General features: G+C 36.6%; 37 protein-coding genes and 1 pseudogene (1 of these 38 only partly in view). 19 read left to right on the top strand and 19 right to left on the bottom strand.

What is annotated here, in order from left to right; all coding sequences use genetic code 11:
* Nucleotides 1-298, bottom strand: a pseudogene (locus QZ657_RS09385) (ribonuclease BN); the annotation flags it as partial.
* A 225-nt stretch (nt 299-523) separates the two neighbouring features.
* Between QZ657_RS09385 and QZ657_RS09390 the strand changes: the two are divergent.
* Together QZ657_RS09390 and QZ657_RS09395 are read left to right on the top strand one after the other, a co-directional pair.
* Nucleotides 524-5944, top strand: coding sequence for a gliding motility-associated C-terminal domain-containing protein (locus QZ657_RS09390; RefSeq protein WP_291966480.1), 5421 nt, complete (start codon nt 524-526; stop codon nt 5942-5944).
* 4 nt (nt 5945-5948) lie between these two features.
* Nucleotides 5949-6875, top strand: coding sequence for a PorP/SprF family type IX secretion system membrane protein (locus QZ657_RS09395; RefSeq protein WP_291966481.1), 927 nt, complete (start codon nt 5949-5951; stop codon nt 6873-6875).
* Here the strand turns inward: QZ657_RS09395 and QZ657_RS09400 are convergent.
* From QZ657_RS09400 to QZ657_RS09420, 5 genes are all read right to left on the bottom strand, one after another.
* Nucleotides 6872-7933: a putative zinc-binding metallopeptidase gene (locus QZ657_RS09400; protein ID WP_291966483.1), complete on the bottom strand. Its 1062-nt coding sequence runs from the start codon at nt 7931-7933 to the stop codon at nt 6872-6874. The genes QZ657_RS09395 and QZ657_RS09400 overlap by 4 nt on opposite strands.
* A gap of 34 nt (nt 7934-7967) precedes the next feature.
* The gene (locus tag QZ657_RS09405) at nt 7968-8810 is read right to left on the bottom strand and encodes a pseudouridine synthase (RefSeq protein ID WP_291966485.1); all 843 of its coding nucleotides are present in this window, start codon (nt 8808-8810) and stop codon (nt 7968-7970) included.
* Nucleotides 8811-8885: 75 nt separating this feature from the next.
* Nucleotides 8886-9791, bottom strand: coding sequence for a geranylgeranylglycerol-phosphate geranylgeranyltransferase (locus QZ657_RS09410; RefSeq protein WP_291960315.1), 906 nt, complete (start codon nt 9789-9791; stop codon nt 8886-8888).
* Between the two features lie 13 nt (nt 9792-9804).
* Nucleotides 9805-10743, bottom strand: coding sequence for a mevalonate kinase (locus tag QZ657_RS09415; protein ID WP_291966487.1), 939 nt, complete (start codon nt 10741-10743; stop codon nt 9805-9807).
* Between the two features lie 147 nt (nt 10744-10890).
* Nucleotides 10891-11973 carry a diphosphomevalonate/mevalonate 3,5-bisphosphate decarboxylase family protein gene (locus QZ657_RS09420; protein ID WP_291966489.1) on the bottom strand — a complete coding sequence of 361 codons (1083 nt, stop codon included), beginning with the start codon at nt 11971-11973 and terminating at the stop codon, nt 10891-10893.
* Between the two features lie 81 nt (nt 11974-12054).
* Here QZ657_RS09420 and QZ657_RS09425 point away from each other — a divergent pair, with 81 nt between their 5' ends.
* On the top strand, nt 12055-12528 hold the full coding sequence (locus QZ657_RS09425; RefSeq protein ID WP_291966491.1) for a TspO/MBR family protein: 474 nt from the start codon (nt 12055-12057) through the stop codon (nt 12526-12528).
* Here QZ657_RS09425 and QZ657_RS09430 read toward each other — a convergent pair.
* Genes QZ657_RS09430 through QZ657_RS09460 form a run of 7 tightly spaced genes read right to left on the bottom strand, consistent with a single transcriptional unit; the run spans nt 12525 to nt 20969 of the window.
* Entirely contained in the window at nt 12525-13064 is a 540-nt protein-coding gene (locus QZ657_RS09430) for a DUF1697 domain-containing protein (protein ID WP_291966493.1), read from the bottom strand. The two genes, QZ657_RS09425 and QZ657_RS09430, sit on opposite strands and share 4 nt — an antisense overlap.
* Nucleotide 13065: 1 nt before the next feature.
* The gene (locus QZ657_RS09435; protein ID WP_291960324.1) at nt 13066-14343 is read right to left on the bottom strand and encodes an NAD(P)/FAD-dependent oxidoreductase; all 1278 of its coding nucleotides are present in this window, start codon (nt 14341-14343) and stop codon (nt 13066-13068) included.
* The gene (locus QZ657_RS09440) at nt 14343-15035 is read right to left on the bottom strand and encodes a glycerophosphodiester phosphodiesterase (RefSeq protein ID WP_291966495.1); all 693 of its coding nucleotides are present in this window, start codon (nt 15033-15035) and stop codon (nt 14343-14345) included. The genes QZ657_RS09435 and QZ657_RS09440 overlap by 1 nt, the downstream gene beginning before the upstream one ends.
* Nucleotides 15036-15093: 58 nt before the next feature.
* The gene (locus QZ657_RS09445) at nt 15094-16869 is read right to left on the bottom strand and encodes an alpha-amylase family protein (protein WP_291966498.1); all 1776 of its coding nucleotides are present in this window, start codon (nt 16867-16869) and stop codon (nt 15094-15096) included.
* 45 nt (nt 16870-16914) lie between these two features.
* A complete protein-coding gene (locus QZ657_RS09450; protein ID WP_291966499.1) occupies nt 16915-19218 on the bottom strand; it encodes a glycoside hydrolase family 65 protein in 2304 nt (767 codons plus the stop codon).
* A gap of 51 nt (nt 19219-19269) precedes the next feature.
* On the bottom strand, nt 19270-19935 hold the full coding sequence (pgmB, locus tag QZ657_RS09455) for a beta-phosphoglucomutase (protein WP_291960330.1): 666 nt from the start codon (nt 19933-19935) through the stop codon (nt 19270-19272).
* 8 nt (nt 19936-19943) lie between these two features.
* Nucleotides 19944-20969, bottom strand: a complete 1026-nt coding sequence (locus tag QZ657_RS09460; RefSeq protein ID WP_291960333.1) for a LacI family DNA-binding transcriptional regulator — start codon at nt 20967-20969, stop codon at nt 19944-19946.
* Nucleotides 20970-21293: 324 nt separating this feature from the next.
* On the opposite strand from QZ657_RS09460, the gene QZ657_RS09465 reads away from it, so the two are divergent.
* Nucleotides 21294-24416, top strand: a complete 3123-nt coding sequence (locus QZ657_RS09465; RefSeq protein ID WP_291966501.1) for a SusC/RagA family TonB-linked outer membrane protein — start codon at nt 21294-21296, stop codon at nt 24414-24416.
* 19 nt (nt 24417-24435) lie between these two features.
* Nucleotides 24436-26046: a RagB/SusD family nutrient uptake outer membrane protein gene (locus QZ657_RS09470; RefSeq protein WP_276470986.1), complete on the top strand. Its 1611-nt coding sequence runs from the start codon at nt 24436-24438 to the stop codon at nt 26044-26046.
* 540 nt (nt 26047-26586) lie between these two features.
* Here the strand turns inward: QZ657_RS09470 and QZ657_RS09475 are convergent.
* Nucleotides 26587-28173, bottom strand: coding sequence for a solute:sodium symporter family transporter (locus QZ657_RS09475; RefSeq protein WP_291966505.1), 1587 nt, complete (start codon nt 28171-28173; stop codon nt 26587-26589).
* Between the two features lie 276 nt (nt 28174-28449).
* On the opposite strand from QZ657_RS09475, the gene QZ657_RS09480 reads away from it, so the two are divergent.
* Genes QZ657_RS09480 through QZ657_RS09500 form a run of 5 tightly spaced genes read left to right on the top strand, consistent with a single transcriptional unit; the run spans nt 28450 to nt 38155 of the window.
* Nucleotides 28450-31806, top strand: coding sequence for a VCBS repeat-containing protein (locus tag QZ657_RS09480; protein WP_291966507.1), 3357 nt, complete (start codon nt 28450-28452; stop codon nt 31804-31806).
* Nucleotides 31796-35047, top strand: coding sequence for a VCBS repeat-containing protein (locus tag QZ657_RS09485; RefSeq protein WP_291966509.1), 3252 nt, complete (start codon nt 31796-31798; stop codon nt 35045-35047). The genes QZ657_RS09480 and QZ657_RS09485 overlap by 11 nt, the downstream gene beginning before the upstream one ends.
* A 4-nt stretch (nt 35048-35051) precedes the next feature.
* Nucleotides 35052-36383: a vanadium-dependent haloperoxidase gene (locus tag QZ657_RS09490; RefSeq protein ID WP_291966511.1), complete on the top strand. Its 1332-nt coding sequence runs from the start codon at nt 35052-35054 to the stop codon at nt 36381-36383.
* Nucleotides 36384-36405: 22 nt separating this feature from the next.
* Nucleotides 36406-37305: an AraC family transcriptional regulator gene (locus QZ657_RS09495; RefSeq protein ID WP_291960346.1), complete on the top strand. Its 900-nt coding sequence runs from the start codon at nt 36406-36408 to the stop codon at nt 37303-37305.
* Nucleotides 37298-38155 carry a hypothetical protein gene (locus tag QZ657_RS09500; RefSeq protein ID WP_291966513.1) on the top strand — a complete coding sequence of 286 codons (858 nt, stop codon included), beginning with the start codon at nt 37298-37300 and terminating at the stop codon, nt 38153-38155. Before QZ657_RS09495 ends, QZ657_RS09500 begins: the two co-directional genes overlap by 8 nt.
* A gap of 9 nt (nt 38156-38164) precedes the next feature.
* Here the strand turns inward: QZ657_RS09500 and QZ657_RS09505 are convergent, their stop codons facing one another.
* Nucleotides 38165-41887: a metallophosphoesterase gene (locus QZ657_RS09505; RefSeq protein ID WP_291966515.1), complete on the bottom strand. Its 3723-nt coding sequence runs from the start codon at nt 41885-41887 to the stop codon at nt 38165-38167.
* A 57-nt stretch (nt 41888-41944) separates the two neighbouring features.
* Between QZ657_RS09505 and QZ657_RS09510 the strand changes: the two genes are divergently transcribed.
* Nucleotides 41945-43162, top strand: a complete 1218-nt coding sequence (locus tag QZ657_RS09510; RefSeq protein ID WP_291966517.1) for a Pycsar system effector family protein — start codon at nt 41945-41947, stop codon at nt 43160-43162.
* On the opposite strand, the gene QZ657_RS09515 is transcribed toward QZ657_RS09510, so the two are convergent.
* On the bottom strand, nt 43151-45523 hold the full coding sequence (locus QZ657_RS09515) for a GAF domain-containing protein (RefSeq protein WP_276470977.1): 2373 nt from the start codon (nt 45521-45523) through the stop codon (nt 43151-43153). The genes QZ657_RS09510 and QZ657_RS09515 overlap by 12 nt on opposite strands.
* A gap of 110 nt (nt 45524-45633) precedes the next feature.
* Here QZ657_RS09515 and QZ657_RS09520 point away from each other — a divergent pair, with 110 nt between their 5' ends.
* The 7 genes from QZ657_RS09520 to QZ657_RS09550 all read left to right on the top strand — a co-directional run bounded on the left by QZ657_RS09520 (nt 45634) and on the right by QZ657_RS09550 (nt 52266).
* Nucleotides 45634-46533 carry a metallophosphoesterase gene (locus tag QZ657_RS09520; RefSeq protein WP_291966519.1) on the top strand — a complete coding sequence of 300 codons (900 nt, stop codon included), beginning with the start codon at nt 45634-45636 and terminating at the stop codon, nt 46531-46533.
* 199 nt (nt 46534-46732) lie between these two features.
* A complete protein-coding gene (gene aqpZ / locus QZ657_RS09525; protein ID WP_291966521.1) occupies nt 46733-47428 on the top strand; it encodes an aquaporin Z in 696 nt (231 codons plus the stop codon).
* 95 nt (nt 47429-47523) lie between these two features.
* The gene (locus QZ657_RS09530; RefSeq protein ID WP_291966523.1) at nt 47524-48840 is read left to right on the top strand and encodes a gluconate:H+ symporter; all 1317 of its coding nucleotides are present in this window, start codon (nt 47524-47526) and stop codon (nt 48838-48840) included.
* A gap of 12 nt (nt 48841-48852) precedes the next feature.
* Entirely contained in the window at nt 48853-49320 is a 468-nt protein-coding gene (locus QZ657_RS09535) for a RidA family protein (RefSeq protein ID WP_291966525.1), read from the top strand.
* Nucleotides 49321-49325: 5 nt separating this feature from the next.
* The gene (locus QZ657_RS09540; RefSeq protein WP_291966527.1) at nt 49326-50438 is read left to right on the top strand and encodes a D-TA family PLP-dependent enzyme; all 1113 of its coding nucleotides are present in this window, start codon (nt 49326-49328) and stop codon (nt 50436-50438) included.
* A 2-nt stretch (nt 50439-50440) separates the two neighbouring features.
* Nucleotides 50441-51505 carry a dipeptidase gene (locus QZ657_RS09545; protein ID WP_291966529.1) on the top strand — a complete coding sequence of 355 codons (1065 nt, stop codon included), beginning with the start codon at nt 50441-50443 and terminating at the stop codon, nt 51503-51505.
* A 107-nt stretch (nt 51506-51612) separates the two neighbouring features.
* Entirely contained in the window at nt 51613-52266 is a 654-nt protein-coding gene (locus QZ657_RS09550) for a hypothetical protein (protein ID WP_291966532.1), read from the top strand.
* Between the two features lie 4 nt (nt 52267-52270).
* Here the strand turns inward: QZ657_RS09550 and QZ657_RS09555 are convergent, their stop codons facing one another.
* From QZ657_RS09555 to QZ657_RS09565, 3 genes are read right to left on the bottom strand one after another with little or no spacing between them, the layout of a single operon-like run.
* Nucleotides 52271-52648, bottom strand: coding sequence for a PH domain-containing protein (locus QZ657_RS09555; protein ID WP_291966533.1), 378 nt, complete (start codon nt 52646-52648; stop codon nt 52271-52273).
* Between the two features lie 20 nt (nt 52649-52668).
* A complete protein-coding gene (locus QZ657_RS09560) occupies nt 52669-54846 on the bottom strand; it encodes an acylase (RefSeq protein ID WP_291966534.1) in 2178 nt (725 codons plus the stop codon).
* A gap of 48 nt (nt 54847-54894) precedes the next feature.
* Nucleotides 54895-55938, bottom strand: coding sequence for a TPM domain-containing protein (locus tag QZ657_RS09565; protein ID WP_291966536.1), 1044 nt, complete (start codon nt 55936-55938; stop codon nt 54895-54897).
* A gap of 185 nt (nt 55939-56123) precedes the next feature.
* On the opposite strand from QZ657_RS09565, the gene QZ657_RS09570 reads away from it, so the two are divergent.
* Nucleotides 56124-57671 carry the 5' portion of an ABC transporter ATP-binding protein gene (locus QZ657_RS09570; protein WP_291966538.1) on the top strand. 192 nt of this gene lie beyond the right edge of the window, so only the first 1548 of its 1740 coding nucleotides appear in the window; its start codon is at nt 56124-56126; the stop codon falls past the right edge of the window.

The raw sequence follows: 57671 nt of genomic DNA on the forward strand, positions 1-57671 counted from the left end.
TTTGCTGACTGCCTTGATTTTTAATGATATCTTGTATAGATTGTGCCGTATCAGGACCCATAGCAGAAGATATTTCGGCGAACAACTCACCCTGAACAATCTCCTTGCCCCAAATACCACCTACTATTTCCAATATTAAAATAAGCAATCCTGGTAAAGATAAAATTGCGTAATAAGCAATTACGGCACTAATTTGAAAGGGCTCTTTTTCCATCCATCCCTCATAAGTTTTTAGTAATAACTTAGGGAGATGAGTTAGTTTAAATTTGGTGATTGTTCCTTCAGTATTAATTGACATAGTTTATTGGATTCACACTCTTGTTAAAATTACTCTAGATAAAAAATTCTTTGTAGTCCAATCCAAGAAAATAGTGTCTCTTAAAGCCTAGAGATCCCCTTATAACTACAGTGGCAATCAAAGAATTCTCTTACACAACCGTTTATCGCCTTTTCACAACAATTAATTTTAACACTTGTCATTCATAGGCATATTTGATGAACACACTTGATCAAACCAACCAAAATGTCATTTTTTAAAAAGAGTATCACCCTTATTCTTCTATTTTTAAGTATAAATCTTTTTGCTCAGACCACCCCGATACCAGACGGAAATTTCGAGCAGTTTTTGGTAGATACGGGCATTGACACCAATGGTGTTAATGGAAATATTCTAGATGTAGATGCAGAAGGTGTTACCAACCTTAATATTTCAAGAAATGATATCACCGATTTTAGTGGTTTAGAGGCTTTTGTAAACCTGATATCTTTAAATGCAGGTTCAAATCAATTTTTAACGCTTCCGTTAAACACTTTGACCTTATTAGAAGAATTAACTTTTAGAAACAATCAACAACTCGCCAGTTTAAATCTATCCCAAAATACCGCACTAAAAGAATTTGAAATACGAGCAAGTTCCGCTGCACCTATACCAACAATACCAAGTTTAGATTTTTCTAACAACCTAGCCTTGGAAAAAATCAATGTATCAACTTTTGAAAGTATTACTTCCCTAACGTTGCCCACAACTCCAACTCTTGTAGATATTGACATCGCTCAATTAAGTGTTCCTGTTATAGACCTATCCTTACTTGAAGGTGATATTGACTTTAGAATTGTTGGAAGTAGAGTTGATGTCAACATTATTTATCCTAATCTAAGAACTGCTCTTAAAAAATTAGAATTAAACAGTATTGATTTTCAAACGGTAGATGTCTCGGAAATGATTGCTTTAGAGAGATTCGAATTATCATCAACTAGTACTGAAAGTTTTCAGTTACCAAATACGAACACACTGACTTCCATACGCATATGGGGTCATGAAATCAATGTTCCCGTAGATTTATCAATAGTTCCAGAACTAACGAATTTAGACATTAGAAATAATTACGGAAGCACACCCTTACAGATCGATGTAACTTCTAATCTTGAATTGACCAGCATTAGTCTACCCAACAATTTAATGAATACAGTAGACTTGACGCAGAACAGTAAACTAACACGGCTTGATGTTTCAAGAAATAACCTTACAACAATAGACGTAACCCAAAACACATTATTAAATACGTTTGATGCCAATAACAATCAACTAAGTACTATAGACTTATCCCAAAACTTGGATTTGGAATATTTACGCCTTCATTTCAATCAATTTCCTGATTTAGATGTTACAAACAACATAGAACTTAGGCAATTAAACATTGGAAATAACTTGTTCACTACAAATGGTCTTGACTTAACCCAGAATGCTGAATTAGATATTTTATATGCGAACAATAATCAAATAGAATCTCTGAATATTGACCTAAATCCTGGTTTACGATTTTTGGATATTTCATTCAACTTGTTTCCCGGTACAAAAATTATAAACGATTTTTATGATAAAATAGTTACCAAAGCCAATCTTAGTGATGTCTATTTCAAAGCCAATAACAATTTACTAACTGGAGCTATTCCAGATTTTTATGCTATTTATACGGATAACGACCCTAGTACTACACAGCATAGGCGGTGGTGGTTTAATATAGAAAACAACTATTTCCATTTTGGAGATTTTGAAAATCAACATTTAGACCTTGTTGGCCTATTAACTACACAATCTATTGGTCCGTCAGCAGATGTAGTAATGAGAGACTACACCTATGCTCCGCAAGCGAAGGTCAATGCAATAGAATCTTTAACCGGAAATGCCGGTGACAACCTCATTTTGACCACAACGGTACGTGGTTCTCAAAACCACTACAAATGGTTTAAGGATGGCGTTGAGATAACCGATGCCCCAGATGCACCGGAACTGATTTTGAACGATATAAATACTTGTGATGCCGGAGTTTATCATTCAGAAATTACCAGTGAGCTAGTTCCATTTGAAAATTTAGATGCACCCGGCACCAATGGCAAAAATCTTTTATTGATCCGCAACGACATAACTTTGACCGTTAATGCCACTAAAAATTGCGTAACACTTTTAAACCCTGCCAATAACGACATCAATGTACCTATAAATACAGGTATTGAATGGAACGACAACCCTGGGGCCTGCGGTTACAAAATTACTGTTATGAACGTTGATACGGGTACTCCTATTGAATATGAAGGTAGCTCTATTATAGATTTAGATGTTGGCGATGTTACCCTTTTCAATTTTGACGCCAACTTACCTAGTAATACGGAAATATCCGTTCAAATAACCCCATATTTTGACGATGGTGATTTTGGCGGATGTACTACAGAATCATTCAACACTAATTCCGATATTATAGCTACAGAATGTACCTCACTTGAATATCCTATAAATAATGACACCAATGTACCTAGTACTATAACCAATATTTCTTGGTATCCGGCAAATGCCGCTGATAGCTATAAATTATCGATAACCTCAACAAGTGGTACGAACAATCTGGCAGAAACCAATATTGGCAATACGCTTTCACATTCATTTGCACAAGAATTTCCTGAAGGTGATATTGTTACGGTATCCATAACACCAACAAACTCTTTAGGAGATGCAACATGTTCTTCTGAAAGCTTCACCATTAAAAGCTCCGGACCTCAACCTCCTTTGTGCACTTCATTGATAAGCCCGACCAACAATGCGACAAATATTGCACCCAACACTAACCTTGAATGGAATATTATCGCAGATGCGGACGGATATAAGCTAACTGTTACAGCGAGCAGCAGCACCAATAACAATGTGACCGATATAGACATTATATCAGATAACACCTATGACTTTGCTAACGATTTTGAACCAGGTGAAACCGTTACCGTAAATATTGTCCCTTATAACTCCACAGGCAGCCCTATGGGTTGTGTTTCTGAAAGTTTTACCATAAAATCAATACCAAATTGCACTAATTTAACAGCACCATTAAATGGCGCTAACAATGCAGCCGTAAATACAAATATTGAGTGGGCAGAAGTTACTGACGCCAATGGCTATATTATATCTATCAATGGTAGCATCAGTTCAGAAAACAATGTTAGTGAATTAGATATTACCTCAGGTAATAGCTATAATTTTACCAACGAATTTGTACAAGGAGAAACCGTTACCGTTACCATAATACCATACAATGAAATAGGTGAAGCTATTGGCTGTAGTTCTGAAAATTTTACAATTAAACCAATTCCTTCTTGTACCAACTTAATAGCACCTGCCAACAATGACACCAATATTGATGTTGACACTTCTATCGAGTGGAATGCAGTAACGAATGCAGATGGTTATAGGGTCACCGTAATTGCCAGTAATAGTACCGCAAACAATATGACCGATTTTGAAATAACAACAGGTACAACTTTTGATTTTTCCAATGATTTTATACAAGGCGAAACGGTTACTGTTACCATAAAACCCTACAACGATAGCGGAGAAGCCTCTGGGTGTACATCTGAATCGTTTACTATAGTACCGCCACCGGTACCTAACTGTACAACACTAATTACCCCTTTGAACAATACTTTAGATGCAGATATCGATACCGATATTAGTTGGAATGCCGTAACCGGAGCAACTGGCTACAAATTAACCGTCACCGCAAGTGAAAGCACTAACAACAACCTAACCGAGGTTGATGTTATCGCAACTTCTTATGATTTTACGGGTGATTTTATACAAGGTGAAACAATAACCGTAACCATAAAACCATACAATAATTCTGGTGAGGCAACCGGCTGTACTACAGAAACATTTACCATAAAACCAGTACCTACATGCACCAACTTAGCACAACCAATAAATGGTGATATGGCAGTTGTGACAAACACCTCAATCTCCTGGAATACAGTAACCGATGCTATTGGATACTTTGTAACCGTTTCAGGAAGCTCAAGTACAACTAATAATGTAACAGATTTTAAAACCACAAACACCTCTTTAAACTTCTCAGAAAATTTCACCCAGGGAGAAACGGTATCGGTAACCATAACTCCATATAACGAATCTGGTAATGCCATTGGTTGTAATACAGAAAGCTTCACCATAGAAGCCGTACCTGCTTGTGCTACCCTAGTTCTACCGGCAAATGGTGCTATAGATGTGCCAGTGAACACTGATTTAGAATGGACAGAAGTTGCCGAAGCCGATGGTTATCTGCTCACCGTAACCGGTAGTTCTAGTTCAGCAAATAACATCAACGAACTAGATATTACTACTGGTAACACTTATACCTTTGCTAGCGATTTTGAACAAGGTGAAACTATTGAGGTAATTATAACACCTTATAATAATGCTGGCGAAGCCCTTGGATGTTCCTCTGAAAGTTTTAATATAAAGGCCATACCAAATTGTACAAATTTAATAGCTCCAATAGACGGTGAAGAATTGACGGAAGTAAATGAAATCTCATGGAACACCATACCTAATGCCAATGGCTACAAACTGACTATAACCGCAAATAACAGTACAGAAAACAATGTAACCAATTTAGAAATTACAGATACTTTATATGTTTTTCCTAATGAATTTAACCAAGGAGAAACCGTTACAGTAACTATTGTTCCATTTAATGAAGTTGGTGATGCCATAGGTTGTACTGCAGAAAGCTTTACCATTAGACCATTACCGTCTTGTACCAATTTGATCAGTGCTTTACAAAATACAAATAACGTTGCTGTAACCGCTGACATTGAATGGAATGCCTCTAACGATGCAGATGGTTATAGAATTTCTATAGGTACAAGCGCTAACGGTAATGATATTGTAAATAATGAAGATGTTGCATCTTTAACCAGCTACATATTAAATGAAGACCTGCCTTCTGAAACCTTGATTTTTGTAAGTATTATTCCCTATAACACCTCTGGAGATGCCATTGGTTGCAACTATGATAGTTTCACCACAGAAATCATTGCCCCTAATTGCTCATCCTTAATGAGTCCGGCAAACGGCGAAACCAATGTTCCTCTAGAGAGTACAATTACTTGGGAAGATGTCGATAAAATAGATGGATACCGTATCTCTATTGGAACCTCTCCGGAAACAAATGATATTGTTGACAATTTAGATATGGGTATAGCTACGCAATACACCCATGGCGAAGAGTTCCCGTTCAATACTGAAATTTACGTCACCATAATTCCTTACAACAGTGTTGGCGAGGCTATGGCTTGTGACCAACAAAGTTTTACCACTTTACTACCTGAGGATGAAACCAAATATGGCTTTTCGCCCGATGGTGATGGAATAAACGAGTATTGGCATATAGAGCATATTGAGTATTATCCCGAAAATGTCGTCAGCATCTATAACCGATGGGGAGACATGGTGTTTCAGATTAAAAATTACGATAATGCCTCTAACGTATTTTCAGGTACCGCCAATATGAGCACTAAATTAGGTGCGGATCAGTTACCGTCAGGTACTTACTTTTTCAACATTGAAATTGATGGTGAAACTATTTTAAGAAAAACACAAGGCTTCCTTGTTTTAAAGCGATAAAAACATGCAAAATTTATATAAGAACATCGCTTTAATGGCGTTAGTAAGCTTTGCCTTGATCAACAACGGCACGGCACAACAAACCCCTACTTTTTCGGAATATAATTACAATCCGTACTTAATTAACTCGGCATTTGCCGGGTTGGCTCCAAGCGCAGAAATAGGCATTAGCAACACGGGCACCTTTAACCAAATTGAGGGAAGTCCCAAAAGCTTTGCATTAAGTTTTCACACGCCTTTAAATAGAGGTAAAATAGGTTTAGGAGCAGGATTAATAAGAGATGAAATTGGTGTAACCACCTCAACTAGTGCTTTTGCCACATACTCCTATAAAATTTTCTTTGATACAAAAAAGAATAGGCCCTACTGGCAAATCTATACTCCTAATTCATTATCATTTTCCATTTCACCTGGAGTACAACAATATCAAGATAACTTATTGGAATTAGGAATAATGGATGATCCTAATTTTGCAATGAACATTAATGCTACAGTACCAACAATAGGCTTGGGATTTTTATTGAACCTGGCAGACGTTTATGTAGGGTTTTCAACACCTAACGTAATTGGGGACATGCTCGTTTCAGATGATAATGTAGAAATAAATGTTCCCTATTACGGATATTTTGGCTATCGTTTTTTCTCCAATAAATTTGAAGAACTAATGATAAAGCCCAACTTATTGCTGAAATATGAAAATGGCGCGCCCTTTCAAATAGATATGAATATAGCCGTAAGCTTTAAAAATCGTTTTGAATTAGGTACAGGCTATAGGTCTAACTCATCAATAAATTTATTGGCCGGTGTATACTTGTTTAAAAATATAAGGGCAATTTACAGTTACAATGTAGCCACTAACAATTCTACATTAGGAAACACCCATGGTATTATTGCTACCTATCGTTTTGGGCAAGGGTTTAGTAGAGATTAAATACCTTTCAACAATTTATGAATGAACTCTAATTTTTTCTCTACAGGTTTTGAGATTATAAACGGATAGGGATCGTCTTCTCCCAAAGAACGGTTCATACTATTAAGTGTAAATAAAAGGGGTATACCTGTTTCCATTATTCTACTAAAATCAGTAACGGTATATGGATCAAAAGCAGCATTCATTTTCAGGCTTTTCTTAGCGGTAATTTTGGGATCTGATTTTAGACCGAAATTATAGGCGGTTTCCAATACATCAGTTAAGTGCAAGTAATGAGACCATGTTTCTGCCCAGTCTTCCCAAGGGTGGGACGATGCATATTTACTTATAAAACTTTGTTGCCAATTTGCCTTTGGACCATTATTGTAATGGGTGGTCAACGCATCTGCATACGATTGAGATTCATCACCAAAAATGTCTCTAAATTCCGCTAATACTTCCGGATTATCACGAATTAGCAAATCCCAATAATAATGCCCCACTTCATGTCTAAAATGACCAAGTAAAGTTCTATACCGTTCTGCCATTTGCTGTTTTACCTGCTCGCGAACAACAGGGTCCGCTTCCGCTATCATAAGGGTAATTACACCATTTGCATGACCCGTTTTTAATCCTTTTGATTCTTCTGGAAGCTCATCTTTCTCTAAAAAATCAAAGCAAAAACCTTTCTCATCATCTACTGTTTTACTAACTACCGGCAGTCTAAAACGTAATAATTGATATACCAATCTATGCTTGGCAACCTCAATATGTTTCCATTTTTCTAGATTATCATCATCTAAAAGATGCGGAATTGTTCTGTTTAGGGTACAGGCAAGGCAGAATTTGCGACCTCTAGAAACGTCTACCAACCAGTTACAGACCGTGTGCTTATAGTTCTCACAATACTCATAGGTCTTCCCGTCCAGTTCCTTAACCTGCCATGTAGTGGCGCTTGGATCTAATGAAACAATTTTATTATAATATGAAGAATAGCCAAGTTTAAAACCGCAGTTTAAACAAATTTTGTTCTCAAAAACAACCCTATTCTTACAATTGGTACACTGAAATAATTTCATATGCTATAGCCTTTATTAAGACAAGGAGCATGTACTATTTGATTATTTTGAAATTAATGATTTCTTGTTCTGTCAAATATCTCCAATGCCCTCTTGGTAAATCTTTTTTGGTAAGACCACCATAAACTACCCTATCCAATTTTTGGATCCTATATCCTAAGGTTTCAAACAAACGCTCTACAATTTTATTTCTAGAACTATAAATTTCAATACCAACTTCCCTTTTGGGAGCATCCGCTATGAAACTAATATCCTGTACACGAACTACTTTTTCATCTACAACGACCCCTTCTTGAATTTTCTTTAAATCGGCACTTCGTAATTCTTGCTCAAGTACTAAATGATATATTTTGCGTAGACCGTTGATAGGGCTTTTTAACGTCTTGGTCATATTACCATCATTGGTAAACAAAAGTAAACCTGTATGTTCTTTTTCCAATTTATCAACGGGTAGTAATTTTGACTTAGAAGCACTTGATATTAACCCGGAAACATGTCTCTTGCCACGCTCATCCCTTATCGTAGTAACGAAATCCTTGGGTTTGTTCAAAAGCACATACTCTCTCTTAACGGGATTCAATAACTGACCATCAAATTTTACCTCATCGCTCAATTTAACCTTATAACCCATTTCAGTTATAGGCTTACCATTTACAGTTACATTACCGGCAGCAATATAAATATCCGCATCTCTTCTTGAACATACTCCAGAGTTGGCCACATACTTATTTAATCTTATTGAATTTGGATCTTGGGGCTTCGCAGGCGTTACGTTTTTCTTTATGGGCGCATTTCCACGAGCATAGCTCTTCTTTTTGAAATTACCCCCTTGCCTTCCCGAAGCATTTTTTCCCCTACTAGAATCATCCCTACTCATAACTGTACTAATTTTGTACAAAGGTAGGAAATTGCGTTGCGGTTCAAATAGTTATATGTAACATATTACGAACAACTATACTATTCTATTTAAAACAAGGTGCACATCTATTAAAAGAATACCAAAAACTCCCATAACTATGATGAGTTTTAATATGTTGTGCAGCCAAACATAGTCTTTCCGCGCGTTTGCCTTAAATAAAAGAACTATAAACAATACCAGTAATATGACACACAACATAAAATAATAGTTCATATAACCCACGTCAAACTTAAAAATCAACAAAAGGGACGGTACCAAGGTCAAAAATATTAATGTACAAATGAAAAATTTAGAAGTTCGGGCACCATAAATTATTGGTATAGTTCTATAATTCTGAGCTAAATCTCCTGATATATTTTCCAAATCTTTCACCATTTCACGTGCGAGAATCAACAAAAAGAGAAACACCGCATGTACAAAAATTACCGGTTGAATATTCTTATAATAAACAAATACTACAAAAAAGGGCGTAATGGCCAGTGTAGCCGATATAAAGTTTCCCAAAAATGGAATTCGTTTTAACTTATGTGAATAGATCCATATCCCAAAAATGTAAGATGAGAAAAAGAATACCGCTTTAAATGAAACATAGCTGGCGACCACCACTGCCAAAAAATTTAGCACAAAATAAGTTGTTAATTTAAACCGCTGACTTACCAAACGGTCCAACATACTTTTTCGTGGTTTATTGATAAGGTCTTTCTCTGCGTCGTAAAAATTATTTATAATATAACCACCTGCAATGACCAAGGCAGATGCCAATACAATAACAAAAAGGTTAATATCAAAAACAACTTTACGGACCGGAAGCTCCGGGGCAAGTATATAAATAGACGCCAAATATTGAGCTAGCGCTATAACTAGAATATTATAACCTCTAACCACTGAAAAAAGACTCAGTACTTTTAAAAGTAAGAGTTTATTTCTTCTATTAAGCATTTATGAAAATTACCTAAAAATTATAGACTACTTCTAATTTATAGTCTTTTAACGCAGTTTTAGCTTTTTCAAAATCTTCTGTAAAACCTAATATGTAACCACCACCACCTGAGCCACAAAGCTTTAAGTAATAGTCATTGGTATCTATTCCATTTTTCCATAAAGCATGAAACTTAGCAGGAATCATAGGTTTAAAATTATCAAAAACAACATGTGAAAGTTGTTTTAAATTACCGAATAAGGATTGAATATTGCCATTCACAAAATCTTCTACACAAGCATCTGTATGTTTAATGAACTGGTTTTTCAACATACTCCTAAAACCATCATTTTTCATTTGTTCCATGAAAATCTGAACCATTGGCGCGGTTTCACCAATAATGCCACTATCTAACAGAAACACTGCACCTTTACCTTCTGCATTTTGAGAAGGAATACTAGTAGATTCAATATTATCTTTAGAATTTATAAGTATTGGCAGGCTTAAATAACTGTTCAATGGATCTAGACCAGATGATTTTCCGTGAAAAAATGATTCCATTTTACCAAATATCGTTTTTAGCTTCAACAGTTTTTCCCTAGTTAAATTCTCTAATACCGTTATTTTATCTTGCGCATATTTATCATAAATAGCCGCTACCAAGGCACCACTACTACCTACACCATACCCTTGGGGTATAGAACTATCAAAATACATACCTGCTGCAACATCTGTTTTTAGAAGGTCTAGATCAAAAGAAACCAAACTTGGCTCTTTTGTTGTAAGCTCCTCCAAATACAAAGCAAAAGACTCTAAACTTTTATTAGATTTTGTTGCCTCTTTTGACACGCTGGCATCGGATTTCAAAGCACCCTTATAAAAGTTGTAGGGAATAGATAATCCTTTGGAATCTTTGATGATACCATACTCTCCAAAGAGTAGAATTTTTGAATAAAAAAGGGGTCCTTTCATTTTTTAAATACTAAGCAAACATTCAAACTTATATAAATATAGTCAAAGATCCACATAAAGTTGAACGTTTTACCTTAAAAGGTTAAACAAATTGTGCAGACCGTTTCCTTACAAACGTTTTTTGTAAAGAAATAGTACTTAAATTAACTACAACTTCTTAGCACCCAGACCAATTCGATCGCAAATATACTGTCCATTTTGACAATAAGAAACTAACTTATCTTTTATAAACGGAAAAACGATATCTTTTTCATTTTCAGGATATAACACATGCACATTTGCTCCTGCATCTAAAGTAAAGCAAACATGGGTTTTAGATGCCTCTCTAAATTTCCAAATCTCATTGATTATAGAAAGTGTATTTGGTTTCATCAATATAAAATACGGATTGCTCGTCATCATCATGGCGTGCAATGTAAGTGCTTCACTTTCCACAATATTTATGAAGGAATCTAGGTCTCCTTCAGATAAGATGGACTTTAACTTCTCTAAATTACTATGTGCTTGGTCAAACCGCTGCGTAGCGAACGGGTGCCCGTGCATTAACTCATGACCCACCGTACTACTTACCTGCTTCTCACCTTTATCTACCAATAAAATGGTGTCGTGAAAATTACTAAACACCTCATGTACATTATAAGGATACTTTATTCCAAATAAGTTTGAGCTTCCTTCCATTGAGGATGTTTCTCCCCATTCTACCAAAGGTCCTTCAATACTGCGACATGCACTACCAGAGCCTAATCTTGCCAAAAATGAAACCTTTCGGTTAAAATGCTCTTCTGAAAGAGTCTTTAGAAACGTTCTTTCCATCTCCATAAAACATAAAGCCAAAGCAGACATACCACTAGCCGATGATGCAATACCACTGCTATGCGGAAAAGAATTTGATGTTTTGATTACGAAGTGATACTCTTTTAAAAATGGTAGATAGATCTCTATTCTCTTTAAAAATGTATTGATTTTTGGCTTAAACTCTTCTTTTACCTCTCCCTCAAAAAAAAGATCGAAAGAAAACGCATCAGCTTTATTATTCTTTTTTTTATAGTGTACACTGGTTTTAGTAACACAGGCAGCCAAAGTAAAACTGATAGAAGGGTTTGCCGGTATCTGATTTTCTTTCTTTCCCCAATATTTTACCAAAGCAATATTACTAGGAGAAGAATATGACACTTCACCTTCTTCTTTCAATAATATATATGGGGCTGGAATAAAATCTTTTTCTGACATTGAATTTTCAATTTGTGCAAATATAGTTTTTAGGCTTATCAATTAAAATAAATCCTTATTTTAGAGCTAAACGCCAACCAATTGAAAAGAAAACTTACATATGTAATTATTGGAATTCTCATATGCTCAACTATTGGGTTTCTAAGTAGTGTGGTTACACAAAGCTCTGTAAATACTTGGTACATGACATTGAACAAGCCAAGTTTTAATCCTCCAAACTGGGTTTTTGCCCCTGTTTGGAGCGTACTTTACATTATGATGGGTATTTCTGCCGGTTGGGTATGGGCCAAAGGCTTTCACCATAAGTGGGTCAAGACCGGCCTTTATCATTTTGGCTTTCAATTACTTTTAAACGGTTTGTGGAGCATTGTTTTTTTTGGACTTAAACAGCCCCTATTGGCCCTATTCATCATTATAGCGCTATTAATTGTTCTGGCACTTACCATAAAATGGTTTAAGGTTGTCAGTAAATTTGCGGCGTATCTATTGACCCCATATTTTCTGTGGTTATGCTTTGCTACGGCACTAAATTTTAAAATATGGGAATTGAACTAAACGGACAGTTCTAACATCTTACTCATTGTTCTATAATTTCTTGTAGTTGCCTCAACCTTTAACTTACGCTCAATAAGATTATTATTCAATTTCGCCTTACCATAACCTGCTGTACATTTTAAAAAAATACAGTCATTGGCGACTAAAAAGTCTTCAGTTTTAAAAGTCTCTTTGCTTAATTTTTCTACATCTTCTGCGCTTGGCACCTCTTTTAACAAAACAAAGTAATTTTGCTTTTGCAAATGCTCATCATCTGTTTTAAACGGATTACGATCTAATAGTTCTTTTAATTTAGAAATTGTCATCACTATGACCGGAACGTCAAAATTAAAATGGTTCAAAATCGCTTTAGCTATCAGATTTTCCAATTCTTTGGAATTTTCCAATTCACTTCTAAATACCACATTACCACTTTGTATGTACGTTTTAACGTCTTCCAATTTTTGCTTGGAGAGCAATTCTTTTAACCCGGCCATTTGAACCTTATGCCTACCGCTTACATTGATACCTCTTAGAAATGCTACATAGGTTATCATATTATTGGGAATTTGAATTTAAATCCTCAACCACGGCTTGGGCTGCAATATAACCACCTGTCCATGCATTTTGAAAATTGAATCCGCCGGTAATGGCATCTACATTTATAACTTCACCTGCAAAATATAGACCTGCCAGCTTTTTACTTTCGTATGTCTTAAAGTTGATTTCCTTTAAATCTACACCTCCGGCCGTGACAAACTCTTCTTTAAAAGTACTTTTACCATTTACTTGAAAAATGCCCGCAGTCAGTTGTTCTGCTAATGAAGTTAATTGTTGCTTTGAAACTTCTGGCCAAGTCATATCATCAATACCAGCTGCCTGTACCAAATTTGCCCATAGGCGTTTGGGAATGTCAAGAACTTTAGTTCTTAAAACAGTCTTCTTTTCTACCTGCTTTACCTTTAAAAACAACTCTAACAATCCGTTTTGGTGATATTCCGGAACCCAATTCACCTGAATTTTAAATTGGTAATTGTATTGCTCCAATATTCTTGCGCCCCATGCAGATAACTTTAAAATAGCTGGTCCGCTCATACCCCAATGAGTTATCAATAATGGTCCGTCCGAGAATAGGACCGACGCATCAAATTTTGATTTCAAAGAATTTTTACCAAAATTCTTTTTCGGTAGCACCCTTACCTCGGCATGTGTGGCTACGCCAGGAATATCCCCAATACGCCTATCTTTTATATTGAACGTAAACAATGAGGGAACGGGCGGAACAACAGTATGCCCCAATCCTTCAACATACTTCCAGATTTTTGGATTACTCCCAGATGCCAACATAAGTTTTTTACAGTACATGTGACCATCACCAATGGCAACCTTCCATATCACCTCTTTCTCCTCTTTAATTTGCTCTATTCCGGTTACAGAACAAAGTGTTTTCACCTGTATACCTAATCTATCTGCCTCTGAAAGAAAACAATCAATAATAGTTTGTGAAGTATTGGTTACCGGGAACATTCTACCATCTTCCTCAATTTTCAAGGCAACTCCCCTTTCTTCAAAAAAGCCCACGGTATCACCACTTGCGTAAGTATGAAATGGTCCTAAAAGTTCTTTCTCACCTCTTGGATAGTTCTTGCTTAAATCTGCGGGATTAAATTCTGCATGTGTAACATTACAGCGGCCACCACCAGAAATTTTCACTTTAGTGAGAACATCTTTGCCACGTTCCAAAATTGCAATTTTTGTATTCGGCCTTTTTTCGGCAATGTGTATTGAAGTATAAAAACCTGCTGCCCCACCACCAACTACTAAAACGTCGTACATTATTTAACCCGTTCAGGAAAGTTGGTGATTATTCCATCTACACCTACATTTTTCATAGCATCAATATCTGCAGGTTCATTAACTGTCCAAGTATAAATTTTAAGTCCGGCATTTCTAATTTCATTAGCTTTTTCTATGTCTAGATTCTTGAAATAAGGATTAATAGCTACCGCATTCAGCTCTTTGGCCACAGGTATGGCATCAACCGGGTCTTCTTCTGTCAATACCGCAATTGCAACATTAGGGTTATACTTACGCATTTCACGTAGTTCATTCCAATTAAAGCTAGAGATAATAAAATTATCTGCGCTCCAATTTCTTTTTTCTATATAGGCATTCATTATATGGTTTACCCTATCTGCAGTACCGGCGCCTTTTAACTCTATATTTAAAGTTACTTTATTGTCGATCAACTTTAAAACATCTTGAAGCAAAGGAATTTTATGCCCCCCGTCAACGATCACTTTCTTTAAATCAAAAATATAGTATTCTTCAATATTGCCAGGGGCATTGGTCAATCTATCAAGCTTATCATCATGAAAAACCACGATCTCGCCACTTTTAATTTTAAAAACATCGATCTCGATCATATCTACACCCAGATCCATTGCTTTTTGAATTGACGGCAAAGTGTTTTCAGTTTCGTGGCCCATAGCTCCTCTATGACCAATAACTAAAGGTTCTTTTTTCATATGACAAGATGCTATGCTGAAACAAATGATAAATAAAGCTAATCTTTTAAGCATTGGTTTATGATTTTATTTCAAAAATAAAGGATTCTAAAGGATTTAAGTCAATAGAAATATGACCTTCGCCATTTTCTACACGTAAAGAATTTACATGGCCATAGAGAGCATCGTGCAATGGATAAATTCCTTCTTTTAATTTCCACAGATTCACCAAATCTACAGGTATTTTCAAATCGAACGAAAAATGATCGTTTACATCAAAGTTTGAAACTATTATTAATTTTTGATTCTCAGACCAACGGACATATGACAATACACGGTGGTTATAGTTTTCGGTAATTTCTTTGTTATAAAAATGAATCTCCCTATATGCGCCCATTAAGGCCTCACTTGTAATGGTGAAGTTTAACAATCGCTTATAAAAATCTCGCAAAGCCTTTTCTTCGGGGGTAGATTGGCCGCCATCAAACTTTTTATTATTGACCCATCTTTGGTGATGCGGCACACCTATATAGTCAAATATGGAAGTTCTTGACGGACTACCGAAACCTGCATGTTCCGCCGCCGGCTCTCCTACCTCTTGACCAAAATATATCATTGTAGGAGATGTACTTATTGTAGCGGAGACAACCATTGCCGGTCTACCAATTTCGGCATCACCAACAAACTCAGGACTAGCAATACGTTGCTCATCATGGTTTTCCAAAAAGTGTAGCATATGATGCTCAATGTCCTGCAAACCATTTTGTACAACCGGTAAATGATCAGACCAACCATAACCTTTCATGATATGTTTAAGTCCATCATAAAAGTCTACCTTATCATATAAATAGTCCATTTTACCCTTATGGATGTAGGTTCTATATAAATCTGGATTATAAACTTCTGCCATTAAAAAAGCATCAGGGTTTTCCTTTTTGATAGATGAGTTCATAAAACTCCAAAATTCAACCGGTACCATTTCCGCCATATCATACCTAAAACCATCAACGCCCATTGCCAGCCAATATAATGCAATATCCCTAAATTTTCTCCAAGAGCTTGGCACTACTCTTTTCTTCCAAAACTCAAAATGCTCATTGCAATCCTTTTCTCCATAATCATTGGGCAACATATCAAAATCCAATCTACCGTCTGGTCTTACCCCGTAATTTACTCTTACGGTTTCATACCAATCGTTCATATCCGGTTGGGGACTGCGAGAACCGTTACCTGTCCACTTTGCAGGTATCTCTTCTAATTTTGAATACGAAAAAGTTGGCAAATTACCACCCAACGGTACATAACCCTCTCGCCAATGTGGAGTTTTAAAATCCGTTCCCGGAATGTAATAAAAGTTGTTATCTTTTTGATATTCTACCGATGTATCATCTCCATACCCAAAATCAGAAACACCTTTAGGATTTGTTTTACCCTCATACTTTCTGGCTACGTGATTAGGTACAATATCTATGATTACTTTCATACCCGCTTTATGGGTTCTATCTACCAAAGACTTGAACTCTTTTAACCTTTTTGAAGGGTCTTTCGCCAGGTCTGGGTTAACATTGTAATAATCTTTAACTGCGTAAGGTGATCCTGCCCTACCCTTGACCACGTCTGGATCGTCGTTAGAAATACCAATTTCAGTATAGTCATTGATAACCGCATGATGGGGAATACCGGTAAACCAAATATGCGTAACACCTAATCCTTTGATTTCTGTGAGTGCCTTTTTATTAAAATCGGCAAATTTACCAACCCCATTCTCCTCAATAGTGCCCCAAGGCTTGTTGTTTGTATTTGTATTACCAAAGAGTCTGGTAAATACATGATAAATTACAATCTTACTATTCATGAGGCAGTTCAATTTTTAATTTTATACTATTAAAACTAAGGTTATTTATACTGTAATCAATTTATTGGGCGATAAGGCTACTTTCTGTCCGTTTACACGAATGGTCACCTCTTCAGTACCCGTTAATTCAAATGTTGTTTCCTTTGCGGTTACATTTACCTTAATTATTCTATTTCTAAAATTAACTTTAAATGAATATCCTTGCCACTGAGCAGGTATTTGAGGTTTGAACGATAATTTATCATTAATAACCCGCATACCACCAAAGCCTTCAACAATACTCATCCATGTGCCGGCCATAGACGTAATATGTAAACCTTCTTCTACCTCCTTATTATAATCATCCAAATCTAACCTAGAGGTTCTTAGATAAAAATTATAAGCCTGCTCCATTCTACCCAATTTAGCCGCTTGAATACTATGCACACATGGTGACAACGATGATTCATGAACGGTAAAAGGTTCATAGAAATCAAAATGCCTCTCAAGGTCTTCCGTAGAGAAATCTTCTTCAAAAAAATAAAAACCTTGCAATACGTCTGCTTGCTTAATATAAGGAGACCTTAATATTCTATCCCAACTCCATTTTTGATTAATTGGTCTTTCTGACTTTGGCAATTCATCTACCTTTACCAAGTCCTTATCAAGAAAACCGTCTTGTTGCAAAAATACACCGTGTTCTTTTGAATACGGAAAATACATTTTAGTCGCTACCTTCTTCCATTTTTCACACTCCCTATCCGTAAGCTGAGTTTTACCTATTATTCTATGATAATCATCTGGATAGCCACTTTTTACCTTATCTAATTGTGTTAACGTATAATTAATACACCATTTAGCCAAATAGTTGGTATACCAGTTATTATTGACATTGTTCTCATATTCATTAGGTCCTGTAACGCCAAGCATAACATATTTGTTCTTATCCTTTGACAAGTTTACGCGTTGGTGCCAAAATCTAGAAATACCAATGAGCACTTCTAGACCCATCTCCGGTATGTAACTATAATCACCTGTATATCTATAGTAATTATGTATCGCGAAAGCTATAGCCCCATTTCTATGAATTTCTTCAAAAGTAATTTCCCACTCGTTATGACATTCCTCACCGTTCATGGTAACCATTGGATATAATGCCGCTCCATTTGAAAAACCTAGCTTTTTAGCGTTTTCAATAGCCTTTTCTAAATGATTGTACCTATACTTTAAAAGTTTTCTGGCCACCTTATCATCTTTTGTAGCCATGTAGAAAGGAATACAGTATGCTTCTGTATCCCAATAGGTACTACCACCATATTTTTCACCTGTAAACCCTTTAGGACCTATATTTAACCTTGAATCTGTACCAAGGTATGTTTGATTCAATTGAAAAATATTAAAACGAATACCTTGCTGAGCCTTAACATCTCCATCAATTACAATGTCGCTCATTTCCCAAATAGCTGACCAAGCGGCTATTTGTTTTTTTATCAACCCATCAAAACCAAGAGAATTTACTTCATTTAAACAATGATCGGCAACCTGTACCAACTCTTCGTTTGGATGATTTCTTGAAACTACATAACCACCGAATTTTGTTAAGGTAACGGCCGTATCGGCTTTTACGTTCTGCTCATATTTTACAGATACGAAGTTATCTGTCTTTACAGACGGCATAGCCGAAACCTGATTTCCATCATACTCCAAAGAAGCCTGCATAAACGTACAGGTCTTAAATTCTGTTTTCATGGTATGTGCCTCTATAAAAGCACGGTTATCTAAACTGGTTACATTTGTAGTGTTCCAGAATTTATCGTCCCAGTTACTATCTTCGTTGGTAATACCACTATCTAGGTATGGCTCAAATACAACTTTGGCATCGGCATTCAAAATTTTAACTGTGTACGAAATAGCACCAACTTCATCAACATCTAAACTTAAAAATCGTTTTACAAAAACATCTACCTCAACATTGTTAGAGGATACCGCTTGAAAACTACGGGTATACACCCCCTCTTGCATATTTAACTCCCTTCTAAAATTTGAAACCTTTTTACAGGTAGCCAAATCAAATTCTTGATCGTTCAAATAAATTTTAATTCCTATCCAATTAGGAGCGTTCAATACTTTTGCAAAATATTCCGGATAACCGTTTTTCCACCACCCTACACGCGTTTTATCCGGATAATAAACACCCGCAATATAGCTTCCCTGAAAAGTCTCGCCCGTATAGGTTTCCTCGAAATTTGCACGTTGCCCCATTGCCCCGTTACCGATACTAAATATACTTTCAGAAGATTTCACATTTTCCTTGTCAAATCCTTCTTCGATAATGCTCCAATTATCCGGTTTTATATAATCTTGATTCATTAATTTACTATTGAGTTGAAATTATAATAGAGTTAAGAATATTTTCTATTATTATTTATGATTTTTATTAAGTAACAATTCTAAAAAACTATCGTCTATTTCCGTAAAATCCTTGAAATTATAATCGGCTTCATGTAGTATGTCAACATCTCCTATGCCTATACTTATCATACCCGCCGCATTGGCAGCTTGAATACCTGCAACAGCATCTTCAAAAACAACACATGATTCTGCTTTAACATTTAAATTATTTGCCGCTATCAAAAACACTTCTGGATCTGGTTTGGCCTTTGTAACGCTATTACCGTCAACAATGCTATCAAAATAGGGCAATAGATCCACTTTTTCTAAAATAGGCTTTGCATTTTTGCTTGCCGAACCTAACGCGATAGGAACATTTTTATTCTTTAAATATTGCAATACCCTAGGCACATCTGGCAGAATCTCGCTAGCATCCATCTTTTGGATATATGCCAGATAATCTTCATTTTTTTCGATCATCCAAGTATCGAACTGTTCTTGGGTCGCTTTTACACTTCCAATATCCAAAAGAATTTCCAAACACCTTTTTCTACTTACGCCCTTAAAAAGTTCATTTTGTTCTTTGGTAAATTCAAAACCCAATTCGTTTGCCAGCTTACGCCATGCCAAATAATGATATTTAGCAGTATCCACAATAACACCGTCCAAATCAAATATAAAACCTACTTCTTTCATTTTCTTATCTATTTATTGATAGTTGAATCACGCTTAATTAAAGTTGCATTGATAATTTCAGTTTTAAAGGGTGCTTCCTCCATCTCCAAAGACTCCATCCTATCTATTAAAAATTTTGCGGCCTTTTCTCCCATTCTTTCACCATGTTGCGCTACTGTAGTTAGTTTTGGAGAAGCGTATTTAGATAAAATCCCATCGGTAAAGCCTATGATAGAAATGTCATTTGGAACGTTATACCCTAACTGTTGAATAATGCTTAAACATTGAACAGCAAAAATCTCGTTTACACACAATACCGCATCAATCTCATTATTTTTAAAAAATTCCATAATCAACTTACTATTGTCCAGATCATGGGGCAATGTCAAAATTAAATCTTCATTTATAGAAATATGATTATCCTCTAAAGCCTTCAAGTAACCCTCTTTTCTACTTTCGCTTACATTAAAAAAGTTTTCTGTTGTCACCAAAGCTATTTTTTTGGCACCGGTAGAAATAAAATGTTCGACCGCTTCTATAGATATCCCCTTATCGTTCAATATTACCTTATCACAGGCAATCTCTTCCGTAACACGATCAAATAATACAATAGGTATCCCTTGATCCAATAATTCCTTTAAATGAGTAAAGTCGTTCTTTCTCTGCGTTTCTGCACTTAATGACAGTATAAATCCGTCTATACTACCATTGGCCAGCATTTCCATATTTATAACCTCTTTATCAAATGATTCATCAGATATACAAATAATTACATTGTAGCCCATACTGTTGGCATACTTTTCTATACCTCTGAATACGGTAGTAAAAAAATGATGCACAATATCAGGTATCACTACACCAATGTTTTTGGTTCTTCTATTTTTAAGACTAAGAGCTATATTATTAGGACGATAGTTATAGAATTTGGCAAATGCCTTAATTCTATCTTTAGTATCCTTACTAATTTCCTTACTATTCTTTAAAGCTTTAGATACCGTAGAAATAGATACGTCTAGTTCTCTAGCAATGTCTTTCAGAGTTATTTTAGGTTTCAATAAAAATGTGATTTAAAATTTTAAGATAAGAACTTAATTTCTTCTAAAAAGTTAAGTTCTACAAAGACCGATAAATGGTAAATATATAGAAAAAAGTATTTTTTATATATTTGCATTATTATCACATATTCATATTTAACCCTATGTTTAATTAAGAATTTGATAAAAACACCCTATAACATTCATTATACCCGCAAAAATGAAAAGTTATTAACACGAAACCGTTTTCGTAATTATTTAACGTTACGTAAACTATTGACCATACACCTTTTTACATATTTTTAACAATTGAAATTAAATTAACTCAACTTAAATTAACAATTTATGAAGATTACATTCCTAAAAAGTCTGTTTATCCTAGGTGCATTTTTGTGCTTTGGATCTATACAGGCACAAGAAGTATCTGGAACGGTTTCAGATGCAAGTGGACCTTTACCAGGAGCTAGTGTTCTTGTAAAAGGAACAACGAATGGTACGCAAACTGATTTTGACGGTAATTACACATTGACCGCAGGAGAAAACGCAGTACTTATTGTTAGTTATATCGGTTACAAGACTCAAGAAGTAGCAGTAAACGGTAGAACTTCAATTAACTTCACATTACAAGAAGATGCTGAAGCATTGGAAGAAGTTGTAATTATCGGCTACGGTACTACAACGGTTAAAGATGCTACCGGCTCTGTAACCGCAGTAACAGCTGAAGACTTTAACGGAGGTAACATTGCCTCTCCAGAACAGTTGATACAAGGTAAAACTGCCGGTGTTAATATCCAGGAAACCAGTGGTGAGCCTGGTGCAGGAATCCAAATTAATATTAGAGGTTCTAACTCTGTACGTGCTAACAACAATCCGCTTTTCGTAGTTGATGGTGTTCCATTAGGAGGTGGCGATACTTCTCCACAAGGTGAAACTGGTTTTGGACAAAGTGCGGTTAAAAACCCTTTAAACTTTATCAACCCTAATGATATTGAAAGTATCAGTATATTAAAAGATGCATCCGCAACGGCTATTTATGGTTCTCGTGGTGCAAACGGTGTTGTTATCATTACCACAAAAAGCGGTAAAGGAAGTAGCCAGGGTGTGTGGGATTTTTCTAGTTCTTTAAGTATCGCTACAGCTGCAAACACTTTTGACCTTTTAAAGCCATCTGAATTTTTATCTGGTGTTACTGCTGTTGGTGGTAACGCAAATGCGGTAAATTTTGGAGCTAACACAGATTGGCAACAAGTAGTTTTAAGATCTACCGCTTCTCAAAACCAAAACCTTTCTTATTCTAAGAACTATGGTAGTGGTAACGTAAGAGCAACGTTCGGATACGGAAAACAATTTGGTATTGTTGAAAATTCTGATTTAGAAAGAATTACAGGTAGAGTTAATCTTAACCAACGTTTCTTAGATGACAAATTAGTTCTTGGCCTTCAAATGTCGATTGCCAGAATCAATGATTCTCAAGCACCAATTAGTGCGCAGGCAGGTGCAGCAGGTGATGTTTTAGGTGGTGCATATGCTGCAAACCCGACATGGCCTTCAAATTCTGATTTTAATGCTGGTGGATTGAACGTTAACCCTCAAAATGCATTAGACAATACACAGAATATAACTAATACCGATAGATATTTATTAAACGGTTCTATTCAGTATAACTTTACGCCAGAGCTATCTGCAAAATTAAATGCAGGTTTGGATATCGCCGAAGCGACCAATACTTCTGTGATTTCGAGAGACATCAACAATATTAACGGTGTTACCGATATAGGTCGCGGAAACTATGGAGTCTTAAAAAGAGACAACAAAACCTTTGAGGCAACGGTAAACTACAATAAAGAGTTTGAAAACTCTAACTTAGAGGCCTTAGTAGGTTTTGGTTACCAAGATTTCCAGACTTTTGGGTTTAATGCTGGTGGTAGAGGTTACTCATCCAGTGATTTAAATGCAATGGGCAGAGACCTTAGAAGTGCTGTAAGCGACTTACAGAATGCTGTTTCCGGTTCTTACCAACAAGCTTATTATGCCCCTAATACAAATGGCGTATTAGTCAATAGATTATTACCAACCGTTGTTGCTCAAGAAGAATTAGGAAGAACTCTTGACAGCCCGGTTACTTCTGTATTCACCAATTCATTTGACAATACAGATGAGTTGCAGTCTTTCTTTGCTAGATTAAACTACACCTTAAATAACAAGTACTTGTTTACAGCAACAATGAGAGCTGATGGTTCTTCAAGATTTGGTCCAGAAAACCAATATGGATACTTCCCTTCTGGTGCTTTTGCATGGAAAATGAACGAAGAAGATTTTGTCGGCGAAAATGTATCTACTCTTAAGTTACGTTTAAGTGCAGGTATTACTGGTAATCAAGATGGTTTAGGTTATGGTAACTTCGTAGCAAGGCAACGATTTTCAGATTTAACTGTTCAGCAAAACCTTGATATCAACGCAAATGGTACTGCAATCGTAGCAACTGATAGACCTGATTTGAAATGGGAGTCTTCATTCAACTTAAACGCAGGTTTTGATTTCGGTTTCAACAATGATCGTTTAACCGGTAGTTTAGATGTTTATAGAACTGAAACAACTGACGTTCTTTTACAAACTCCACCAGCAGCACCTGCGGTTGACCCATTCCAATTCCAGAATGTTGATGCTAGTATCATCAACCAAGGGGTTGAATTTGCTTTGGCTTATGATTTCGTAAGAACGGACGATGCAACGTTCTCTGCAGATTTTAATATCGCTTACAACAACAATGAAGTTCAGAATTTTGACGGTTTAATTGATACTGGTGCTGTTAATGGACCTGGTTTAACTGGTGCATTTGCACAACGTTTTGCTTCTGGACAATCATTATATTCTTACTACTTGCCAATTTTTACTGGTTTTGATAGTGCTGGTTCGCCAACATATCAAGATGTTGACGGAAACGGTGTTGGTGATCCTTTTGCTGACAAAACGTTTGTTGGAGAAGATGCTTTACCGGATATTACAACTGGTCTAAGCTTAAACTTAAAAGTAAAAGATTTTGATGCATCTGTATTCTTTCAAGGTCAATTTGGTTTCTCAGTATACAACAATACTGAAAATGCATATTTCACTGCAGGAGCACTTTCTAACTCTAGAAACGTAACTCAGAATGTATTGACCAGCGGAGAAGACCCAGGAGCTTCTGCGGATGCTTCTACGCGTTTCTTAGAAAAAGGAGATTTCGTTCGTTTTCAAAATGCCAGTATTGGCTACAACGTACCATTATCAGGTGAAGGAGCATTGAATTCTTTGCGTTTCTCTCTAACAGGTCAAAACCTTTTCCTAATTACCGATTACAGTGGTTTAGACCCAGAGGTTACTGCCAATACCGGTGATTTAGGTTCAGGTGTACCATCTAGAGGTATTGACTATGGCTCTTACCCAAGACCAAGAACTTTTACTTTTGGTATAAATGCATCATTTTAATTAAAAAAAATTGTATATCATGAAAAATAATTTTAAAATCTTAACGCTTTCTATTCTATCGTTGGTAGGGATTTCCTCCTGTACCGACCTAGAAATAGAAGAAACAGATTCGATCATTTCCGAAGGATTTCAAGGCTTAGCCGATCCATCTTCTACGGTTACGAATCTATATGGATCACTCGCCGGACAGTATGCTGGTCAAGATAACTATTTTGCACTTCAAGAAGTTACTTCGGACGAACACCTAATACCGACACGTGGTGGTGACTGGGGTGATAACGGACTATGGAGAGTACTACACACTCATGATTGGAACGGTCAACATTCTTTTATAGTTAATGTATTTCAGTTATGGAACAGTAACCAATTACAAGCTTCTCAAGTTTTAGACTCAAGAAGTAACCCTTCTACAGAGAATATAGGTGATGCAAGCTTTATCAGAGCTTACAGTATGTGGGTAATATTGGATAACTTTGGTCAAGTTCCTTATAGAGATACCCAATTACCATCTTCTTCTGTACCTGAAGTACTTACTGGTCAAGCAGCCTTAGATTTTATTCTTGCGGATATAGAAACAGCAATTTCAAACACCCCTGCTACACCGGCAGGTAGTGGCGAAGCTAACTTAAGAGCAAGTAAGGCCGCTGCAAGATATTTAAAGGCAAAAGTTCTTTTGAACAAGCATATTTACCTTGGTGGTTCTCCTGATTCCGCAGATATGGCCGAAGTAATTTCTTTGGTGGATGCTATTACTGCTGATGGTTATGCATTACAAGAAGGTTATTTTGATCTTTTCTTGCCAGATGCCGATACCGAGACTATTTGGTCTCTAGAAGCTAATACTATTAATAAAGTAGTAATGGGACTTCACTATAACAGCACAAGTATTCAAGGTGGTGGATGGAACGGATTCAGTACCCTTGCCGAATTTTATGATTTATTTGAAGGAGATTCTGAATCTAATGAATTAGATGCGGACCAAAACCCTGTGGACGGACAAGAAGAACGTAGAGGTGGAGTACCAACTATTGGTGTAGCTTTTGCAGACCAACCTTACGCTTCTGAAAAAGATGGTTATGTTGACGGTTCAAATGTCGGTTATGGTTTCTTAATCAATCAACAGTATGACCTTGATGGTACTCCACTAGAAGACAGACAAGGGGCTCCTCTTACATTTAAAAGAGATTTTAAAGACGGTTCCGGTGCCGTTAACTTTATCAACAATGATGAAACTACCGGTATCCGTATTCAGAAATATGCAGCCAGAAATGGTGAAGCTTCTATTAGTCATCAAATTGTATTTAGATATGCAGATGCTCATCTTATGAAGGCTGAGGCTATGTTTAGAAGCGGTGGCGACCCAACTGCCATGATCAATGACCTAAGAACTATACGTAACACTCAAGAGTTACTAGGAACAGTTTCTGAGCAGGATATCTTAGATGAAAGAGGTAGAGAATTATACCAAGAAGCATGGAGACGTAACGATTTAATTCGTTTCGGTCAATTTGGTAGAGATTGGTTATTTAAAGCTGAAGGAACTATCAACAACGACGATTACAACGTGTTCCCTATTCCACCAGCACAATTACTTGCAAATCCTAACTTGGTTCAAAACCCAGGTTACTAAGGATATATAATTTTAAGTTTAAGTTGAAAAGGCCTCCAATTAATTGGAGGCTTTTTTACATTTAAATCCTTGCGTAAATACAAAGAATTTTAAAAAGTGTAATTAGCCACCAGCATTAAAATAAATTATCTTATCACCATTTCTAAAGACTAGAAATAACCGGAATAAAATATATAGATATTTTATGGACTATAGTTTAAATCATTAAACTGCTTCTTTAATTGCCTAGAAAGCATAAAACTAAGTTACTCCTGGGCAGTATTATTACAAATACGAAGCTTTACCCAAAGATAGATAACCATATTAGGACCTTTTAAATAATACAGACCAATCAATTGTAAATGGCCAATTAAATTTTTAATACTTCAATGCGGTATGCAGCCATTTAATTAAAATAAATATCCATTATGTTAACACAAATAACGCAACATTTCTTCACACGAAAGTGAACTATTGTTGCGCTATTTGTATTTTTTTTAGCTATAAAACAAGACTCACAAAGTCATGAAACATTGCTTCTATAATCTTCAAAAGAATAAATTATCTAAATATAATATAGGTACTGACAACAACTAATGTAATTATCAAGCCAACAGGTTTTACATACTTCCAACTGGTAATATCGACCTCATTAGTATATTCTTGCACATAATCCGTTTCTCTTGGTTTTAATGTACCGATCAACAACATTAAGCCTATAGTCAAAACGAACGTTATTGCTTGTACATGTAACATATGTGGCAACCATTCTATACCTAGCCCCCTTTGCATAATAATGTAGATTACATAAACAACTACGGCAAATATTATTCCTGCTTTGGCAGCAATAGCCGGTACTCTTTTAGTTAAAAAACCAATAACGATTGCAGATAAAATAGGAATACTATATGCACCATTAACTTGTTGCAAGTAACCAAAAAGACCATCTGACGCATAATATAAAAAAGGTGCCAATATCATTGAAAACAATGCCAACATTACCCCAAAACGTTTACCTACGGCTACAACTTTAGTTTCTGAAGCTTCTTTGTCTATATACTCTTTATAAATATCCAGACCAAACAATGTAACACAACTGTTTAAGGCACTATTAAATGAACTTAAAATAGCTCCAAAAAGTACGGCAGCAAAAAAACCTACCAAAGTAACCGGAAGCACCGCAGCTACTAATTTAGGATAAGCTTGATCCGCCCTGTCCAATTGACCATCGAACATGTGAAATGCAATAATACCTGGCAAAACAACTATTAAAGGACCCAATATTTTAAAAAATGCAGCAAGCATTACTCCTTTCTGACCTTCTTTAAGATTTTTGGCTCCTAAAGCCCTCTGAATAATTTGTTGATTGGTTCCCCAATAAAACAATTGCACCAAAACCATACCTGTAAATATGGTTGCAAATGGTATACTTGACGATTCCGACCCTATAGCATTAAACTTTTCTGGATGCTCCGTAGTAAGTTTGGACAAACCTCCTAATATACTACTATCATCACTAATTGCATATAGTCCAAATATCGGTATCAACAATCCACCTATCAACAATCCAATTGCATTTATCGTATCTGAAACTGCAACAGCTTTTAAGCCCCCGAAAATGGCATAAATACTACCAATTATTCCAATACTCCAAACACAGACCCATATAGACCCCCATTCAGAAATACCCAGTTTTTCGGGCAAATCAAACATTCCGCTAATTGCTAAAGACCCAGAATATAAAACTATCGGTAAAAGAACAATTGCATAACCGCTTAAAAACAAACCAGATGTCATTGCCTTGGTAGTGGTATCAAATCTTCTCTCCAAATACGTTGGTATAGTGCTAATACCACCTTTCAAATATCTAGGTAACAAGTATATAGCACATATGACCATAGCAATAGCCGCCAAGGTTTCCCATGCCATTACCAAAATTCCATCACTGTAGGCGTTACCGTTTAGACCAACAATTTGTTCCGTAGATAGATTGGTCAACAGTAAAGACCCGGCAATTACTCCTGCCGTTAGACTACGCCCCCCTAAAAAATATCCATCAGAGGTTTGCTCATTAGTTGATCTTGTTGCCAAATATGCAATTACGGCTACTAAAATGGTAAAGCCTAAAAAAGATAAAATTCCTATCATGGGTCAAGTTGTTTGTTATTTAGTCAAGGTTAAATATATTGGATTATTTCCATTACTTCTAAAAAGTAGCCACTAAATCTCATTATTCATATTATTACGCTGTCCCTATAACGATTTCTTTAAATTTTAACGTTGACTTTTACTAAATAAGCCTAATAAATAGTAGGTATTTGGCTATATTGCAAATTATTTTTGAACGACCTATTTTACAGGTCTGCAACTCAACTTTAACAGTTCACAAAACAACTCGAAGTGCTCTCTCAAACAAACGCAACAATGAACTTTAATTTGCTTAAGATCAGCTGCCTTGGCTTATTTTTATTTCTTTTAATTTCTTGCGGATCTAATGAAAATTCAAATACATTGGAACAGCAACAGGAACCTACGCTATTCACCTTACTAGAACCTGAAGAAACTGGTATCTCTTTCGTAAACAAGGTTGCCAATTCTAAGGAATTCAACATTTTTAAATATCGTAATTTCTATAACGGTGGCGGTGTTGCCATTGGCGATATCAACAATGATGGATTAGCAGATATTTTCTTAACGGGCAATATGGAAGCCAACAAGTTATTTCTTAACAAAGGCGAAATGAAATTTGAAGATATTTCAGAATCTGCCGGAATAATGGGAAACAAGCCATGGTCTACCGGTGTAGTTATGGCAGATATTAATAATGACGGATTTCTTGATATCTATGTGAGCAATGCCGGTAACATGGAAGGCAACAACCATGACAATGACCTTTACATTAATAACGGTGATGGTACTTTTACCGAAAAAGCCCATGAATACAATCTAGCAGAAACAGGTTTTTCAACACACGCCTCTTTCTTCGATTATGATAAAGACGGAGATTTGGATGCTTACATTCTAAATAATAGCAACATACCTGTTAGCAGCCTTGGCTACGCAGAACAGCGAGAGGTTAGAGCTCAAGATTGGGAAGGCGTACCTAAGATTTTTAGAGGTGTTGGTGATATGCTGTTAAGAAACGATAATGGCAAATTTGTTGATGTTAGTGAAGATGCCGGTATTTACGGTAGCCTTATTGGCTTTGGCCTAGGTGTCATGGTGGTTGACATCAACAATGACCTGTACCCTGACATTTACGTTTCCAACGATTTTTATGAAAGAGATTATTTATACATCAACAACCAAGACGGCACTTTTAGAGAAGAGGTTCAAAAATGGACAAATCACTTAAGTTTATCCGCTATGGGGGTTGATATGGCAGATATTAATAATGACGGACTTACAGATATTTTCATAACAGATATGCTACCTGAACCGGATCAGCGTGTAAAATCTGTTATGGAATTTGAAGGTTATAACATATTTAAACTTAAACAGAGTAAAGATTTTCATCAACAATATATTCAGAATACATTACAGCTTAACAACGGCAATGGTTCTTTTTCTGAAATTGCCTATTACAGTGGGGTCGAGGCTACCGACTGGAGTTGGTCAGGACTTTTATTCGATATGGACAATGACGGACTGAAGGATATTTATATAACAAACGGGATTAACCATGACCTTACGGATTTAGACTTTGTTGATTTTTTTGCCAACGAAATTATTCAAAAAATGGCATTGACGGGCAGGAAAGAGTCTATTGATTCTATTATCAACAAAATGCCAGTTACACCTCTTCCTAACTACGCATATAGAAATAACGGAGATATCACATTCAGCAATTACAATAAACAGTGGGGTTTTGAAATACCTAGCCGTTCAAACGGTTCTGCTTACGGTGACTTAGATAATGATGGCGACTTAGATTTAGTGGTCAACAACGTAAACATGGAGACGTTTGTATATCGCAACAACTCCGAATCTCAATCACAGAACAATTATATTAAGCTTAAATTCAAAGGCAGTGACGGTAATAGGTTCGGCATTGGTACGGTTGCCCGCCTATATTACCCAAATAATATTATTGATCAAACGGTAATGCCGTCCAGAGGTTTTCAGTCTTCAGTAGAATACCCTATGACCATAGGTCTTGGAGACACCAAAACTTTAGACTCAATTCGTATTATTTGGCCTAATGATGCCACTACTAAATTAATCAATGTAAAAGCCAATCAGACCATTACATTTAAACAAGAAGATGCTACAGCGATTTTTAAAATAAACAAAACAGAAGCCCCTACCCTTTTAAAATCAATAGACAATAACACTTTCTTGGCACATAAAGAAAATAACTATATGGATTTTGACAATGAAGGTCTAATTTCAAAATCGTTGGCAGAAGAAGGTCCCGGCCTAGCGGTGGGTGATGTAAATGGAGACGGTAATGAAGATATTTATATTGGTGGTGCCAAAAATCAAGCAGGTGCACTATATCTTCATAACGGCAATGGATCACTTTCCAAACCTATTATAAAATATTTTGAAACCGAAGCACCATTGGAGGATACCACTGCTTCCTTTTTTGATTCGGATAATGATGGCGATGTAGACCTTATGGTAGGTACCGGTGGCAACGAACTGGGCATGCAAGGATCTTACGGGATTCGTTTATACATAAATGATGGCAAAGGCAATTTCTCGCTAAACACAAAAAAATTACCGAGCATCAATAAAAATGTTGCCGTTATTGCTCCTTCAGATTTTGATGCCGATGGTGATATCGATGTTTTTATAGGATCAAGAAGTGTTGTGGGCACGTATGGAGTAAACCCTGACCACTTATTTCTTTTAAACAATGGTGATGGCACCTTCACGGATATTACCGAACGTTCTGCATATGACCTTAAGGATGCAGGAATGATTACCGATGCCAAATGGCTAGATATGGATGGTGACGGTAAAGATGACCTAGTAACCGTTTCTGATTGGGGAAGTCCAAAAATCTATAAAAATTCCGGTAGAAGACTGAGCGATTCTAAAAGTTCCCTAGATAGCCTAAGTGGTTGGTGGGGCGCAGTGGAAGGATATGACCTTGATAACGATGGTGATAAAGATTTAATTTTAGGTAACACCGGTAGCAATATTCATTACAAACCCGAACCCGAGCAACCCATGAAAATGTGGGTGAACGATTTTGACAATGACGGAACCATTGAACAGATTACCACGCAAAATTATGATGGCGGCGATTATCCTCTTCATCAAAAAAAGGAATTAACTACTCAAATATTAGCGCTTAAGAAAAAGAACATTAAAGCTTCTGAATATGCTACAAAAACCATTCAAGAGCTATTCCCTAAAAATATTATTGACAATACCATCTTAAAAGAAGCAAGTATTGCCGAAACCGTAATTGCGATCAACGACGGCAATGGTAATTTCACCATTAAAATTTTGCCTCCGCAAGTTCAATTTTCCTGCATCTGTGGCATTCAATGTTTAGACATCAATAAAGACGGAAACCTTGATCTTATAATGGCGGGCAATAATTTTGAGTTCAAACCTCAATATTCCAGACTAGATGCCAACTACGGCAACGTTCTTTTGGGTGATGGAAAACTTAATTTTGAATGGCAAAACTATACTGATAGCGGTTTCTTTATAAGAAATGAAGTAAAACAACTACAGACAGTTAAAGACAAAAAAGGAAGTGAGTTTATTATCGCCGCTATCAACAATGACACTCCAAAACTGTATCTATTAAATGAAGAATAATTTACTGTACATATGTGTATTGGTTTTTGCCATTGGTTGTAAACAAAATTCAGGAAAACTATTTGTAAAGCACGCTGCCGAAGATACGGGTATCGCCTTTGAAAATACCCTTACCGAAACAAAAGACCTAAGTATTTTAGACTACCTGTATTTTTACAATGGTGGCGGTGTTGCCATTGGCGACATAAACAATGATAGTTTACCGGACATCTACTTTTCCGGAAATCAGGTAAAGAATAAATTATATCTGAACAAAGGCAATTTACAATTTGAAGATATTACGGAAACAGCAGGTGTCGCTGGTGGTAGCTCTTGGAATACGGGTACTATAATGGGCGATGTAAATGGTGACGGACTTCTGGATATTTACGTGTGTGCCGTTGTAGGGCTAAACGGTTTTAATGGACACAATGAGCTTTTTATAAACCAAGGCGATGCAACTTTTAAAGAGAGTGCCTCAGATTATGGTTTAGATTTTGAATCTTACAGCTCGTCAGCCGCATTTTTAGACTATGATTTGGATGGAGATTTAGATATGTACCTTCTTAATCATGCCATTCACACCCAAGATTCTTATGGCAACGCTCAAATTAGACATAACCGTGTTTATGAAACTGGCGACAAAATGCTACGTAATGACAATGGTAAATTTGTAGATGTAAGCGAAGAAGCCGGTATTTATGGTGGAGTAAACGGATACGGATTAGGAATAGCCGTTTCCGATTTTAATCAGGATGGCTACCCGGACATTTATATTGGCAATGATTTTCATGAAGATGATTATTATTACTTAAATAATGGAGACGGTACTTTTAAAGAGAGTCTAAAAGATGCTTTTGGACACACTAGCCGTTTTTCTATGGGTAGCGATGTTGCGGACATAAACCATGATGGCCTGCCCGATCTAATTTCTTTGGATATGTTGAGCAGAGATGAAATTGTCTTAAAATCATCTGAAGGTGATGATGACATACAAATTCAAAAAATGAAGACCGAGACGTTCGGCTACCACAATCAGTACACTAGAAATATGCTATTTGTGAACCAACCAAACGGTAAGTTCATAGAAACTGCCCTACAAAGCGGTGTAGCGGCTACAGATTGGAGTTGGAGCGCCCTTTTTAGTGACTTTGATCAAGATGGAGAGCAAGACCTATACATTAGCAACGGTATACCTAAGCGTCCTAATGATCTTGATTACATCAATTATATATCCAACGAAATTATTCGGTCAAAAATCAACAATACAAACTTAGTAGATCAAAAAGCACTAAAAATGATGCCATCGGGTTTTATTGGCAATATGATTTTTAAAGGGGCTAAAGACCTTCAGTTTATTGATGAATCTAAATCATGGATTGCACAAGACACCATTATTTCCGGGGCAACAGCTTATAGCGATTTGGATAATGATGGTGATTTGGATTTAGTGACCAACAATCTTTATAGCCCTGCAGATATACAGGAAAATACCACGAACAATAAAGCCAATTGGCTTAAAATTAAATTGGATTATCATAGCAAAAACAAATTTGGTATTGGTACTAAAGTTTTCTCATACGCCAACGGAATTCAACAGTTTAAAGAAATGTATACCGTTCGCGGATTTCAGGCATCTTCTGAACCCGTAATACACTTTGGTTATGATGGACTTAAAAATATTGATTCCCTTAAAATAATATGGCCAGATAAAAGCATACAGGTAATCAAAAATATTGCGACAAACCAAACGCTTTATTTAAGTCCTGAAAACACAGATACTTTTAATTATAGTTCGCTCAAAAAGAACGGAAATATTCTGTTCAAAAAAACAATGAACAATCTAGGCGTTAATTATGTTCACAAAGAAGATGCCTACAGCGATTATTTACGTCAAAAACTGATACCCTACCAAATGTCCGATAGAGGTCCTGCAGTAAGTATTGGAGATTTAAACGGTGATGGAAAAGACGACATATTCTTTGGTGGAGCTAAATACATTCCGTCACAAATCTACGTTCAAGGCGATTCTACATTTTACTCGAAAAATTATCAAGAAATCAAAAAAGATAGTATCAAGGAAGACATTGCCTCTATTATTGGTGACTTTAATTTAGACGGTAAAAATGATCTTATAGTAGGTACTGGTGGCGCAGATTTTTTCAATGAAATGAAACCGCTAACTAATTCTTACTACGTTTCAAATGATTCTGTTTTAACCAAAAAAGAATTTCCAGAGTTATTCGAGAATGCATCGGTTATTTTAAAACTGGATTACGACCATGATGATGATTTGGATATTATAATTTGCAACCAGTCCATTAGTGCAGATTACGGTAACAAACCCAACACCTATCTTTTGAACAATGAAAAAGGTAATTTTAAAGTAGCATCAAACACCTTTAAAAACTTAGGAATGGTTACCGACGCCATCGTTACCGATTTTAATAATGACGGATGGGAAGATGTATTATTCGTAGGCGAATGGATGTCACCAAAATTCTTTCAAAATAATGAAGGAAAATTTACAGAAATACTTCCTTTAGAAAACAAGAAAACAAACGGTTTATGGCAAGCGGTCACTAGTTTTGACATAGATGGTGATGGTGACCAAGACTATCTGTTGGGCAATTGGGGGCTTAACACTAAACTTAAGGCAACACAAGACCACCCCATGAAAATGTTTTATGGCGACCTTGACAAGAACGGAGCTACAGAAACTATTGTCAGCACTTACAAGGACGGCAACGATTATCCCATAGATGGGCTAAAGGAACTATCTAGCCAATTGGTATCGCTTCGCAAAAAATTCAACACCTATAAATCTTTTGCAGGTAAACCAATAAAAGCTATTTTAGGCGAAAACATGCTACCAAATGCGGAAGTTCTTGAAGTTCACACCTTAAATTCCGGCTATTTACAAAACAACGATGGCAAGTTTACTTTTGTACCATTTAGCTATGAATTACAGTTAGCGCCTATTATGGCCTTCTTGGAATTTGACTTTAACGGAGATCATAGGACTGAAGTTTTAGCTGCAGGAAATTACTTTGGCGTAAAGCCATATCACGGTCGTTTTGATTCATTCCCTGGGGCATTGATTAGTACCGGCAACAATATTACCTTAGCGAACAAAATAGGACTAGACTTAACAGGCAAATCGATCCGTAGCATGAATATCTTAAACGTGCGCAAAAACAAATACATCTTGCTCACTTTCAATAATGAAGCTGCAGAAATCTATAGCATCCTCAAACCATAGTATAATGAAGAAGTTTTTATTAATCATAATTGCAGGTGTTTTACTTGCAAATTGTACGGAAAAGAAAAAAGAACCTATAGTAGTAACTCCCGATCAGTTACATAATTCTATAGACCATGTCATAGATATCATGATCCATGATATTTTCTCACCGCCCGTAGCCAGTAGAATTTTCGCTTATCCTAATATTGCGGCTTATGAAATTGTAGCTCAGGTAAATCCTAAATACACCAGTCTGTCAGGTCAATTAAAAGGTCTTACGCCAATACCGACCATAGATACGGTTTCTAATATCAACCCACAATTATCTGCATTGATAGCACACATGAACATTAGCAGACAGCTAATTTTCTCCGAAGATAAATTCGATGTTCTACAGGATAGTTTATTCACCCAATGGAAAACTATAAACGAACCTGAGTTTGAAGCTTCAAAAAACTATGGCATAAAAGTGGCGGAACACATTAAGGATTGGATGAACAAGGACAATTACAGCCAAACCAGAACCATGCCCAAGTTTACGGTCAATACAGATGACCCCGCAAGATGGCAACCTACACCACCTGCATATATGGACGGTATAGAACCCCATTGGAGTAAAATTAGACCATTTGTTATAGACTCGGCATCACAATTTAAACCAATTCCACCACCACCATTTTCCTTAGAAAAAGATTCTGATTTCTACAAAGAACTCATAGAAGTATACAATATAAGTAACGACATTACTAAAAGCGGTGATGAATCAGATGAAGTAGCCATTGCTAAATTTTGGGACTGTAACCCTTATGTCTCCGTAACCAGAGGACACTTAATGTTCGCTACCAAAAAAATTACTCCTGGTGCGCATTGGATCGGAATAACAAAAATTGCAAGCAAAAAAGTGAATAATGATTTCGACGATACAGTATTCGCCTATACAAAAACTTCAATGGCAATTGCCGACGGATTCATTAGCTGCTGGGACGAAAAATATCGCAGTAACTTAATTAGGCCAGAAACATTGATCAATCAACATATTGACGAGAACTGGAAACCTATTTTACAGACTCCTCCTTTCCCTGAATATACCAGCGGACATAGTGTAGTTTCAGGTGCTGCCGCTACTGCCCTTACCAATATTTTTGGGGAAAATTTCAGTTTTGAAGACGATACTGAAACACCATATGGTCTACCTATTAGAAAATTCAATTCATTTAACGAAGCTGCGGATGAAGCTGCAATTAGCAGAATGTACGGAGGTATTCATTACCGCGCCGCCGTTGAAGTAGGTGTTGGCCAAGGTAGAAAAATTGGTGCGCTATTGAATTCTAAAATTAAGATGAAGAACAATTAAATTTTACACATAATAAACAATAATGAAAAAAGGCATTACCATTATAATAGCGGTCATATTTATTGCATTACTCTGGTATTTTTTCATAAAACCACAGGATTACCAAATAAGAGTTATAGCCAAGTCTAACACAGGAACAGTTAATCAAGCATTGAAATCATGGAGTAAAACGCTTCAAGAAGCCTCTATACGTCAAAAAGATGATTTAGCGCATCTAGAACAAATGATTGTTACCGGTGATTCTACACATATCTATAATTGGAATATTACCCCGATCAATGATTCAACCTCTCAATTAATTATCAATGTTAAGGACAAGGACCACAGCTTAACGAACAAGCTTTTTATTCCATTTACCGATACCAATTTTGAAAAGGAAGCTCGAAAAACGGTCACGGATTTTATAGAGAATTTAAATGCCCACAGAAAAGAATTTAAAGTTACTTTCCTAGGTGAGGACCATTTACCCTCTACGTATTGCGCCTGTGTTGAGCATAAAACTACGCAAAGCAATAAAGCTTTTGGAATGATGGAGAGCTATCCATATATTAATTCTGTTATCGCCAGTAACGGAATTCAGGTAAATGGCGTACCTTTTATAGAGACTACGGATTGGAATATGCAAAATGATAGCATTAGTTTTAACTTCTGCTATCCAATCATTAAAACAGATTCGTTACCATTTATCAAAGACCTTGTTTACAAAGAATTCATAGGTATGAAATCATTAAAGGCAATTTACAATGGTAATTATATGACTTCTGACAGGGCTTGGTATACATTAGTAGATTATGCGGAAGAAAAGAATATTGCTATAGAGAAAAAACCGATTGAATTCTTTTTTAACAACCCTAATATGGGCGGAGATGCCTTACGTTGGAAAGCCGAAATATTTATGCCATTAACAGATCAAGATGAGTAAAATAATATATTTATCCCTATTAATACTAGCAACACTTACTTCTTGTTCCAATTATGGACAACTAAACGTAATTGCCGATTTACCAGGTAGTCTATCAGAAAATTCAGGTTTGGCTACTTATAAAGATTCCACCATATGGGTAATAGAAGATGGCGGTAACAAAGATGATATCTATCAAATTAATTTTAAAGGAGAAATTCTTAAAAGTTTAGAGGTTAAAAATGGGAAAAACCATGACTGGGAAGACCTTACAAAAGATGCAGCTGGAAATCTTTACATTGCAGATATAGGCAATAATGCCAATGACCGCAAAAATTTAACTATTCTAAAGTTACCCAACCCAACCATTGAACCTGGAGACAAAATAGAGGCAGAAAAAATTGAGCTACGTTACCCTGATCAAAAGGAATTTCCACCAAAGAAAGATGCTTTTTTTTATGATTCCGAAGCAATATTCCATCATGGGAATAAAATCTACATTGTAACCAAGAACAGGTCAAAATCATTTACTGGAGAAGCACGCATTTACTCCGTTCCAGATACCAAAGGAAACTACGAAGCTTCTTTTATTGGTTCATTTACTCCATGCACAGACTGGAAAATTTGTCAAATAACTTCAATTGACATCTCCCCAAAAGGAGATAAGATCATTGCGCTCAGTTATGGAAAGTTATTCATATTTACAGATTTCACTTGGGATGATTTCACAAAAGGAAATATGCAAGAAATTGACCTTGGCGCCCGCTCCCAATTAGAATCAGTTTGTTTTCTTAATGATGACACCTTACTTATTTCTGATGAAAAAGCACATGGCGAAGGTGGAAATCTATATACCTATTCTTTAAAATAAACGATTATTCTAAAAGCCAAAACCTAGTCCGAAAGTAAATCTTGGTCCGTCTTCACTAACAAAGATGGCAGTATTTACTGAAATAATATCAGAAGCATTTAAAAAGAAACCGCCACCGTAAGAAGTATGCCAGCGACCAGAACTCATTTCTGGCATCCATACCCTACCATAATCAAACCCACCAAAAAGACCCATTGCCGTTGGTAATAGTCTAGTGCGTTTCTTTTTTAGGCTAAACCTTATATCCGTATTTTGGTAGTATGATGTTTTACCCGTAAAACGTTGATTTCTAAATCCGCGTAGACCATCTAAGCCACCAATGCTTGCGGCTTGGTAAAATTCATATTCGTTACCTATATTAAAATGCGCCTTCCATTTGGTCGCCAATACCAATCTACCACTGGGTATCAACTTATAATCAAAACTTAAGCTTGGTACAATGTACCCAAAGCTTCCGCCCTCTTTAGAAAGATTTTCTTTAAACCCAGCCTCTAGAGAGGTTTCCATACCCAATGTAGGAAATGCTTCATTGTCCCTATTTTCATAAGTATAAGCTGCATGAGCCCCAACAAAATCACTATTGGTCTCTTCTCCGTTCTGTTGATAAAATGTATTAATGAATCTATCGTCAGTTTCTTCAACACTAATATTTTCGTAGGACAATCCTAATTTGACCTTGGCACCTAATTGCCCCCTCCATACCAATGATGGTGAAAAATCAATCTGTCTTAGCTTCACCCTATTGAAATCCAAACCTAGGTCATCATCAAAATTTTCAGTATTGTTACCAAACCCGAAGAAATTAATTGCAAAATTAGGGCTTGTAAACCTTGCTTTTAATTCTGCATTCCAATTTTCAAACACATGTGCAAATTCTCCTTGATACTTAAAATCAAATCCGCTTGTGGCAAAATAATATGACGCTCCAAAGGTGTGCTGTTGCGTAAAAGGATTTTGCCTAAAACCATTATAAGTATAGGTATTTACAAAACCTATTCGCAGACCATCATCTGGATTAAAGCCTATGGTAGGGATAATTTGGTTAAAGCTACTTCTTAATTTTAATGGCTGATAGGTGTTTAACTCGTAATCATCTGACAATTTTACTTTTGCACCACCTGTTTCCTCAAAAGTGTTCTTTTTGCTCTTAAAATCATACAAAGCCACATTTTTACCATCTTCTACCCTGTAAATGTCATTATTGTGACCACCGATAATACGAACCTTTACACCAGAATAATTATCTGAATTTTTAACTTCAAAGATATCATCATCATCCAATCCAAAAACCCATAGCTCTTTTGTATCTTCTTTTGTAAAAACCTTATCATAAAAAAGTCGTTTTTTCTTATCACCAATATTTCTAAAAACCTTTACCTCGGTCTCTTCATCGCTCAGCCTATTAATCTCGAACCAATCATCTTTATCTGTCCCTGCTACTACAGCATATTTATTCAATATCCGATAATATTCGTTTGCAGTTTCTTGAATATGTCCTAATCTAGCCAATAGAATCCTTTTAATCTCATCTACCGTTTCATCACGTACTTCTTCAGGAAAAGACAAAAATGCTTCATCTATGTCACTTGGCTTTAGATGTTCCTGTAAGTACTTTGCCTGCTCTAACCATTGGCTTTTTTCCGTTTCGCCCAATAATGTCAAATCTAAAACATAGGTCATTGGCGATGAATTAAAACCTTTTACACTTCTAATATCTTCATTAAAACCCTCCATTAACCGTAACCCAGGTATTATACGCGTAGCAATTTTCATTAAAGCACCATCACCCATTTTTGAGAATACCTGATCACGATCTCTTGGCACTGGTCTATAAATGGTTTTACCCTTTTCTTTGTCCTTGAATTCTGCCCAACGCCACTGGTCTACATGACGATCCCAATCACCTAGAACCATATCAAAAAGACGCGCTCTTAGGTACAAGTCTTTATCAACTTCATATTCTTCATCATCACGAAGATCTTCAAGCATACTGTCAGTACTTTTTAAATCATTAGAATTTCCAAAACTTGCCAAATCTCCATGGCCATCCCCGGTATGCTCTTCGATCATATATAGTTCATCACCAAAAGATTCATTATAGTTTTTCAACGCCGGTTGTTTGGGAACATAATATAAAACCGGATTGGTATGGTAAATACCTACGGCATCAGATAATTTTGCAGTGGTAAACGGTCCATAAGGGTGTGATCCCGTGTAAAAATCCTGTAATATTTCTTGGGTATAGGTTTCTTTTAGATCATCTAGCACATATTGGTCTTGAAATGCCATAGATTGTAGATATAATTCTGCACTCTTTCTTAAAGCTCTCATCACATACTCTCTACCATCTTTTGCACGCAAACGCAAAGATTTAGATTGATGTCCGCCTCCTTTCTTAACAGGCTCCAAGCCTCCCATAAGCGAATCTAAATTTACGGTCGGCACTTTTACCTCCGTACCGTAGTACTTACGGTAACGATCACCCCATACGCCTTTATAAAAGCCGCTTTTATCAATTTCTTCTTTTGTATATACAGATGCCTTTACGCTATCCGGAAACTGTTCAGAAAATTCACCTACATATTCATTCTTAACAGGGGGCAGCACTTCATTAGTAAATAAAAACTCTTCTTCATCATTTTCGTCTACTCCATAAAAGCGCACTCTAGAGGAACCATCTTTATACACTTCCAAGGTAGCATAGCCCATTTTACCCGTATTAAACTGAGAGCCGTTCAATAAACGTGTAAAGCCTTTTTTTGCTCCGGAACCACTCACAATTTGAGGTGTATTGTTTTCAACAAAATACTGCAATGTATGTTCATGGCCAGATGCAAATATTACACGGTCAGAATACTGTGCCAAGGTAGTTACCCTATTCATCAATTCTCTATAACGCTTGTTGTTCACATCTTCTACAGACGCCCCAGATGTAGTTCTTAATACATTGATAAAAGTGCCTAGAACAGGAACCGGCACTGCCATTTTTTTTGGGTAGAATTGTTTTCTTAGCGAGTACTGCCCTCCATGCTCTCCATAACTGTTAGATGGGTGGTGCATGGCTATTACCGTGGTGCGATCTCTATAATCTTTTATGGCATCTTCCAATTCCAGAAAAAACTTGTCCCTACTCTTGATCTCACATTTATCATTAATATCCGGGCGTTTGTCCCAATTGGTCAAATACCATTCTGTATCTATGGTAATTATAGCGACATCATCACCTATCTCCACAACATCTATAGGACATCCGTTTTCTGGTAAAAAGGGATCCTTTTCTTTTTCTTTAAGTGCTTTTTTAACATAGTTTTCCTCTCTTTCAAGACCTACCAAACCTTCCGTATACCAATCATGATTACCAGGAATAAAAAGTGGCCTTCCCTTAAAATTGGTCAATGTATTAAGTTGGGCATCCAAATGATTTTTTGCGGTTCTATATGCTACGGTAGAGTCTTTAGGGTCCGGCAACCCGGCCGGGTAAATATTATCGCCTAGAAATATGGCCGTGCTATTCTTTTCTGCCTTGTCTAATCTATTCTTAAAAATTTTCAGAGCAGGATTCATACCTCCCATAGGAGATAAACCAGCATCTCCGATCAAATAAAAGGTGTGCGATACTTTTTTTTCAACATCTACATCTATAGCAAATTTATCGTCTACATATTTAGTGTTATATGTAGCACAGCTAGTAATGAACATAAAAACCGATAGATATGCATATAATTTTTTCATAGTAACGTTGCCCTCTTTAAAATTTTGTAATTTGGATATTTCAAACCAATTTCCCTTATGTCAGAAATCTTAGATAAAACACAACAATTTGTAACTGACTTACTTACCAATGAACTGGATAAGAAGTTTTTATACCATAATCTAAGACATACACAAAGAGTCGTTAAAAGTACTAAACAATTACTGGAATCATGTTCTCTATCCGATCAAGATCAAGAACTTCTTATTCTAGTAGCTTGGTTACATGATACGGGTTACACTAAGGGAACCTCAAATCATGAGGAGAGTAGCTGCGAAATTGCAGAAGATTTTTTATCTAAAGAAGGATATGACAAAGAAGGCATAGAAAAGGTAAAATCATGTATACTTGCCACAAAGTGGAATGCAAAACCTGCTAATTTAATGGACAAAATTATCCGTGATGCAGATTCTTCTCACTTTGCACAAAGCAGTTATCTTGAAACTTCTGATCTGTTACGCGAAGAATTGAAATTACTTGGTTTAAAAAACTACAACCAAAAAGAATGGCTAGAACTCAACATTCAAGTCTTTAGAACGGACCACCAATACTATACGGATTACGCCAAAGAGAATTGGTTACCTAAAAAAGACAAAAATCTAAGAAAGCTTATAAAAGATAAGAAGTCTGAAAAGAAACTTGCTAAAAAAGAAAAGTTAAAAGCGCAGTTTAAAAGTGAAAGTCCGGATCGTGGTATTCAGACCTTATACCGTGTAACCCTAAAAAACCATATTACGCTTAGCGATATTGCAGACACAAAAGCGAATATTCTACTTTCCGTAAATGCCATTATTATATCATTAGCGTTATCTAACCTGATACCAAAATTAGACAACCCATCTAACGACTACCTTATTTATCCTACGGTGATATTCGTATTTTTTAGTGTGGTTTCTATGGTTTTAGCGGTCTTAGCGACCAGACCTAACGTTACTAGTGGCGAATTTTCTAAAGAAGATGTAGCTAATAAAAATGTAAATCTATTGTTTTTCGGCAACTTTCATAAAATGGCATTGAGCGAATATGAATGGGCTATTCAAGAAATGCTTAAAGACAAAGATTATATATACAGTTCCCTGACCAAAGATCTTTATTTTCTTGGTATTGTACTTAATAGAAAATACTCTCTTTTACGGTGGACCTATACTATTTTTATGATAGGCATGATCCTTTCCGTAATAGCATTTGCAGTTTCCTTCAAATTCTTTGGTCCCGATCGTAAAATAGAGTTATTAAGCCAGGCACTATTCTTTTAGGGCGTCCATAAGATCTTGATAGGTATAAGTCTTTTCCGGTTCTTGTTCTCTTTTATAAAGAATCTCCGCACGTATAGCCTTTAAGCCAGAAACACCTTGTAATCCCTCTAACTCTACAATTTCTATTTTATTGGTAAAGCAACCTTTGGACTTCAAAAATTTAATATATCTCAAATATTCCAATTCATCTTTCTTTTGAGAATATACAATAGAAAGCACTCCTTTTTCGGTCAGCCTTTGATCGGTGCCCTTTATGTAAGACTTATCAATTCTTTTTTTAATAACCTCATAGCGGGCGTTATAGGTGCCATCAACATCAAATTGTTTTTCATCCATTCTAAAACGGATGGATAACGACGTATTATATACCAATATCAATGACGCAGCATCTAACGGTACCGGTAACTTTGGCTTTAACGAGTAATGTGCATTTTCCATTTCGCACATGACCTGCAATTGCCACAGCCTTAAATTATTAAGATATAACGAATTGTATTCCCTGTTTTCTGAAATTGAAGCGCCAATGTACATGTTATGCTCTACACCATCGGTCTTGTAACGCTCATAATAATGAGGAAACATAGCCTGTGCACCTTCCTGTCTTTTATCAATGACCGAAGAAAGTTTTTTATTGATCAATGTTACGCTCTCATCATAGTTCTTTCTATGATCGTAATAAGAGCCCGTACCCATATCTATCTTAGACTCATATTTTAATATATGCTTCTCTATTTCTTTGTCAGACTTTTTAAGATGCTCAAAAACAGGTGATATTTCTTCATGTACAAAATCAAATATAGCTTGTTCACTATTCGTATAAAGCATTTCCTTTATACTCTCTAAATGATTGTTCACCCTAAAGATCAGCTCTTCATAAATTGGCAAATTCCACTTCTTTTGGGCTATGTTAAGCACATTGTCAATCTCAGAAAGCTGAATCATCAAATCGCGCTGAATGGCTAAATTTCTTGCTTGAGAAGAATCCTTTATATCAATTTGACCAAATAGAGGATATACATCCTTAAAAACAATTTCTTTAAACGATGGCGATTTCCCCTCGGCCTCATCGATCATAAACTTTTTAGCCTCTTCTTGAAATTTCCAGTAAACCGATGAATGAACAGAAGTACACTCGTTCTGAATGATAGCATCTATTCTATTGGTCTCTTCAACATTGGCACGTACAACGGCAGATACGATAAACGGCAAAACATCATCTAATTTCTGTGCGTTTACACCGTTAAGAACGCCCTTCTTTTCAGATACAATTTCTAACACTCCCAAAAGATCGTTCTCATAGGCAATAGGAGCAAAAATGGCACTTTGTATACCCTGTTCCTGAAGTCCCTTGTAAGGGTTCATATTACCCGTTTGCTCTACCTTACGGTCCATATCGGTTATGGTAAAGTATGAATTGTGATCTATCAGTTTATCATAAGAATCTTCACATAGTGCACTTTTACAGTTCATGTGATGTTTTCCCCCTAAAAGAAAACTATCAAAACCCATTCCCGCAACCTCTTCAAATTCATTTTTCTTAGCGTCAAATGACGCAAAACCAACTTTAATATTTGGCAACCTAAAAAATGATTTGAATGTTTCTTGCAGATCATGCATGAAGTTCGTAGGCTGTATGGTATCCTTTGAAATTAATTTTGTTTTAATATTTGAAATTGCCTGCTCCATGGTAACATCGAACAAGTTGGCGATTACAAATCCTTTAGATATAAAACTTTCAGGCGGAATCTTATCCATCCAAAGCTTAATATCGTACGGATTTGCCAAAAGCTCATCTACATCTTCTTGTGTAATCTCTTTTGATTTATTGGTAGGGATAATATCGATAAAATCCGCATTGTACAAAATGCGATAATGGCGCATTACACCATTGGCATCTGGAATATCATAGAAATAAGGGCGACTAAAATCTAAATGGTAACCATAGTAGAAGTTCAAAACCACAACACAGCTCATGATATAATCCATATCATCACCAACATTCCTTAGTTCCGGTTCGTAACCATCGCCTGCCTCTTCAATTATTTTTTGAAATCGTTTAGACGACTTTATAATGGTATCCTGATAAGGTAAGGTTGCCACCTTTATCTCGTTACCACTTAATGCCTCTGTAAATGTATCTTGTAGAATACGATTTATTATATCTTTATTTTTCTCTAATAAAGTAAAGTCCGAAAAACCATTGCGTAGTTCAGGAAAACCCTTTTCAGTAGACAAAATACGTTCAGCGGTGGCCGCCAAAAAAGGATCGTCACCCTTCAAATGTTCATCATACTTCTGTAGAAGTTTTTCAAAACTTATGAGGTGCTTCACCGGCATAATCTTTCTCTCGTGCTTTCCCATGGTTTAGTTAGTCTACTAATTTGACGTAAAGTTACAAAACCTACCATATTTTTTAGTGCCGTAAGCCGTATGGTTGACTTGATTTTCGGATATTTAGCGAAAAATAACCCATGTCATCGGATAGTAGACTAAATAGAGCTTACAAAAACGCTAAAGTTATTCCGTTCGACGACACTTCTAAGTTTATACTTTTTAGTGATTGCCACAGAGGTGATAACAGTTTTGCCGATGATTTTGCCAACAATAGAAACATCTATTTTCACGCTTTAAAATTCTATCATTCCGAAGGATTTGATTATTGTGAACTAGGTGATGGCGACGAACTTTGGGAAAACATTCACTTCGAATCTATATTTGAGGCCCATAAAAATGTATTCAAGCTTTTAAAGCAATTTCATCTAGAAAAAAGATTGCATATGATTTGGGGAAATCATGACATGGTCTATAAAGATGACGCTTACGTTAAAAAACATTTATCCAGCTACTTTGAGCCTATAGACGATAAAGACAAATCTCTTTTTGAGGGTATTAAATATCATGAAGCACTTATTTTAAAACATAAAGAAACACAACAGGAAATCTTTCTTACACATGGCCACCAAGCAGATTGGTGGAATTACAGGTTTTGGCGAGTAGGTAGGTTTTTAGTGAGAATTCTTTGGAAACCTCTTCAAGTTTGGGGTATTGCGGACCCCACATCTCCTGCCAGAAATTATACCGAACTTATAAAAGTAGAGCGCCGAATAAAAAAGTGGATCCTTAAGAACAACCTTAAAATCACAGTAGTAGGCCATACACATAGACCACGTTTTCCCGAACCTGGCGACATACCTCTCTTTAACGATGGCAGCTGCGTTCACCCAAGAAGTATTACCGGTATTGAAATTGAAAAGGGTAATATCTCTTTGATCAAATGGCAAATAAATACTACCGATGACGGTACCCTACGCGTGGTTAGGATTTTGCTGGAAGGACCTCAAAAACTTAGAGATTATATAGAACGATCATAAACCTTGTACCCAAGTGTTTTCTTATTACTATCTTCCAATGCATGATTTTAAATATTTGTTAATAATTACGTTTAAAACATAAGAATATCTTTATTTAAAATTTAATATTCATTAAAATTCTTAAAATTATATTTAAAATATTGTGACTTATATAAGGTTTTGGTTTCTAAACTAATACAATCAATTAAACCTTATAAAAATGAAAAAATTTATTGCAGAATTTATCGGCACCTTATGGCTTGTATTAGGTGGTTGCGGCAGTGCCGTGCTTGCCGCAGGATTTCCGGAAATGGGTATTGGCTTTGTTGGTGTTTCTTTGGCTTTTGGTTTAACAGTTGTAACCATGGCCTATGCAATTGGGCATATTTCTGGCTGTCATCTTAACCCGGCCGTTACTATTGGGGTTTGGATAGGTGGCCGTTTTGAAGGTAAAGACGTTTTTCCATACATTATTGCCCAAGTAATGGGCGGTATTGCCGGTGCAGCTATTCTATTTTTAATTGCATCTGGGAAATCTGATTTTGTACTAGGTGGCTTTGCTTCCAATGGCTACGGAGAACATTCGCCCGGCGGATATAGCATGACTTCTGCCTTGATCATAGAACTAGTAATGACCTTTATTTTCTTGTTCGTTATTCTAGGTTCTACCTACACAAAAGCACCTAGAGGGTTTGCCGGATTGGCAATTGGGTTATGCCTTACTTTAATTCATTTGATCAGCATACCTGTAACGAACACATCCGTTAATCCTGCCCGTAGTACCGGCCAGGCTCTTTTTGTTGGTGATTGGGCACTTGATCAATTGTGGTTATTTTGGCTGGCACCTATAGTAGGGGCAATTTTAGCCGGCTTGGTCTATAAAGCAATATCTCCAGAAATGACAGATAGATTATAGTATTTTACACAATGGGCTCATCATAATTATATAAAATATGATGAGCTTTTTTTTTATGGTATATTTAAAGAATCAACTAAACAACACTATTAAATATGCCACTACTTATTGTTATTATAGGAATTCTTCTCCTATTTGTTCTCATTGCCAAATTTAAACTTAATGCCTTTATCACGTTTATCATCGTCTCTTTATTCGTTGGTATTGCCGAAGGTATGGAGCCCATTAGTGTTGTCGATTCCATTCAAAAAGGAATCGGTAATATTCTAGGCTTTCTTGTCATCATTCTAGGACTTGGTGCCATGTTGGGCAAGTTGGTTGCAGATAGCGGTGCCGCACAACGTATTACCACCAAATTAGTTGAGAAGTTCGGTAAAAAGAATATTCAATGGGCCGTTGTCTTAACGGGATTTATTGTGGGTATACCCATGTTTTATTCCGTAGGATTTGTAATCCTAGTTCCATTGGTATTCACCATTGCCGCAGCCACCGGCTTACCACTACTTTACGTAGGGTTACCCATGCTGGCATCGCTGTCTGTCACCCATGGATATTTACCTCCGCATCCTGCTCCAACAGCACTGGCATCTATGTTCAATGCTGATATCGGCAAAACACTATTATACGGTATTATAGTTGCCATACCTGCCATTATTGTTGCAGGACCATTACTTTCAAGAACTTTAAATGGCATTAACGCAACCCCACTTAAAGAATTTCTTAACCCTGTAGTTTTAAAGGAAGATGAAATGCCAAGTATGGCAAATAGTATTATCAGTGCACTTTTACCTGTTATATTAATTGCTGTTGCCGCATTGGCCCAACTTTTACTGCCTGCGGATTTCTTTCTTACCAAGGTTTTAGTTTTTATGGGCAACCCTGCCATTGCCATGCTTATTGCAGTTTTGGTTGCCATTTACACTTTAGGTTTAGGTCAGGGAAAAAGTATGAAAGAGGTCATGGATTCTGTTGGTAGTGCCATCACGGGCATAACTATGGTACTACTAATTATTGCTGGCTCTGGCGCACTAAAGCAAGTTTTGATCGATAGCGGTGTAAGTGAATATATTGGTGGAATATTAGAGCAATCTTCCATTTCTCCATTAATTTTAGCTTGGCTGATAGCTACCGTAATTCGCGTTTGCGTTGGTTCTGCCACTGTTGCCGGTTTAACCGCTGCAGGTATTGTACTGCCATTGGTGCAAGGCACCGGTGTTAGCCCAGAATTAATGGTGCTTGCCATTGGATCTGGCAGTTTAATGCTATCTCATGTAAACGATAGCGGGTTTTGGTTATTTAAAGAATACTTTAATCTTTCTGTAAACGATACTTTGAAAAGCTGGACAGTTATGGAAACCACCGTTGGTGTTATGGGCTTAATCGGTGTTTTGGCTATTAACGCCTTCATCTAAAAAAATATAAATATGCAAAAAAAGCCATCTGAAAGAATAAAGGACCTAGGGTTAATTTTACCTCCTGCCCCACCTCCCGCAGGGCTATATAAACCTGTTTTAGTCGTTGACCATTTTTTATATATTTCCGGTCAGGGTCCTATGCAAAATGATGGGTCTTTGATGGTAGGCAGAGCTGGTGATGATATGACGATGGAAGAGGCTAAAGTTGCCGCAAGGCAAGTTGCCTTGACCATGCTTTCTACCATACAAACCCATTTTGGCGATATTGATAAAATCAAAAGAATCGTAAAAACATTGGGGATGGTAAATTCCACTCCAGATTTTGATCAACAACCTTTGGTCATTAATGGTTTCAGCGAACTTATGGCAGATATTTTTGGACCAGATAACGGTGTAGGTGTTCGTAGTGCGGTTGGTATGATTTTACCTGGCGGTATTCCTGTAGAGATAGAGGCACATTTTGAACTACATCATTAAAAGAAATGGAAGACAATAATTGGTATTCATTGACCCATCCGGAAGACGTAATTTCTCCGTCCCTATTGATCTATCCCAATAGAATTCAACATAATATTGAATTAATGATTTCTATGAGGGGCGATGTAAATTTCTTGCGTCCGCATGTTAAAACATACAAAAACGCCAATATCATTGCTATGCAGATGGATGCCGGTATTCAAAAATTTAAATGCGCTACCATTGCAGAAGCCGAATTACTTGGTAATTGCAAGGCCAAGGATGTACTGTTGGCCATGCAACCGATAGGCCCTAATACCAAACGCTTTGTTGAACTAATAAAAGCATACGGCAATACCAAGTTTTCCACTCTTGTTGACAACTCTAAATCTTTGCAACTTTTAGGTGACCTTGCTAAAGCCAACAAAATTAAAATTCCGCTGTGGATAGATATTAATAACGGCATGAACAGAACGGGTATAGCTCCTGATCAAAAGGCATTGGCCCTATATCGAGAGTTAGACGAACATGAGCATTTAATTGCTGAGGGCTTACATGTGTACGATGGTCATTTACGCCATACAGATCCCACTATTCGTGATGCAGAATGCAATACTGCATTTGAACCTGTTATGAGCTTGAAAGCCAACATTGAGAAACTTAACATACCAAGTCCTAAAATAGTGGCCGGTGGCTCACCAACTTTTCCCTATCACTGCAAACGAGATGGCGTGGAGGCCAGCCCGGGAACTACTTTACTTTGGGATGACGGTTATGGAAGTCTCTTTCCAGAGATGCATTTTTTGCCTGCAGCTGTACTTATGACACGTATTCTAAGTAAACCAACTACGGGAATTCTTTGTTTTGACCTTGGTCATAAATCTATTGCCCCTGAAATGCCCTTTCCTAGAATTGAGTTTTTAGACTTAAAACATAGTAAACAAATAAGCCAGTCTGAAGAACATTTGGTAGTAGAGTATGATGATCTTACCATTCCTGAAGTTGGTGATGTCCATTATGCCGTACCAAAGCATATTTGCCCAACCGTGGCAAAATACGATACATTAACCGTGATAGAAAATAATACCGTTGTTGATCATTGGCAGGTAACTGCAAGAACCCAAAAATCTACTATTTAAGCATGTTCATTTTCGATGCCCATTTAGACTTGTCCATGAACGCCATGGAGTGGAACCGTGACCTTACCTGGTCTGTTGAAGATATCAGAAAAGGTGAACAAGGTATGACCGACAAGCCAGATAGAGGTTACAATACAGTATCGTTAGATGCCATGCGAAAAGGCAATATCGGGCTATGCATGGCAACGCAAATTGCCCGTTATGTCCATAAAGACAATACACTACCTGGATGGAAGTCACCTCAACAGGCATGGGCACATACACAAGCACAACTTGCATGGTACAAAAGCATGGAAGATGCTGGTGAAATGGTTCAGATTATAAACAAAACCCAACTTGATGCACACCTAGAACTTTGGAAAACCGATAAAGAAAAGAAACCTATTGGGTATTTATTAAGTTTAGAAGGTGCAGATTCTATCATAGAGGTCTCATACCTACAACGCTCATATGATCAAGGGTTACGTGCCATTGGACCTGCACATTACGGTCCTGGTACATACGCCCATGGCACAAACTTATCCGGTGGTATTGGCGCCAAGGGAAGAGAACTTCTAAAAGAAATAGAACGACTAGGACTTATACTTGACGTGACTCATCTGTGTGATTTAAGCTTTTGGGAAACTATGGTAAACTATGACGGTCCTCTTTGGGCAAGTCATAACAATTGTAGAGCCCTAGTTAATCACCATAGACAGTTTTCAGATGAACAAATCAAGGAAATTATTGCGCGTAAAGGTATTATAGGTGTTGTACTTGATGCTTGGATGATGGTTCCAAATTGGGAAAGAGGGGTTTCTACACCGCAATCTGCCAGCGTAAGTCTACAACAAATACTCGATAATATTGATCATATTTGTCAACTTGCAGGTAATGCCAATCACGTAGGCATCGGTTCTGACCTCGACGGCGGATTTGGAAAAGAACAAGGTCCTGCCGATGTAGATACCATTGCAGATTTGCAAAAATGTGTTCATTTACTGGAAAACAGAGGTTATTCACCTCAAGACATTGAGCAAATAATGAACGGAAATTTTATTTCGTTCTTAAGGGAAAATTTGAAATAGAATAGTTCTTTTATCGAAAAAACACTGCCCAATACTTATTTTAACGAAGCCTTAAGTGCCCATGGCAGGGTATTTGTTATCTTTATTCTATCAATTTTTAAGATTCGATGAGAAACCTTTTTTTTCTTTTTATTGTATTGCTCTCGTTTTCTACGACTAAGGTTTCTGCCCAAACAGATTTACCTACCTCAAAACCTTTGAAAATTGATAAGGTAAACCCCATTAATTCTAGTGGCACCCCAAACAAAGGATCTGTTCTAAATATGCCCAACTTAATTAAAGAACAGCCAAGTGTAGACATGAAAGCCCCAAAGCCTATAAAAATGTTGCGTGACGAAGAACTCGTGCAGGCAGGTGCAGGTATGAAAATTGACCCACGTATTGGACCTGGTGAGCGATTAGGTGGTTCCGGTCAATATTTTGCCGATCAATATTTGGGTGACGTAAAAAGTAGTGGAAAATTTATAGGTATTGTTTGCAGGGACCATGAATATGTAGATGGAGACCGTGTTAAGATTTACATGAACGATATGGTCGTTGAACAAAATCTGCTATTAACCGGAGCGTTTAAAGGAATCAATGTAGACTTGCAAGATGGATTTAACCGCTTGGATTTTGAAGCACTTAACCATGGATCCTCTGCCCCAAATACTGCTCAAGTAGATGTGTATAACGATAAAGGGGAACTGATCTACTCCAATAAATGGTTGTTGTCCGCAGGGTCCAAGGCTACTTTGATCGTTACCAAAGAAGCTATGTAAACAATTACATTACTTTGCTTGCCAAGTACCGCTGTACTTCATAAACATCTATACTCTTATTGAACTTTTTGCTTACACTTGGTACGTTTTCACTAGATATCCAGATTTTTAATTCAGCATCTAAATCAAAAGTACCCGAAGTTTCAAGAGAAAACCTTGAGATATTTTTATAAGGGAGCGATTTGTATTCAATTTTACTTCCCGTAACACCTTGTATATCTATTAAAATCAAACGCTTGTTAGTAAACATAAAAACATCGCGCAACAAAGAAAATCCTAACTCAATTTCCTCTCCATCTATCAATAAACGACCATATTTTTTTAATAGCTGTTCTACAGACACCTCACTGGCATTACCTAATATTTTATTCAAAAAACCCATAATCTAACTTCTTTATCAATTTATCTATTTCCAGGGTTATATGTTTCTTCTGCTCTTTTTAAAACATCTTTCTTATAAAAAGGTACTTCTTTCCAATTTACATTTTTATACTTAATAATTTGATCATCAAAATGAAGTGAGGCAGGGTCTCCACTTTGTCCACCGGCCAAAATACTTTTGGCTTTTACGGTATCACCAAATTCTACGACGGCAACAAAACTATTTCCTCTAGTACCGTAAATTTTCTTTGCTCCATCAGTGGTGTAACGTGCACCATAGGCAGCTAAAGCACCCCATCTACCAGAAGCGAAACCAATAGGTATACTAGGTTTGGAATCATCAAAATCTTGTTTTATCTCTCCTGTTATTCGCTGATATCTATTGACTTCTCCCCAAGGTATTTTCCAAGTCACAAAATCAGCTGTTAATTGATCAATTACTTCTTCGAATATTTCTAAAGATTCTTCTGTATGCGTACCTAAATAGGTTATGCGTTCCATATCACTCATATTACCCGGATGCTTGGCTTTTTTACCCATTGCGGTACCATAAAAATGAGCCAATGTCATGGCTACCTCATCTTCACCTGTTGTAAAATCCCATTCTTCAAGAATTTTAATTGGCTCTCTTAACTTAGGATTTTGTTCTTCATTGGTGTAATATGCTTTTACCAACCCAGGTATCAAGGCTTTAAAAGCCGGCAAGTATGGGTCATGCGCTAAGCGGATAAGACTATCAATAGTGTACCTTTTTCTGTCTTTCAATAATTCTATGGCATGAACGCCTCTAAAGTTCTCTTGATCTCTAGACATGTAATTTGGGTAGTCTTCTTTCTTTGGACTAAATTCTAGAGCTGATGTAAACGGAGTAGAATTACAATTCTGGATCCATCCGTTTTCCGGGTTTACTACTAAAATATTTTCATCTACCGTATGCAAACCTTGCCAATCCGTTTTAGGGTTGCTACCATCTACTGGTTTTGTATAATTAAATTGAACATCTCTTTTTGGAACGTAATTACCATGAAAATAAGCGATGTTTCCTTCCGCATCTGCATACACGGTATTGTTACTTGAATTGGTACGGATATCCATCATTTCACGAAAACCTTTATACCCGTTTTGTTTTGTGCGGATGAATGATTGCTCTAACGCCTTTACCGGCTCCCACATCATAGCAGATGCTGTCCATTGGCCATCGGTAACGTGAGTAATTGGTCCGTGGTGAGTTCTATATGCCGGATACTTTTTCTCTTTTAACTTTTTACCGTCAAGATATTTCAACACTATCTCAGATGATTGTACCGGTCGCAATTCTTCTCCGTATTTATAAAATAAATCATCATCGTTCTTAACTATTGTCTCCTTAAATTCATCCATAACATCGGTATAAGTAGATGTATGCATCCATCCGGTTTTTTCATTAAATCCTTGATACACAAAAAACTGACCCCAAGTTACCGCACCATAGGCATTTAATCCTTCTTCGGAAACTACATGAACTTCTCCCCTAAAATAAAACGAGGTATGCGGATTGATCAATAACAGCGGATTACCGGACTGTGTCAATTTACCTGAAATAGCAATACCGTTAGAACCTTGTGGCTCCTCGGCTTCTTTTTCCTTTTCTAATTGCAACAAATCCATTTCTGGTAATGCCATATCACTTTCATAGAAGGCAGCAATCTTCTTTGTTGAAATTCGCTCAATATCCCCACCAATGGATCCTTCACTAAAATACATGGGCATCCATGGCTCAAAATGCGTCAACAATCTAGGTTTTACTTCTGGGTGCGTATGTAGATAGTAATTAATTCCGTCAGCAAAGGCATTACACAACTCTTTTAACCAAGCGGGACTGTTTTCGTAATTCGCTTTAGCCTCTTCTTCTGTCATGAACAGTTTTGCACGTAAATCGCTATACAACGCCTCTTCGCCATCTACTTCTGCCAACCTACCTGTTGCCCAAATATAGTTTTGCTCTACGCGATTAAAATCATCTTCGCATTGGGCGTACAATAACCCGAAAACTGCATCGGCATCTGTCTTACCATAAATATGGGGTACTCCAAAGTCATCTCTTATTATTTCAACATTCGCAGCTTGGGCTTCCCATTTTTCAACTTCAGGACTTTTTGGTTTTTCTGTCTTACATGACAAAACCAATACAAATGTCAACAAGTAAATTATTCTGTTCATGGATGCTATTTATTTTGAATATTTGAGATACATAAAAGTACTTGAATTTTACCAACTTCCGCTTGCTCCACCACCACCTGAACTGCCGCCACCGCCAGAAAATGAACTTCCACTACTTGATGAGCTACCGCCCGAACCAAAAGAGTGGGAACCTGATGAAGAAAATGTTTTTCTATAATATGTTTTATCGTTCTTTAGCCACGAAATATTGAAATCTTCGTTATCGGATAGTTTAAGTTTAATAAGTGCGATTATAGCAGCTATTCCAAAAAACGGGAGTAATAACCACAACAGAATTTTAGGATGATCAAAAATTCGCATGGCAAGGTCTTGGTCTGTGGTATAGATACTATACCCCACAAAAAGAGGCACCACCATAAATACCATACCAAAAATAGTAGAAATAGAACCTCCTAAAAGCATAAAAACACCAGGTAATACACCTAATTTACCCATAAATATTCCTCTAAAAACCTCTATAATATTTCCATAGCTTTTAAGAAAGAAAAAACCACCTACCCCAATAAATATTGATAGAAATACACCAAGAAAAATGTACATATAAAGCCTTTCCTTACGTTTTTTATCTTCAATTTCTTGTTTAAACTCATCCAAGGCTTCTGGGTTATTGAGAAACGCTATAAGCTGATCAGTAGCCTCATCAAAACCATCAAAATAAACCTCCTCCTTAAATTTGGGAATCATCGTATTTCTAATAATTCTTGAAGCAACGGCATCTGTAATGTACGGTTCCAACCCATAACCTACCTCTATCCTTACTTCTCGGTCCAATTCTGAAAACAGAATCAGTAGTCCGTTATCCTTTCCTTCTTGACCAATTTTATTTTGATTGAACAGTCCGTTCGCATAAGACTCAATGGTATCAAAACCCAACTCTTCTATCGTGACTATTACTAGTTGATTGGTAGTATTCTCCTCAAACGCTACCAAACGCTGATTTAAATCTGCTGTTTGACTTGCTGTGAAAATGCCTGCACTATCGGTTACGAAATCACGCAATTCATAGTATTGCTGTTGTGCATTCGTATAAAAAGTAACTAATAAAAAAAGAAAAATGGTTTTTTTAAGCATCGGGCGGTAATCAGGATACTCAAATATAAAAACCTTTATCCATACTCTTAGCCAATATCAAAACCTATTCTAGATTCGGTAAAACTTTAGAATTGAAGTAACTTGCAACTCATTGCCGATCGGTCTCGACTGCGCTCGAACGGACAATGGAATAATTAAACAGTAATTAGTTAGAGCAAACACCTATGGCAGAAAAAAAAGTAAGCATACTAACCGCTTTTAAAACAATTATATGGCCACGCAGAAAACTGGTTTTGTTGGGTTTATTGCTTATCGTAATCAGTAAAGCTGCTAGTTTTGTGGCACCGGTTTCTTTACGATACTTTTTAGATGATATCATCCCTAATAAAAACTATGACCTATTAAAAATATTGGTTGCCGTTGTTATTTTTGCATTTTTGGTACAAGCGGTCATGTCTTTCCTACTTACTAAAGTGCTTAGCATTCAGGCACAATACATGATTTCCGAACTTCGTGCACAGGTACAAAAACAAGTACTTTCATTACCTATTCGATTTTTTGACAACACCAAATCCGGCTCATTAGTTTCTAGAATCATGAGCGATGTGGAAGGGGTTAGAAATTTAATTGGCACCGGACTTGTACAACTTGTTGGTGGTACCATTACCGCTGTGGTGTCTCTTGTATTGTTATTGAGAATTAGCCCAATAATGACCTTATTGACTTTTGTACCTCTAATACTATTTGCATTCATTGCTCTAAAGGCATTTAAGATTATAAGACCTGTTTTTAGGGAGCGTGGTAAAATTAATGCAGAAGTAAAAGGAAGACTAACGGAAACCCTTGGTGGAATTCGCGTTATTAAAGGCTTTAACGCAGAGGTGCAAGAAAGTAAGGTTTTTGAAGAAGGGGTCGACAAGTTATACCAAAATGTAAAAAAGAGCTTAACGGCTACCGCTTTTATGACCAGTGCTTCTACCTTTTTATTGGGATTGGCCACTACAGGGATTATGATGGGGTATGGTGGATACCAAATGATGCAGGGCGATTTGACTACGGGCGAGTATTTTGAGTTTACTTTTCTTCTTGCCCTAATGGTAGCGCCCATTGTACAAATGAGCAATATTGGAAGCCAGCTGACCGAAGCTTTGGCCGGTTTAGATCGTACCGAAGAATTGATGAACAAGGTTTCAGAGTCTGACGAAAAAGACCGAACTATTGTGCTTTCCCAATTAAAAGGAGATATGACCTTTAAGGACGTAAGCTTTGCGTACGAGGAAGATAAAGATGTCTTGCACAACATTAGCTTTGAAGCTAAATCTGGTGATGTTATTGCCCTTGTAGGTAGTTCTGGATCCGGGAAGTCTACCATTGCAGGTTTAGCGGCTAGTTTTTTAAATCCGGATTCAGGAGTGATCACCATAGATGGCACGGACCTTTCAAAAGTTGACCTAACCAGTTTTAGACAATTTTTAGGCGTGGTTTTACAGGATGATTTTCTATTTGAAGGCACTATTAGAGAGAATATTCTTTTCCCTAGACCAAATGCTTCTGAAGAGGAATTACAAGCAGCGATCAAAGCAGCCTATGTAGATGAATTTACAGATAGATTTGAAGACGGATTGAATACCGTTATAGGGGAACGTGGCGTAAAATTATCTGGTGGTCAACGCCAGCGTATTGCCATTGCCAGAGCTGTGTTGGCAAATCCAAGAATCTTGATTTTAGATGAAGCTACCTCTAACCTCGATACGGAAAGCGAAGCTTTAATT

This window comes from Maribacter sp., from assembly GCA_020629415.1.
In the GTDB taxonomy this organism is placed as follows: domain Bacteria; phylum Bacteroidota; class Bacteroidia; order Flavobacteriales; family Flavobacteriaceae; genus Maribacter; species Maribacter huludaoensis.

Bases quoted from the DNA above. Each gene is read 5' to 3' on its own strand.
- QZ657_RS09390 (WP_291966480.1), top strand. From the start codon at position 524: ATGTCATTTTTTAAAAAGAGTATCACCCTTATTCTTCTATTTTTAAGT.
- QZ657_RS09395 (WP_291966481.1), top strand. From the start codon at position 5,949: ATGCAAAATTTATATAAGAACATCGCTTTAATGGCGTTAGTAAGCTTT.
- QZ657_RS09400 (WP_291966483.1), bottom strand. From the start codon at position 7,933: ATGAAATTATTTCAGTGTACCAATTGTAAGAATAGGGTTGTTTTTGAG.
- QZ657_RS09405 (WP_291966485.1), bottom strand. From the start codon at position 8,810: ATGAGTAGGGATGATTCTAGTAGGGGAAAAAATGCTTCGGGAAGGCAA.
- QZ657_RS09410 (WP_291960315.1), bottom strand. From the start codon at position 9,791: ATGCTTAATAGAAGAAATAAACTCTTACTTTTAAAAGTACTGAGTCTT.
- QZ657_RS09415 (WP_291966487.1), bottom strand. From the start codon at position 10,743: ATGAAAGGACCCCTTTTTTATTCAAAAATTCTACTCTTTGGAGAGTAT.
- QZ657_RS09420 (WP_291966489.1), bottom strand. From the start codon at position 11,973: ATGTCAGAAAAAGATTTTATTCCAGCCCCATATATATTATTGAAAGAA.
- QZ657_RS09430 (WP_291966493.1), bottom strand. From the start codon at position 13,064: ATGATAACCTATGTAGCATTTCTAAGAGGTATCAATGTAAGCGGTAGG.
- QZ657_RS09435 (WP_291960324.1), bottom strand. From the start codon at position 14,343: ATGTACGACGTTTTAGTAGTTGGTGGTGGGGCAGCAGGTTTTTATACT.
- QZ657_RS09440 (WP_291966495.1), bottom strand. From the start codon at position 15,035: ATGAAAAAAGAACCTTTAGTTATTGGTCATAGAGGAGCTATGGGCCAC.
- QZ657_RS09445 (WP_291966498.1), bottom strand. From the start codon at position 16,869: ATGAATAGTAAGATTGTAATTTATCATGTATTTACCAGACTCTTTGGT.
- QZ657_RS09450 (WP_291966499.1), bottom strand. From the start codon at position 19,218: ATGAATCAAGATTATATAAAACCGGATAATTGGAGCATTATCGAAGAA.
- pgmB (WP_291960330.1), bottom strand. From the start codon at position 19,935: ATGAAAGAAGTAGGTTTTATATTTGATTTGGACGGTGTTATTGTGGAT.
- QZ657_RS09465 (WP_291966501.1), top strand. From the start codon at position 21,294: ATGAAGATTACATTCCTAAAAAGTCTGTTTATCCTAGGTGCATTTTTG.
- QZ657_RS09470 (WP_276470986.1), top strand. From the start codon at position 24,436: ATGAAAAATAATTTTAAAATCTTAACGCTTTCTATTCTATCGTTGGTA.
- QZ657_RS09475 (WP_291966505.1), bottom strand. From the start codon at position 28,173: ATGATAGGAATTTTATCTTTTTTAGGCTTTACCATTTTAGTAGCCGTA.
- QZ657_RS09480 (WP_291966507.1), top strand. From the start codon at position 28,450: ATGAACTTTAATTTGCTTAAGATCAGCTGCCTTGGCTTATTTTTATTT.
- QZ657_RS09485 (WP_291966509.1), top strand. From the start codon at position 31,796: ATGAAGAATAATTTACTGTACATATGTGTATTGGTTTTTGCCATTGGT.
- QZ657_RS09490 (WP_291966511.1), top strand. From the start codon at position 35,052: ATGAAGAAGTTTTTATTAATCATAATTGCAGGTGTTTTACTTGCAAAT.
- QZ657_RS09495 (WP_291960346.1), top strand. From the start codon at position 36,406: ATGAAAAAAGGCATTACCATTATAATAGCGGTCATATTTATTGCATTA.
- QZ657_RS09500 (WP_291966513.1), top strand. From the start codon at position 37,298: ATGAGTAAAATAATATATTTATCCCTATTAATACTAGCAACACTTACT.
- QZ657_RS09505 (WP_291966515.1), bottom strand. From the start codon at position 41,887: ATGAAAAAATTATATGCATATCTATCGGTTTTTATGTTCATTACTAGC.
- QZ657_RS09510 (WP_291966517.1), top strand. From the start codon at position 41,945: ATGTCAGAAATCTTAGATAAAACACAACAATTTGTAACTGACTTACTT.
- QZ657_RS09515 (WP_276470977.1), bottom strand. From the start codon at position 45,523: ATGGGAAAGCACGAGAGAAAGATTATGCCGGTGAAGCACCTCATAAGT.
- QZ657_RS09520 (WP_291966519.1), top strand. From the start codon at position 45,634: ATGTCATCGGATAGTAGACTAAATAGAGCTTACAAAAACGCTAAAGTT.
- aqpZ (WP_291966521.1), top strand. From the start codon at position 46,733: ATGAAAAAATTTATTGCAGAATTTATCGGCACCTTATGGCTTGTATTA.
- QZ657_RS09530 (WP_291966523.1), top strand. From the start codon at position 47,524: ATGCCACTACTTATTGTTATTATAGGAATTCTTCTCCTATTTGTTCTC.
- QZ657_RS09535 (WP_291966525.1), top strand. From the start codon at position 48,853: ATGCAAAAAAAGCCATCTGAAAGAATAAAGGACCTAGGGTTAATTTTA.
- QZ657_RS09540 (WP_291966527.1), top strand. From the start codon at position 49,326: ATGGAAGACAATAATTGGTATTCATTGACCCATCCGGAAGACGTAATT.
- QZ657_RS09545 (WP_291966529.1), top strand. From the start codon at position 50,441: ATGTTCATTTTCGATGCCCATTTAGACTTGTCCATGAACGCCATGGAG.
- QZ657_RS09550 (WP_291966532.1), top strand. From the start codon at position 51,613: ATGAGAAACCTTTTTTTTCTTTTTATTGTATTGCTCTCGTTTTCTACG.
- QZ657_RS09555 (WP_291966533.1), bottom strand. From the start codon at position 52,648: ATGGGTTTTTTGAATAAAATATTAGGTAATGCCAGTGAGGTGTCTGTA.
- QZ657_RS09560 (WP_291966534.1), bottom strand. From the start codon at position 54,846: ATGAACAGAATAATTTACTTGTTGACATTTGTATTGGTTTTGTCATGT.
- QZ657_RS09565 (WP_291966536.1), bottom strand. From the start codon at position 55,938: ATGCTTAAAAAAACCATTTTTCTTTTTTTATTAGTTACTTTTTATACG.